This window comes from Duganella sp. GW821-FHT01E12 (assembly GCF_059422325.1).
Genome location: NZ_JBWKWR010000017.1, coordinates 1 through 56466 on the forward strand (window position 1 = coordinate 1; position 56466 = coordinate 56466).

Genomic DNA, 56466 nt, shown 5'->3' on the forward strand with positions numbered 1-56466 from the left:
GGAGCGGGAGAAGAGTCTCGAACTCTCGACCTCAACCTTGGCAAGGTTGCGCTCTACCAACTGAGCTACTCCCGCTTCGTCGTCATCAACAACAGGCCAGCATTATAGATGATCCATAGCATCTGTCAATGGCTCTGATGCCAATCTTATCGGTTCTGCTCCAAAGCCGGCGGCCGGCCCTGGTCCGGCTGGCTGTAGTCGCAGACACCATGCGGGAAAATCCGCTGCAGCCGGGCCGCTTGCTGCGCCGTCCAGGCCACGCCGGCGGGATAGCTGCCGTCCCGCAAAGCCTGCGCGACCGGCTTCAGCGCGCACTTGAAGACGTCGCCCCTGATGGACTCCCCCGCCACCATGCGCGGACTGGAAAACAAGGGGAAGGCCCTGGAACATGCGCCCGGCGGCTTGGCGTCCAGGATGCCGTCCCAGGCGGATGGCCCGGCGGCGATGACGGCGCCGCCTGTATCGATGCAACGGTCGGTGAATTCGGCCGGCGCCTGGCCGCCGCTCAGGAGCCGGTCCATGACCGACAAGGCTTCCAGCACCCTGCCCTGCATGTCGGCCTGCGAACGGGTGAACCAGATCACCTGCCGCCCGGCCTCGGCGCGGTTGGCGTGCAGCAGGCGGGCCCGCACCGAGAAGGCCTGGCGCGCGTTGTGCATATTCAGCTCCGGCTCCAGATACGGCCGCAGGTCGATCATCGGGATGCCGAGGCGCTGGCCGGTGAACACTTGGCCCGAACTGTAGGCTTTGCGCATCGCCTCCACGCTGCCGCTGCGGCGCGGCGCCGGCGCGCCCTCCGGATCGCGGCAGGTGGCGCTGCGCATCATGTTGCGGCTGTCGTAGGGGTCGTCCTTGCCCAGCCAATCCACGAAGTCGGCCTGCTCCTTCCAGCCGCCTATGCAGGCGTTGAGGCGCAGGAATTCGTCGATGCCGATGCTGCCCTGCGCCAGCGCTTTCAGGCCGTACTGCACGCCCTCGTTATCGATGGAGACGGGGGCATAGCCTGAGCTGTCGGTGCCGTAGATGCCCGCCAGGTCGTTCCAGTGCGTCCATTTGACATGGTCGAAGACTCCGGCCGGATAGCGGTAGAAGGCTGCGGCAAGGTCATACCCCTCATGCCTGTGGCGCGGGTTCAGCACCGTCACGACCGCCATCTTCCAGCCGTTGATGCACTCGGTCGATCCGGCGCGGCCGGTCCAGGCGTGGCGCGCGGTGTCGCTGGCGTTCATGCCTTCGATCGCGATTTGATTGGTCCACCTGGCCCACGGCGACGCCGGATCGAGCGCCACCTCGTCCTTGAAGTACTGGCTCAGCAGCGGACAGTCCGAGACCGGTATGGTCTGGGTGATCATGTCCGGATAAGACTGCAGCGGGATGCCGCCATCCAGCAGGCCGGGATGGTTTTGTGCGAACAGGTACTGCTGCACCGCCCCGCCCGACCCACCCAGGCCGATGGTGAACAGCGGCGCGCCATAGGCTTCGACAAAGCGGGCCTTGGTCAGCATGGCGGTTTGCCCGGCCAGGCGCATGTTGTAATGGACGCCGGTCTCATTGCCGGACGAGCTGACGATGGCGTAGCCCTGCTCCAGCAAGGGAATCATCAATTGGCGCTCGTTGCCGTTCAAGGTTCCGGGCTTGAACCACAGCGGCAAGCCCTGATGATGGCCGACGCCGACGCCGCCACCGAACCAGTACACCAGCTTGCGGTTCCAGGCCGCCGGCTCGGGCTTGGCCCCCGGCGCCAGCATGGCGATGGTGTAGACGAAGCGGTTGATGGTGCCGACCTCCACCCGCACCACGAAGGGCACGGCCGCGCCGTTGCGCTGGATGGTCTTCAGGTCTGCTGGGGGCGCCGTGTAGCCGGTGGCGGGATCGAAGGGTTTGAAGTTGCCGCCGGCAAGGTAGAAGTACTGGACCCGCGTCGCGATGGCGCAATTGCGGCTGTAGCCGACGATGGCGCCGCTGCCTTCATCGACCACCGGGTGGCCGATGCCGTCCTGGTTGTCGACGCTGGGCTGGCCCAGGCCGGATTCCTGCGTGCGGCAGACGAAAGGTTGTTGCTGCGCCTGCGCGACCAGGCAGATTGCGGTTGCCGCGCAAGCGGCCAGGAATCTCCAAAGCGCCATGGCGTGTGCTCCTGATCTGATGAGGTGAGCTTCACCAGATCATAGCACTTTGCCATTAGCTAAGCGTGCCGGACTTTTCCTTGATCAGCGGCCAGGCCAGACGCAGGTAGTAGAACATCGACCACACGGTCAGCACGGCCGCCACTTCCAGCAGGCGCGAGCCCCAGAACTGGGTGTCGATGGCGCCCCACAGCACGTCATGGAACAGCAGCAGCGGGATGGCCATCATCTGGGCCGTGGTCTTGATCTTGCCCAGCGAGCTGACCGCCACCGACTTGGAGGCGCCGATCTGCGCCATCCATTCGCGCAGCGCCGAGATGGCGATCTCGCGGCCGATGATGATGAACGACAGCACGGCGTTGGCGCGGTCCAGCTGCACCAGCACCAGCAGGGCCCCCGCCACCATCAGCTTGTCCGCGACCGGGTCGAGGAAGGCGCCGAAGGCCGAGGTCTGGTTCCAGCGCCGGGCCAGGAAACCGTCGAACCAGTCGGTGACGGCGGCGATGATGAACACCAGCGTGGCCGCCAGGTTTTGGTCCGCCACGGGCAGGACGTTGGTGGGCAGATAGTAGACGCCTACCACCAGCGGAATCAGCGCAACGCGCAACCAGGTCAACAGTATCGGTATATTGATGGGCATAAGCTCGGAAATTAGTGCGGCCGTGAAAATTGTTAATGCGCCGCTAGTCTACCTTGCCGCCGCACATTAAACCAGCGCACTGTTGTTGTGCAGGCTTCAATGAAGCTGGCGGTAGATTTCCTCGGCCAAGGCGCTGGAGATGCCCTCGACCTGCTTCAAGTCCTCAATGCTGGCATCAACCACGCCGCGCAGGCCGCCGAAGCGCGCCAACAGGCGCTGGCGGCGCTTGGCGCCTATGCCCTCGATCTCCTCCAGGCGCGAAGTCTGGCGCGTCTTGGCGCGCTTGGCGCGCATGCCGGTGATGGCGAAGCGGTGCGCCTCGTCGCGGATCTGCGCCACCAGCATCAGCGCCGCCGATTCCTTGCCCAGCTCCTGCGACGGCCGGCCGTCGACGAACATCAGCGTCTCCAGGCCGACGCGCCGCCCTTCCCCCTTGGCCACGCCGACGATCAGGCTGATGTCCAGTCCCAGCTCGGCGAATACCTGGCGCGCCATTTCGATCTGGCCCTTGCCGCCGTCGATCAGCACCACGTCCGGCATCACGCCGTCGCCGTTGGCGACCTTTTCGTAGCGGCGCATCAGCACCTGGCGCATCGCCGCGTAGTCGTCGCCGGGCGTGATGTCGTTGATGTTGTAGCGGCGGTATTCGCCGTTCTGCATCTGGTGGTGGTGGAACACCACGCACGAGGCCTGCGTGGCCTCGCCCTGCGTGTGCGAGATGTCGAAGCACTCCACCCGCAGCGCGTCGATGTCCTCCGGCTCCAGCTGCAGCGCCTCGACCAGCGCGCGCGTGCGCGACTGCTGCGAGCCCTGCTCCGACAGCAGCCGCGCCAGCGAGATCTCGGCGCCCTTCTGCGCCAGCTCCAGCCATTTGCGGCGCTGGTCCTGCGGCTGGAAGATCAGGTTGATGCGATGGCCGCACTGCTCCTGCAAGGCCTGCATCAGCGCCGGGTGGTCGAATTCGATATTCAGGATCAGCGTGCCGGGGATGAACTTCTCGGTGTAGTGCTGGACCAGGAAGGCGGCCAGCACCTCGACCTCGATCGGCTCTTCCGCGATGGCGGCGGCGTCGCCGATGTGGTTGGGGAAGTAGGCGCGGTCGCCCAGGTGGCGGCCGCCGCGGACCATGGCCAGGTTGACGCAGGCGCGTCCGCCCTGCACCAGCACGGCGATGATGTCGACGTCGGCGTCGCCGGTGGTCTCCATGCTTTGCTGGTGCAGCACGCGCGACAGCGACTGGATCTGGTTGCGCACCGCCGCCGCCTGCTCGAATTTGAGCTCGCCGGCGTAGGCGTGCATCTTCTTTTCCAGGTCGGCCATCACCTCGCTCTGACGGCCGCGCAGGAAGCGCGCGGCGTTCTCCACATCGAGCTTGTAGTCTTCCTTGCTGATCAGGTCCACGCAGGGCGCGCTGCAGCGGCCGATCTGGTGCAGCAGGCATGGGCGGGTGCGGTTGGAATACACGCTGTCCTCGCAGGTGCGGATCAGGAACACCTTCTGCAGGATCTGCATCGATTCCTTGACCGCCCACGAGCTGGGGAACGGGCCGAAATACTGGTTCTTCTTGTCGACCGCGCCGCGATAGTAAACCATGCGCGGCGCGTCGCCGCCGGTGATCTTCAGGTAGGGGTAGGATTTATCGTCGCGGAACAGGATGTTGAAGCGCGGGCTTAGGGCCTTGATCAGGTTGTTCTCAAGGATCAGCGCTTCGGCTTCGCTGTGGGTGACGGTGGTCTCCAGCCGCGCGATGCGCTCGACCATCATGGCGATGCGCGGGCTGCTGAGGTTTTTCTGGAAGTAGCTCGACACGCGCTTCTTCAGGTCGCGCGCCTTGCCGACGTAGAGCACCTTGTCATCGGCGTCGAAATAGCGGTACACGCCCGGCAGGTTGGGCAGCTTGGCCACGGTGGCCAGCACTTGTTCGCGCGGGTCGGGCGCGGCTTCCAGTTCAGTCATGCGATTGTCTTCTCACTGCGCTTGTTCGACGATGACGAAGGCGACGGCGTATTCTTCCTCGTCGCTGACGGTCACCTGTGCCGACAGCTTATGCTTTTCCATGAATTCCTTCAGCACGCCGCTGCACACGATCACCGGCTTGCCGCTGGGCGCGTTGAGCATCTGCGCGGCCGGCCAGGTCATCGGCATGCGCATGCCCAGGCCGATGGCCTTGGAGAAGGCTTCCTTGGCGGCGAAGCGCGTGGCGACGAAGCGGATGCCGCGCGCCGCGTTCTTGGCCTTGCGCGCCAAATACTTCTCCATCTCCTGCGGGCCGAGGATCTTGGCGGCGAAGCGGTCGCCGTTGCGCGCCAGCGCCGCCTCGATGCGCGGGATCTTGCAGATGTCGGTGCCTATCCCGTAAATCATTTTCGCGCGCCCAGGCGGGTCGAGACCATGATGGCCTTCATCTCGCGCACGGCGTTTTCCCAGCCCACGAACACCGAATGCGCGACGATGGCGTGGCCGATATTGAGTTCGGCGATTTCAGGAATCGCGGCGATCGCCTGCACGTTGGTGTAGTGCAGACCGTGGCCGGCGTTGACCTTCAGGCCCTTCGACACGCCATACAGCACGCCGCGGTGGATGCGTTCCAGCTCGGCGGCCTGCTCGGCGCCCTCGGTGTCGGCGTAGCGGCCGGTGTGCAGCTCGATCACCGGTGCGCCGATGTCGGCGGTGGCGTTCATCTGCTCCTCGTCGGCGTCGATGAACAGGCTGACGCGGATGCCTTCGGCCTGCAGCTGCCTGACGGCGGCCTGCACGGCGTTGAAGTGGCCTACGACATCGAGGCCGCCTTCGGTGGTGACTTCGGTGCGCTTCTCGGGCACCAGGCAGACGTCGGCCGGCTTGATGCGGCAGGCGAAGTCGATCATCTCCTGCGTGACGGCGGCTTCCAGGTTCATGCGGGTGAGCAGCTGCGGCGCCAGCGCGATCACGTCGGCGTCCTTGATGTGGCGGCGGTCTTCGCGCAGGTGCAGGGTGATGCAGTCGGCGCCGGCCTGCTCGGCCAGCAACGCGGCGCGGATCGGGTCCGGGTACGTGGTGCCGCGCGCGTTGCGCAGGGTGGCGACGTGGTCGATGTTCACGCCGAGGTCGATGATGGTGCCGGAGGGTTGCAGGAAGCTCATTGATTTATACCGTTTATCGGGTTTATAACTGCATCAGGTCGATCAGGATCTGGCGCGTGTTCAGCGGCGCGCCGCCCAGGTGGTGCGCCAGCAGGAAGCGCATCAGCTGCTTGCTCTGCGCTTGCGTGGCGGCGTCCTGGTAGTCTTCGCGCTCCATGTCGAGCAGCGTCTTGCCGGCCACGCGCGGCCACGGGTCGGCGGCGCGCTCGGGGCGCGGGCCGCGTTCCGGGTCCACCACGTACAGCACCTCGGCCTGCACGGCGCGGCGGGTCTCGGTGCAGCGGGTCAGCTCGGCGGCGACGCCTGTCTCTTTAAGTAGGGCCCGTTCGAATTTTCTCAAGACGATGGGCGCCGGTTCGTTGTGGGCGAGCTGGTTGAGCGTGGCGACGTAGTGGTCGAACAGGCGCGGGTGCGCGTCGTCGCGCGCCAGCAGCTTGACCAGCAGTTCGTTCAGGTAGAAGCCGCACAGCAGCGCGGTCTTCTCCAGCGGCAGCATGCCGCCCACCCATTCGGCCTCGGTCAGTGTGCGCAGTTCGGATTTCCCCACCCAGCTCGACGACAGCGGCTGGAAGGTCTGCAGCACCCCGCGCAGCTGCGAGTGCGGCCGCTTGGCGCCCTTGGCGATCAGCGCAACGCGGCCGAAGTCGCGCGTGAACAGGTCGATGATGAGGCTGGTTTCTTTGTAGGGATAGCTGTGCAGCACGAAGGCCGGCTGGCCGGCGACCTTGGTGCCGAAGGTGCGCTCGCGCGACGGTGCGCGCGGGCGTTTGGGAGTTGCGGAGGGAGATTGGGTTCCCGCCTGCGCGGGAACGACCGGTTGCTGCGTTGCCGATTCAGCGTCGGCGTCGAGCGTGGTGGTGGACATCGCCCTCTTCTTTATTCGTAGCCGTAGGCGCGCAGACCCGCTTCGTTGTCGGCCCAGCCGGATTTGACCTTGACCCATATCTCCAGGTAGACCGGGCCGCCGAACAGGCGTTCCATGTCCAGCCGGGCTTGCGTCGACACTTCCTTCAGGCGCGCGCCCTTGTTGCCGATGACCATGGACTTGTGCGTGTCGCGCTCGACCAGGATGGCGGCAAACACGCGGCGCAGGTCGCCCTCCTGCTCGAACTTCTCGATCAGCACGGTGCTGGTGTACGGCAGTTCGTCGCCCACCAGGCGGAACAGCTTCTCGCGGACGATTTCCGACGCCAGGAACTTCTCGCTGCGATCGGTGATGTCGTCCGGGCCGAAGATCGGCGCGTTCTCGGGCAGCAGCTTCTTGATCTCGCGCTCCAGGCCGTCGAGCTGGAAGCGCAGCTTGGCCGACACCGGCACGATGGCGGCGAAGTTGAACTTGGACGCGACCTGCTGGGCGAACGGCATCAGCGCGGCCTTGTCGCGCACGCGGTCGGCCTTGTTGATCACCAGGATCACCGGCACTTCGGCCGGCAGCAGATCCATCACCTGCTGGTCGGCCGGGCCGAAGGTGCCGGCCTCGATCACGTACAGGATCAGGTCCGACGAGATCAGGGTGTTGGTGACGGTCTTGTTGAGCGTGTTGTTGAGCGCGTTCGAGTGGCGGGTCTGGAAGCCCGGCGTGTCGACGTAGATGAACTGCGCGTCGTCATGAGTCTGGATGCCGGTGATGCGGTGGCGCGTGGTCTGCGCCTTGCGCGAGGTGATGCTGACCTTGGCGCCAATGAGCGTGTTCATCAGGGTCGATTTGCCCACGTTGGGGCGGCCCACGATGGCGATGTAGCCACAACGGAAGTTGGCGGAGGTCGTTTCGGTATTCATTTCAGTTCTCTTTACTTGTTTGCTGCTTTGGCAGGCGGTGGCGACGGTTCATGACCAGCCGCGGCCTCGGTCGTCTGCACGGTGGCGATGCCGGCCAGCTTGAGCTGGGCGGCGCGCGGCTTGGACTTGCGGCCGGCGGCCGGGGTCTTGACCAGCGCTTGCTCGGCCACTTCCAGCGCCAGCTTGGCGGCGGCCTGTTCGCCGGCGCGGCGGCTGCCGCCGCGGCCGTAGACCTGGATGCCCAGCTTGGGCACCAGGCATTCGATTTCGAACTCCTGGCTGTGCGCGGCGCCGTGGGTGGCCACCACATTGTACAGCGGAAGGGAAATCTTCTTACTTTGCAGGAATTCCTGCAGCAGGGTCTTGGCGTCCTTGCCCAGGGTTTGCGGGTCGACCGATTCCAGGATCGGAATGTAGAAGGCCCGGATCACGTCGCGCGCGGGGTTGAAGCCGCCATCCAAAAAAATGGCGCCCAGCAGCGCCTCAAGCGTGTCTGCCAGGATCGAAGGACGGCGGAAGCCGCCGGACTTCAACTCGCCCTCCCCCAGCCGCAGGAACTGCGACAGCTCCAGCTTTTGCGCGATCTCGTACAGCGACTGCTGCTTGACCAGGTTGGCGCGCAGGCGCGACAGGTCGCCCTCGTCGATCGCCACGAAGCGCTCGTACAGGATGGACGCCACCACGCAGTTCAGGATCGAATCGCCGAGGAATTCCAGTCGTTCATTATGCAAACTGCTGTGGCTACGGTGCGTCAAGGCTTGCTGCAACAGGCCAGCATCCTGGAACGTATAGCCTAGACGGGTTTGCAATAACTGAAGATTCATTGTTCTGTTCGGTTCTGGTGTTAAACGTGTTTATTGGTCGGTCTTGGCCGGCGCCGGCATGCCGCCCTTGGCCGTGGTGCCCTGGTATTCCAGCAGCAGGCTGGCCGGCCCTACCAGCGGGATTTTCTTTTCGTAGGCGAAGCTGATTTCCACTTCGCCGTTTTCCTTGCCGATGAGCAGATCCCGGCTGGTGATCGAGCTGATGTAGCCGGTGGTCGCATTGGCGTCGAACGATTTCTGCATCTCCAGCACGGAACCGCCGGTGGCCTTGGCCGTGACGATGGCGTTCTGGATCGCGCGGTACTCGGTATAGGTCGGCACGATCTTGAGCGCCAGCACGCCGATAAAGCCCAGCGCCGCCAGCACGATGATCAGTCCGACCAGGGAAATGCCGTTCTGCCGTTTCAAGCTTGCTTGCATCTTAGTCCCTTTCGCCGTGGTCCGCTGTTAGTGGATGCTGCCGATACGGCGCAGGTTGCCCAGGTTCATCCACACGAAGAATGCTTTTCCAACAATGTTCTTGTCCGGCACAAAGCCCCAGTAGCGGCTGTCCGCGCTGTTGTCGCGGTTGTCGCCCATCATGAAGTAGTTGCCTTTCGGCACTACGCAAGTAAAGCCTTCGAAGCGATACGTGCAGGCTTCGCTGTACGGGAAAGGCTTGACGCCGTCGCGGCTGTAAGTCGGCGCGGTCTCGTTGTTCAGGATGCGGTGACTGACGCCGGTCAGGTTTTCCTGGAATTGCTTGTTGTACACCAGGTGCTCATCGTCGAGATAATCGTCCAGCGGAGTGTACTTCACTTCCACGCCGTTCACCGTCAAGCGCTTGTTCTCATACGTAATCTTATCACCCGGCACGCCAATGACGCGTTTGATGTAATCCTGGGTCATGTCCAGCGGATATTTGAACACCATCACGTCGCCGCGCTGCGGGTCGTTGATCTGGACCACCTTCTGGTTCAGCACCGGCAGGCGGATGCCGTAGGTGAACTTGTTCACCAGGATCAGGTCGCCCACCAGCAGGGTCGGCACCATCGACGAGGACGGGATCTTGAACGGCTCGTACAGGAAGGAGCGCAGGAAAAACACCAGCGCGATCACGGGGAAGAAACTGCCCGAGTATTCGATCCAGGTCGGCTGGCGCAGGATGCTCGCTTCCATCTCGGCGCGCTTGCCCTGGTTGTCGAGCTTGATGCCGTCGGCGGTGGCCCTGGCGTTGCGGGCGTCGTACTCGGCCAGCGCGCGGTCGGCGGCGGCACGGCGCTGCTTGGCCAGGTAGAACACGTCCAGGAACCAGATCACACCGGTGATCACCATCAGCACGAACAGGATTAAAGCAAAATTACCTAAGATCACTTGCAGGTTCATTTGTCGTCCACTTGTAAGATTGCCAGGAACGCTTCTTGTGGAATCTCGACCGAGCCCACTTGCTTCATGCGTTTTTTACCTGCTTTCTGCTTTTCCAGCAGTTTCTTTTTACGGCTGATGTCGCCGCCGTAGCACTTGGCCAGCACGTTCTTGCGCAAAGCCTTGACGTTCTCGCGCGAGATCACGTTGACGCCGATGGCGGCCTGGATCGCCACGTCGAACATCTGGCGCGGGATCAGCTCGCGCATCTTGGCCGCCACCTGGCGGCCGCGGTAGGCGCTGTTGGAACGGTGCACGATGATGGCCAGCGCGTCGACCTTCTCGCCGTTGATCAGCATGTCGACCTTGACCACGTCCGAGGCGCGGTATTCCTTGAACTCGTAGTCCATCGAGGCGTAGCCGCGCGAGGTGGACTTGAGCTTGTCGAAGAAGTCCAGCACGATCTCGCCCATCGGCATCTCGTAGACCAGCTTGACCTGGCGGCCATGGTAGGCCATGTCCATCTGCACGCCGCGCTTGCCGATGCACAGCGTGATCACCGAGCCGACGTACTCCTGCGGCATGTACAGGTTGACCGTGACGATCGGTTCGCGGATCTCGTTGATCTTGGTCGGGTCCGGCATCTTGGAGGGATTGTCCACCTTGATGATGCTGTTGTCGCGCATGACCACCTCGTACACCACGGTCGGGGCCGTGGTGATCAGGTCCATGTCGAATTCGCGCTCCAGGCGTTCCTGGACGATCTCCATGTGCAGCAGGCCGAGGAAGCCGCAGCGGAAGCCGAAGCCCAGCGCCTGCGACACTTCCGGCTCGTACATCAGCGCGGCGTCGTTCAGCTTGAGCTTTTCCAGCGAGTCGCGCAGCGCGTCGTACTGGTTGGCCTCGACCGGGAACAGGCCGGCGAACACCTGCGGCTGCACCTCCTTGAAGCCGGGCAGCGGCGCCGGCGCCGGACGGTTGGCCAGGGTGACGGTGTCGCCCACCTTGGCGGCCTTCAGCTCCTTGATGCCGGCGATGATGAAGCCCACCTGGCCGGCCGACAGCTGCGGCAGCGAGACCGAGCGCGGCGCGAAGATGCCGACGTCCTCCACCAGCTGCAGCGAGTCGGTGGCCATCAGCTTGATCTTGTCCTTGGGCTTGAGGGTGCCGTTCATCACGCGCACCAGCATCACCACGCCGACGTAGGGGTCGTACCAGGAGTCGACGATCAGCGCCTGCAGCGGCGCGTCCGGATCGCCCTTCGGCGGCGGCACCTTGGCGATGATCGATTCCAGCACGTCCTCCACGCCCAGGCCGGTCTTGGCCGAGCAGTGGACGGCGTCGCCGGCCTCGATGCCGATCACGTCCTCGATCTCGGCGATCGCGGTCGGCGGATCGGCGTTCGGCAGGTCGATCTTGTTCAGCACAGGCACCACTTCCACGCCCAGGTCGAGCGCGGTGTAGCAGTTGGCCACGGTCTGGGCTTCCACGCCCTGCGAGGCGTCGACCACCAGCAGCGCGCCTTCGCAGGCCGACAGCGAGCGCGACACTTCGTAGGAAAAGTCGACGTGGCCGGGGGTGTCGATCAGGTTCAGGTTGTAGATCTGGCCGTCGCGGGCTTTGTATTGCAGGGCAGCGGTCTGCGCCTTGATCGTAATGCCGCGTTCGCGCTCCAGATCCATCGAATCGAGCACTTGCGACTCCATCTCGCGTTCGGACAAGCCACCGCACAATTGAATGATACGGTCCGCCAGGGTCGATTTACCGTGGTCGATGTGGGCGATGATGGAAAAATTGCGTATGTTGTTCATTAACAAATATTCAAAAACGGGTTTGAAACGACGGGGCGCGGAAACAGCGCGCAATACGAAAAAAGCGCTCCGAGCGGGGCGGTAATGCCCTGGCGAGCGCCTTGATGACAGCCACTAAAAGCAAAACGTAAGCTTTTCTACCCCCGCATTTTACCGGATTTCAGAGGGGAAAGGCCGACTTATGCAGTGCGAAATGCATATTGCTTAAGGCCTTGAGGCAAAAAATGCAGCGGAAATGCTTATTTATTAAGCACTTCGCGCACTTTTGCCTCGTCCAGGAAGTAGTGGCACAACTCGGGGCCGGACAAGTCGGCGTACAGCACCGGCACCAGCTCGTCGAAACGCGCCACCAGGGCGTCGTCGGCGTCGACGTCGATCACGTCCACGGTGATGGGCCGCTCGGGCGTTTGCAGGCGCATCAGGGCGTCCAGCATGTCCTGGCAGAGGTGGCAGTAGCTGCGCGAGTAGAGGGTGAAGTGCATGACCGGCGCCCCGCCGCGCCGCGCCGCGCGGCGGGCGGGGCGAACTCCTTACTTGGCGCTGGGACGCACGGAAATGTACTGCGTCACGTCGCCGCGGCGCACCAGCAGCACCGAGGCCTTCTTCGCATCGAGCTTGGCCACGGCCGCGTTGAACTGCTTGGCGTCCTTGACTTCGATGTTATTCAACTGCAGCAGCACGTCGCCCTCCAGCACGCCGGCGCGTCCGGCCACGCCCTCGGCCGCATCGACCAGCACACCGCCATCGACGCCCAGCTCCTTCTTCTGCTCGGCGCTCAGGTCGCTGACCTTCAAGCCCAGCGCGTTGGCCTTGACCGCCGCTTCCGGCTCGGCCTTGCCGCCCTTGCCCTTGCCGGCCTTGACGGCCTTGTCCGCCTCCAGCTCGGCCACCGTCACCGGCAGGTCCAGTTGCTGGCCCTTGCGCCACACCGTCACCACGGCCTTGCTGGCCAGCGCGGTGCCGCCCACCAGGCGCGGCAGGTCCGACGAACGGTTCACCTGCACGCCGTTGAACTTGAGGATGATGTCGCCCGCCTTGATGCCGGCCTTGTCGGCGGGACCGCCCGGCTCCACCAGCGAGACCTCGGCGCCCTGCGCGCTCTTCAGGCCCAGCGACTCCGCCACTTCCTTGCTCACTTCGCCGATCTGCACGCCGATGCGGCCGCGCGTGACCTTGCCGTTTTTCTTGAGCTGCTCCGACACGCGGATCGCCTCGTCGATCGGCACGGCGAAGGAAATGCCGTTGTAACCGCCCGACAGCGTGGCGATCTGCGAGTTGATGCCGATCACCTCGCCGCGCATATTGATCAGCGGGCCGCCCGAGTTGCCGGGATTGACCGCGACATCGCTCTGGATCAGCGCCAGGTAGTCGCCGGTGTCGCGCTGCTTGGCCGAGATGATGCCGGCGGTGACGGTGTTCTCCAGGTTGAACGGCGAACCGATCGCGATCACCCATTCGCCGACGCGGATCTTGTCCGAATCGCCCATGATCAGGAAGGGCAGCTTGTCGCCCTCGATCTTCAGGACGGCCACGTCGGTGCGGGCGTCCGCGCCCAGCACCTTGGCCTTGAACTCGCGCTTGTCGGTCAGCGTGACGAACACTTCGTCGGCGCCGTCGACCACGTGGGCGTTGGTCATCACATAGCCGTCGGCCGACAGGATGAAGCCGGAGCCGACGCCGCGCTGCACCGGCTCGTCGGACGGCGCCTGGCGGCGGCCGCGCGGCGCGCTCTTGCCGCCGGGGCCGGGCTGCGGCAGCGCGCCGCCAAAGAAGCGGCGCAGGAATTCCTGCATTTCCTCTTCGCCCGGCTGGCCGTCGGCACTGCCGCGGCCGCCGAGCTTGAGGCGTTCCGTGGTGCGGATGTTGACCACGGCCGGGCCGACGCGATCGACCAGGTCGGCGAAGTCCGGCAGGCCGATGACGGCGCCGGTGACCGGCGCGGCGGCCGTTGCGGGCGCCAGGCCGAGCGCGGCCGGCGAGATCCATATGCTTGCGCCGACCAGCAGCGCGGAAAGAGTTTTACCACCAACAGAGAAATTATTTTTCATGGAAAGTATCGGTCTTTATAAAGTTCTGGAACGCAAGTGCCCCTCGGGCGAGTTGCGCGAGGCTAAGGCTAGCGTATGGTAAGCGAAAATGCGCCGGATGGTGCACTCGGCAATGCAATATGTGCAAGCGTTTCAGGGCAGGATGACGTCCGCGGGAGACTCCGCCTGGTCCGGCGCCGCCGGATCGGCCGCGCGCCCGGCCGGCGCGGCGGCCGGCAGGTAGGCGGGCTCGGCAGCAAGACGGGCCGCCAGCGTTGCGCCGAAGCCCTCGCTCAGTTCGCCGCTGGCCTGGTCGCGCAGCACGTCGCCGGCCAGGTGGTAGGCGCGCCAGGCCGCCTGCCCTTCCGCCGTGTCGAGCGCCGCCAGCGCCAGTTCGCGCTCGCTGTCCGCCAACTCACCGTCGGCCAGCGCCGAGATGTTTTCGTGCAGTCTTTTCTGGGTATCCATCGCGTATCCCGCCATGTCAAAACATGTCCGCCGCGCCATCGACAGGCGCATTGCCAGACGCCAATAACAATTGCCATCATTCGCCCCTTACCAGCGCTTGTCAACTGGCATGTCCAACATGGGACGCAATTTTTCAGCGATGACTTCGCGGGCGCGGAAGATGCGGCTGCGCACCGTGCCGATCGGGCAGGCCATGATGTCGGAAATTTCCTCATAGCTCAGCCCCTCGATCTCGCGCAAGGCGATCGCGGTGCGCAAATCCACAGGCAAGGCATCCATGGCCGCGTTGACGGTCTGGGCGATCTGCTTGCTCGCCAGCATGGATTCCGGCGTATTGATGTCGCGCAAATGCTCGCCATCGTTAAAGGCTTCGGCTTGTTCGGCGTCGGCTTCGGTCGACGTGGGCGTGCGGCGGCCCTGCGTCGCCAGGAAGTTCTTGGCGGTGTTGATGCCGATGCGGTACAGCCAGGTATAGAAGGCCGAGTCGCCGCGGAAATGGCGCAGCGCGCGGTAGGCCTTGATAAATGTCTCCTGCACCACATCTTCGGCTTCGGCAGGATCGTGGACGATACGCGACAGCAGGCGCATCAGCCGGCGTTGGTACTTTGCCACCAGCAAATCAAACGCCTGCTTGTCACCATCCCGCACCCGGTCCACCAGCACCTGGTCGCACTCACGTTCTGTCGTCACTCCTGCATTCCTCGGTGGCATGCAGCGCGGCCGAATTCTTTAGCCATATGCTATAGAGTTAGCTCGCTGCAAGAAGTTCACAGTGTTCGCGTTTTTATTTCAGCCCGTGCGGCGATGGCCCGGCAAGCCAGCGACAGGGCGCGCCAATCGGCGCGCGCGACGCTGTCGGGCAGCACCGCCACCACCTGCACGTTGCCGTCGCCGCCACCCAGCCGCAACAGCAGCAAGCCCGGCCAAATGGTCGAGCCTTCCAGCAGGCGCAGCGCCACCCCTGTTTCTTGGTATACCGCCAGGCGCAACTGGCCGACACCGGAAATATCAAGCCGGCGCGCATTACGGTATGGACGTCCGCGCCACAGCCCGAGCAGCCCGGCCAGCGCGCAGCCCAGCGGCGCGCACCAGCCCGGACAAGCGGCGGCCGACGCCAACACGCCGCAACACAGGCCGGCGTGCAGCAGCCGCAGGCCGGACGAGGGGCGAACGATGGCAGAGACCGCAATCGACATGACAGCCGGGTACGTTCAACAACAAACAGGGGATTACATTCGGAAGCGCCGGCCGCGAGGGCCGGGCAATTCTGGCGCCGGCGAATGCCGGCGCCGAATCCACGCTCACCCTGTTTGGACAGGGATCGCGTGGATTAGTTCAACGCGGAGTCGAACTTTTGCGGACTTTAGATCTTGCCGAACACCAGGCTGCCATTGGTGCCGCCGAAGCCGAACGAGTTCTTGACTGCATACTCGATCTTCATCGGACGGGCCACATTGGCGCAGAAGTCCAGGTCGCAAGCAGGGTCCTGGTTGAAGATGTTGATGGTCGGAGGCGACACCTGATGGTGGACCGCCAGTACCGTAAACACCGCTTCCAGGCCGCCGGCGCCGCCCAACAGGTGACCGGTCATCGACTTGGTCGAATTGATCACCATGTTCTTGGCGTGCGCGCCGAAGGTGCGCTTGATGCCCTGCACTTCCGCCACGTCGCCCTGCGGGGTCGACGTGCCGTGGGCGTTCAGGTAGTTCACCTGGTCGGGATTGATGCCGGCGTTGGCCAGCGCTGCAATCACGGACTTGCTGCCGCCGCTGCCATCTTCCAATGGCGAGGTCATGTGATAAGCGTCGGCGCTCATCCCGAACCCCAGCAGTTCAGCGTAGATCTTGGCGCCGCGCGCCTTGGCGTGTTCGTACTCTTCGAGCACCATCACGCCAGCGCCCTCGCCCAGCACGAAACCGTCGCGGTCCATGTCCCAGGGGCGGGACGCGGTCGCTGGATCGTCGTTGCGGGTCGACAGCGCGCGGGCCGAGGCGAAGCCGCCCAGGCCCAGCGGCGACACGGTCGATTCCGCACCGCCGGCCACCATGACGTCGGCGTCGCCGTACTCGATCATGCGGGCAGCCACGCCGATGCAGTGCAGGCCGGTGGTGCAGGCCGTGACGATCGACAGGTTAGGACCACGCATGCCGTACTTGATCGACAGGTTGCCCGAGATCATATTGATGATCGATGCAGGCACGAAGAAAGGCGAGATACGGCGCGGGCCGCGCTTGTCGTACTCTTCCTTGGTGGCTTCGATCAGCGGCAGGCCGCCGATACCGGAACCGATGATGACGCCGATGCGGTCGGCATTCTCTTCGGTGACGACGATGCCGGAGTCTTGCACCGACTGGATGCCGGCCGCCATGCCGTAATGGATGAAGGTATCCATGTGGCGCGCTTCCTTAGCGGGGATGTAATCCTCGATATTGAAGCCTTTGACTTCACCGGCGAACTTGGTGGTGAAAGCTTGCGCATCAAACTTGGTGATGTTGGCAATCCCGGATTTCCCCTCGGTGATCGCGGCCCACGATTCGGCAACAGTATTGCCGACCGGAGTCACGGCGCCCAGGCCGGTGATGACAACACGACGGTTTTTAGAACCTCTCAAGCGATTCTCCTAAAGTCGATCGGGCAGAAATTACGCCTTGACGTGGGCGGTAGCGTAGTCGATCGCTTGCTGCACGGTGGTGATCTTTTCTGCTTGTTCGTCAGGGATTTCCATTTCGAATTCGTCTTCCAGGGCCATCACCAGTTCCACGGTGTCCAGGGAGTCAGCGCCGAGGTCGTCGACGAACGAGGATTCGATCTTGATGTCTGCTTCGGCGACGCCCAGTTGCTCAGCGACGATTTTCTTAACGCGTTGTTCGATATCCGACATGTTATGGCTCCATTTTGTTTGTTACGGAAAGCGCGCATTTTATCAGGTTTGCGCACTGAAAAACTAATTTCGGTAGCTGCTGCTAAATAATCCGAAATCACTGCTAAAAGACGAGAACCGGTGGCTTTTCCGCCACCGGAACCCATCAATTCATGTACATCCCGCCGTTCACGTGCAGGGTGGTACCGGTAATATACGCCGCCTGCGGCGACGCCAGGAAGGCGACCGCGGCCGCGATATCCTCGGGCTTGCCCAGGCGCGCCAGCGGAATCTGCGTCAGCAGGGCCGCGTGCTGCTCTTCGCCCAGCGCCTTGGTCATGTCGGTGTCGATGAAGCCCGGCGCCACGCTGTTGACGGTGATGTTGCGGCTGCCGATTTCACGCGCCAGCGCGCGGCCCATGCCCTCCACGCCGGCCTTGGCGGCGGCGTAGTTCATCTGGCCCGGGTTGCCCGAGGACGCCACCACCGAAGTGATGTTGATGATGCGGCCGGTCTTGGCCTTCATCATGCCGCGCAGCACGGCGCGCGACAGGCGGCCGACCGAGCTCAGATTGGTGGCGATGACGCTGTCCCACTCTTCATCCTTCATGCGCATGGCCAGCTGGTCCTGCGTGATGCCGGCGTTGTTGACCAGGATGCCGACGGCGCCCCAGGTCTTGGCGATTTCGTCGATGACGGCGGCGCAGCGCTCGGCGTCGGTGACGTTGAGGACCATGCCCTTGCCGGCTTCCGCGCCGATCTCCGCCAGATAGGCCGAGATCGCTTCCGCGCCAGCTTCGGTGGTGGCGGTGCCGATCACGCGGGCGCCTTGGCGGGCCAGCTCCTGGGCAATGGCCTTGCCGATGCCGCGCGATGCGCCCGTAACCAGGGCAACTTGATTCGTTAAATTCATGGGTATCCTTAGACGTTTAGGGAGTGTGCCTGAAGACCTGGCAGCTTATTTGAGCGCGGTCAACACGCGTTCCAGCGAGGCCTGGTCGGTGATGGCGTCGCCCACCAGCGTGGCGTCGATGCGCTTGGTCAAGCCCATCAACACCTTGCCCGGGCCGCACTCGACCACTTGCGTGATGCCTTCGGCGGCGACCTTCTGCATGGTTTCCACCCAGCGCACCGGCGAAGCGGCCTGGCGCACCAGCGCATCCTTGATGCTGGCCGGATCGGTCAGCACGGCGACGTCGACGTTGTTGATCAGCGCGATCTGCGGCGCCGAGAACGTCAGGCCGTCCATGTACTCGCGCAGGCGATCCGAGGCCGGCTTGAGCAGCGACGAGTGGAACGGCGCCGACACCGGCAGCTTCATGGCCCGCTTGGCGCCCTTGGCCTTGGCGATTTCGCAGGCGCGCTCGACCGCGATGGTGTCGCCGGCGATCACCACTTGCGCGGGCGCGTTGAAGTTGACGGCCTCGACCACCGAGCCGACCACTGCGGCGGCGGCCTCCGCACAGGCGGCGCGGACGTCGTCGTCCGACAGGCCCAGCACGACGGCCATGGTGCCCATGCCGACCGGCACGGCTTCCTGCATCGCCTGCGCGCGGAAGCGCACCAGCGGCACGGCATCCTTGAACGAAATCACACCGGCCGCGACCAGCGCCGAGTACTCGCCCAGGCTGTGGCCGGCAACGATGGACGGCACGGGACCGCCGGCGGCGATCCAGGCGCGGTACACGGCGACCGCGGCGGTGAGCATCACCGGCTGGGTGTTGGTGGTCAGGTCCAGTTCTTCCTTCGGGCCTTCGGCCATCAGCTTGCCCAGGTCGAACTGCAGGGCGTCGGACGCCTCGGCGATGGTTTGCGCCACCACCGGATTGCCGGCGAAGCCGTCCATCATCGCGATCGCTTGCGAACCCTGGCCCGGAAATACAAAAGCAAATTTAGTCATACTTCATCCATCTCATTTTTATTGAACGCTACGCTAGCATGCCATCGTGACAGGCTTGCTACCGCCGAGCCCGTTAGAACTCTAATTCTAATTCAGGCCGTTAAAACTTGGCCAAAACCGCGCCCCAAGTGAAACCGCCGCCCACGCCTTCCATCATGATGTTCTGCCCCTTCCGGATGCGGCCATCGCGCACCGCGACGTCCAGCGCCAGCGGGATCGAGGCGGCCGAGGTGTTGCCGTGCTGGTCGACCGTGACCACCATCTTCTCGGCAGGCAGGCCCAGCTTCTTGGCGGTGCTGTTCATGATGCGGATATTGGCCTGGTGTGGAATCAGCCAGTCGATCTGGTCGGCGGTCATGCCGGCCTTGTCCAGCGCCTCGTGCGCGACCTTCTCCAGCACCGATACGGCCAGCTTGAACACGGCGGGACCGTCCATGTACAGGAAGGCACTACCAGCCACGGCGCCGCCGTCGACCGAACCCGGCACGCTGAGGATGTCCGAATGACGACCGTCCGCGTGCAGCCTGGTGGCCAGGATGCCCGGCTCTTCCGACGCGCTCAGCACGATGGCGCCGGCGCCGTCGCCGAACAGCACGCAGGTGGTGCGGTCGTCGAAGTTGAGGATGCGCGAGAACACCTCGGCGCCGATCACCAGCACATTCTTGTGCACGCCGGCGCGGATGAAGGCGTCGGCGGTGGAGACGGCATAGACGAAGCCGCTGCACACGGCTTGCACGTCGACCGCCGCGCTGTTGTTGGTGATGCCCAGTTTTTTCTGCACGATGCAGGCGGTGCTCGGGAAGCTGCCGAAGAAGTCCGGCGTCGAGCTGGCCAGCACGATGAGGTCGATATCGTTGGGCTGCAGGCCAGCCATCTCCAGCGCCTTCCTGGCGGCGTTGACAGCCAGGTCCGACGATTTCTGCTCAGGCTCGGCGAAGTGGCGCGCCGAAATGCCGCTGCGGGTGACGATCCATTCGTCCGAGGTCTCGATGCCTTTGGCGGCGAGTTGATCAGCCAGATCCTGGTTGGTCACCCGCTTTTCCGGCAGGTAGCTGCCGGTGCCTATAATTTTGCTGTACAAAGTCATGCCGTTCTACCGTCCACTAAATAGTTGAGCTAGGAACTTCAGGGGTATCCGTGTTGCGCGGCATGAGCTCGGCAATCATCTCCGAGATATGTCCCAACACATCATTTTTTGCAGCATCATACGCGCGTCGGATCGCCCATTCAAAGGAATAGGCATCGGCGCCGCCATGGCTCTTGAACACCAGGCCGCGCAGGCCCAGCAGGCTGGCGCCGTTGTGGCGCGACGGCTGGAAGCGGTCCTTGACCGCCTTCAGCGCGCCGCGCCCGAACAAGGCGCCCAGCATGGTCAGCAGGTTGCGACTGAATTCGGTGCGCAACGTGTCGCCGAAGAAGCGCGCCACGCCCTCCACCGCCTTCAAGGTCACGTTGCCGACGAAACCGTCGCACACGACGATGTCGGTGGTGCCCTTGAAGATGTCGTTGCCTTCGACGTTGCCGTGGAAATTGAGCGCGCCGCGCTCGTGGTCGGCCTGCAGCAGCTTGCTGGTGGCCTTGACCACTTCATTGCCCTTGATGTCCTCGGTGCCGACGTTCAGCAGGCCGATGGTCGGACGGGCGATCTTCTCCATGGCCGACACCAGCACCGAGCCCATGATGGCGAACTGGTGCAGGTGATGCGGTTCGCAGTCGACGTTGGCGCCCAGGTCCAGCATATAGGTCGGGCCGTTTTTCTGGTTCGGCATGATGCCGCAGATGGCGGGACGGTCGACCCCGGTCATGGTCTTGAGCACGTAGCGGGACACCGCCATCAGCGCGCCGGTGTTGCCGGCCGAGACGCAGGCCTGGGCCTTGCCGTCCTTGACTTGTTCGATGGCGACGCGCATCGACGAATCCTTCTTGCGGCGCAGGGCCACTTCCAGCGGATCGTCCATGGTGACTTGTTCGGAGGCGTGTTGCACGGTGATGCGCGGGTGCGCGTCGGCGTGCTGCTTTTTCAGTTCCGCGCGGATGACGTCTTCCAAACCGACCAGTATCAGTTCAGCGTCAGGCTCACGTTTGAGGAAGGAAACAGCTGCGGGGATAGTGACCGACGGGCCGTGATCGCCACCCATGCAGTCGATAGAAATTTTGATTGTCATTTGTTTTGATTCAGTACCACGCTCCAGCCCGGATAGGGCAAGCTGCGGCAATCTGCGGACCAACAACATCCAGGTCTACGCGTTTCAAAATGACGGTGTGCAAAAGAGGATTGCAGCCGATGATAAAGAAAAAGCGATGCTTCGCGAGTTATCCACGTAGCACCGCCTATTTCCGGGTCCAGCAAAAGCGTCGATTACTCGTCGTTTTTGGTTTTCAGGACTTTACGACCACGGTAGAAGCCGTTAGGGCTGATGTGGTGACGCAGGTGGGTTTCACCGGTGGTTGGCTCGATGCCCAGTTGTGGAGCAACCAGGAAATCGTGCGAACGGTGCATACCGCGCTTCGAAGGGGACTTCTTGTTCTGTTGAACTGCCATGTTAATGACTCCTAATACATAAGTTCTAAAATTTTAACACATTCGACCAGCAAATACATGCGAATCGAGTATCCTGCCGGCAAAACTGAACCGGCATAGTTAAACTGAGATTTACTACACTTCACTGCTGACTTGCCATACTCGATTTACTACACGCGTTTGACACGTTCTTTACAACACTACTTATTCGGTACTGCTTATTCGGATTTGAGGCCCTTGAGGGCGTCGAACGGCGACAACTTTTCGCTTTTCGCCTTGTCCAGCAGGGCGGAATCGGGGCAGACATCATGTTTCGGCGTGTGCGGCAAGGCCAGCAGCGCTTCGTCTTCCACCAGGTCCATCAGCTCCATGCTGCGGCTGCCGACGATGACATCGATCGTCTCGTCGTTGATCATTTCTTCGATTTCGTCCGCCTGCGCATCATCCTTGCCCAGCATCAGGACCGTCGACGCGTCGATGGTGTGAGCGTAAGGCGTCAGGCAGCGCTGGCAGACCAGTTGCACGGTGCCGGCAACCGACAGCGTCATCTGCGGGAAGCCCATCTTGCTGGTGCCCCCTACTGCTTTCCAGGCGATGGTGCCGGACGTGTCCGCACAATCCTTGGTCAAGCGGGTCATTTCGGCAACAGGCGTCACGCCGTGCTGGCTGCCGTTGCTCCGACAAAAATCAAAGGCGTCGATCACAATAGCATTCATTACAGAAATTTCCCCGGAAAACCTGCGATAATAACAGGGTTTTCATCGTCAAGTCAAAGCCTTAGCGCTTTTTTCGTTCTTTTTGTGCCGCTGGCACTACCGGCGACAGAGCATATAACATTCCCCACATGACATCAAGTTTACTCGTACTCGCCTCCAGCTCCGCCTACCGCAGGGAACTCTTATCACGACTGCAACTGCCGTTCGAGGTGGCGGTGCCCGACATCGACGAAGCCCCGCTGCCCGGCGAGACGCCCAGCGCCACCGCGCTGCGCCTGGCGCGCGAGAAGGCCGCCGCCGTGGCCGCCAAGATGCCGGGCCATATCGTCATCGGCTCCGACCAGGTCGCAACGCTGGACGACGAGCAGATCGGCAAGCCCGGCAGCCACGCCAACGCGCTGGCCCAGCTGCAAAAGATGCGCGGCCGCGAAGTGGTGTTCCACACCGCGCTGTGCGTCTGGGACGGCAGGAACGGCACGGCACAACTGGAAGACATCCAGACCGTCGTGAAGTTCCGCGACCTGCCCGACGCCGAGCTCGACGCCTACCTGCGCATCGAGCAGCCCTACGACTGCGCCGGCAGCGCCAAGAACGAGGCGCTGGGCATCGCCATCCTCGAGCGCATCGACAGCGGCGACCCGACCGCCCTCACCGGCTTGCCTTTGATCGCGCTGACAGGCATGCTGCGCAAGATCGGCGTTTCCTTTTTTAATACCTGACTGTTTTTATGACCGGCACCCTCTTTTTAATACCGAACACCCTGGGCGAGACTGAAGCGCTCTCCTCCGTGCTGCCCGAGCAGGTGCAGCGCATCACCTCGCAGCTCGACTACTTTGTCGCCGAGAACGCCAAGACGGCGCGCGCCTTCCTCAAGCTGGTCAACGCCAACCATCCGCTGGCCAAGCCGCTGCAGGAGATCGCCATTTCCGAGCTCAACGTCAACACCCCGGCGGCCGCGCTGGCGGGCCTGCTGGCGCCGCTGCTGGCAGGCCGGGACGGCGGCCTGGTGTCGGAGGCCGGCGTGCCGGCGGTGGCCGATCCCGGCGCCGACCTGGTGCGGCTGGCGCACCAGCACCACATCCCGGTGCGGCCGCTGGTCGGGCCGTCGTCGCTGCTGCTGGCCGTGATGGCGAGCGGGCTGAACGGCCAGAGCTTCGCCTTCAACGGCTACCTGCCGACCGACGCGGCGCAGCGCGCCACCCGCATCAAGGAACTGGAACAGCGCTCGCGCAAGGAGAAGCAGACGCAGCTGTTCATCGAGACGCCCTACCGCAACGCCGCCATGCTGGAGGCGCTGGTGGCGGCCTGCGCGCCCGGCACGCTGCTGTGCGTGGCGACCGACCTGAGCCTGCCGTCGGAAACCATCCGCACCATGAGCGCGGCGCAATGGAAGAGCGCGAAGGCGCCGGACTTTCACAAGAAGCCGACCGTGTTCCTGCTGCTGGGCCAATAAGTCAGACGCCGCGCGTGTACTCGGTCACCCACTCGATGGCCGCCAGCTGGATGGCGTACAGCTCGGCCGGCGTCAGCGCCAGCTGGTGCAGCAACTGCGCCAGCTGCTTGCCGTCGCGGTCGCGCTCGATGTGCTCGATCAGGTTGAGCATGCTGCCATAGTCGCCGCTGCGATGCAGCAGCGCGGCGCGCACCTCGTCGAGCACGTTCACGCTCTCCAGCACGTCGCGCATGTGGATGGAGAACAGCGTGTCCATCAGCGACATCACCCCCACCGTGAAGCCGATGTCGGCGCTGACGCGCTGCCCCGGCCGCAGATGCTCGACCATCAGCTCCATGGTCTTGCCGCGCGTGGTGGCCAGTTGCAGCAGCGGCGAGGTGAACTCCTGCGCGCTGCCGCTCTTCACGTACAGCAGGATCTGCAGCCAGCGCTTGAGCTGGCGCCGTCCCAGCACCATCAGCGCGTGGCCGACCGAGTTGATGCGGTAGCGCGCGCCGACCGCCGGCGTGTTCACCAGGCGCAGCAGGTTGAGCGTGATCAGCGCGTCGTGCTTGACGCTGCGCTCGATCTCGTGGCTGCTGGCGTCGGTGTTGAGCAGGTCCAGCAGGTGCAGCACGCTGCGCTGCGACGGCGAGATCTTCTTGCCGCTCAGGATGACGGGGCGCGCGAAATAATAGCCCTGGAAGTATTCGAAGCCCAGCTCCATGCACTCCTGGAACTCCTCCATCGTCTCGACCTTTTCGGCCAGCAGCTTCTGCCTGGGGTTCTTCAGCACCCGCGCCAGCGCCGGCAAGGTCCCCGGCTCCATGTCCTTGATGTCGACCTTGATGACGTCGCACAGCGGCTGGAATTTCTGCACGTCCTCGGAATGGCCGATCACGTCGTCCAGCGCGAACTTGAAGCCGGCTTGCTTGAGCTCGCGTATGCGGTCGAGGATTTCCGGCGTGGCCTTGACGGTTTCCAGGATTTCAAGGATGACCTTGTCGTTCGGCAGGAATCGGATGAAGTCGCTCATCAGGCCGATGGCGTCGACGTTGACGAAGGCCATCTGGTCGCCCACCACGTGCTCCATGCCCAGCTCGGAGGCGTGGGCGATCACGGTGGCGGTGGCCTCGGCGTCGTCGGTGACGTCGGCCACGTTGCGGACGCGGGCGTCGCGGAACAGCAGCTCGTAGGCCACCAGCCGCTGTCCCCGGTTGAGGATGGGCTGGCGGGCCAGGAAGAAGTTATCGGCTAGCTTGGATGGCATGGTCGACGGCGCGATCATCATGGGAAGCCCCCATTTCGCAATCTGCTAAGTTCGGGCTGCCGTCTCAAGCGACAACCCGCTAACTAGCAGACTATACCTCTCAGTACCGTCCTGACAACGTTTTTCTATCGTGTAACAGGCCGGCGCACCGCATTGTTGCGCGTAGCCGTCGGCTTTCCGCTTTCCAGCGTGTAGCGGGCGCCGGAATCCTTGCCCAGCACCTTGACCAGGTAGGGCATGACTTCCTTGAGCATGGGCTCCAGCGTGTACGGCGGATTGAGGATGAACATGCCGCTGCTGTGCAGGCCGAAGCCGTCCGGCATCGGCGTGTTGGTGGTCAGCACCACGTTGAGCCAGTCGCTGCATTGCAGCTGCTTGAGCTTGTCGGCGAACTGGCGCGACTCCATGCGCTGCAGCAGCGGATACCAGACCGCGTAGGTGCCGGTCGGGAAGCGCACCAGCGCGTCGGCCAGCGTGTCCTTGACCTTCTTGTAGTCCTGCTTGTCCTCGTACGGCGGGTCGATCAGCACCAGCGCGCGCCGCGACGGCGGCGGCAGCAGCGCCTTGAGCGCCTGGAAGCCGTCGCCGCGGGTGATCAGCACGCGCTTGCCGCGCGTGGTCGGGCGTATGCCCTGCTGCGCGGCGTGCTCTTCGAGCTTGCGGAAGTTATCGGCCAGCAGCTTGGAATCGGCCGGATGCAGCTCGAACAGGCGCAGGCGGTCCTGCTCGCGCGCCACCTGGTCGGCGATGTAGGGCGAACCGGGGTAGTAGCGCATCTTGCCGCTCGGGTTCATGGCGCGGATCAGGTCGACGTATTCCTTGATCGGCGCGGGCAGGTCGGTGCGCTCCCACAGCGGGCCGATGCCGGTGTCGTACTCGGCGTTCTTGGAGGCGAAAGTGCCGTCGAGCGCATACACGCCGGCGCCGGAGTGGGTGTCGATGTAGCTGTAGGCGGTATCTTTTTGATTCAGATACTGCATCAACTGGATGGTCACGAAATGCTTCAATACATCGGCGTGATTACCCGCGTGAAAGGCGTGGCGGTAACTCAACATAAGCTTGGTACTCTCAATAAGTGGTGCGGAACAATCCCGCATTATCCACTAGAAAGCCGCGCCCACCAAAAAAGCGCCCATATCGTTTGCGTCAAGGCGAGCCCCGCCGCGCTGATTAAGATGGTACAGCCGGGCCGCATCCGCTGGCGCGGCGTACTTTCATGGAGGACATCATGGCATTCAACAACGTAGGTCCGCTGACCTACCTGGCGCCGGGGCAGACGGCGTTCTGGAGCTACACGTACGGCACCGACCACGGCACGCAGTTCGCCACGGCCGACGTCAAGGCGCCCAACCTGGGCGCGATCCACATGGCGGACCAGCAAAGCAAGCGCAAGGAAAACAACGGCAACGCCACCTATTTCGTCCAGATCCACAACCAGGGCATAGGCGGCGCCTTCCACAACCTGCAAGGCGGAGGCATGTCATGAAGATGACCATCATTACGGACGACCAGAACAACATCCTGGGCGCGGTGCAGGGACATTCCCTGTCGGACAAACAGGGCGGCGTGGAAGCGAGCGTCTCGTTCGGCCCCGGCCACGTGACCCACATGGTGGAGGTCGACGACGACCTGGCCACCATCCACGACCTGGACGACTTCCAGAACCGTCTGAACCAGCACCTGCAGCAGCACCTGGCCAATCCCTGAGGCCGGCCGCCGTGGCGGGGACTTGCCTCCCCCGCCGCGGCCTCGGGCGGCTCAGGCCACCTTCTTGTCGAAGAATTGCTCGTCCTCGGTCGAACCGTGCAGCGCCGTGGTCGACGACTGGCCGTTCTGGATGCACTGGGTCACCGCGTCGAAATAGCCGGTGCCGACCTCGCGCTGGTGCTTGACCGCTGTGAAGCCCTTCTCGGCCGCGGCGAATTCCGCCTCCTGCAATTCCACGAACGCCGACATCTGCCGGCGCGCATAGCCGTGCGCCAGGTTGAACATGCCGTAGTTCAGCGCGTGGAAGCCGGCCAGGGTGATGAACTGGAACTTGTAGCCCATCGCGCCCAACTCCTTCTGGAACCTGGCGATGGTGGCGTCGTCCAGGTTCTTCTTCCAGTTGAACGACGGCGAGCAGTTATAAGCCAGCATCTTGCCGGGGAACTGGGCGTAGACGGCCTCGGCGAAGCGCTTGGCGAAGGCCAGGTCGGGCTTGCCAGTCTCGCACCAGACCAGGTCGGCGTACGGCGCGTAGGCCAGCGCGCGCGAAACCGCCTGCTCCATGCCGGGCGTGACCTTGTAGAAGCCTTCCACCGTGCGCTCGCCGGTGCAGAAGGGCTTGTCGTTGTCGTCCACGTCCGAGGTCAGCAGATCGGCCGCCTCGGCGTCGGTGCGGGCGATCACCAGGGTCGAGGTGCCCATGACGTCGGCCGCCAGGCGGGCCGCGGTCAGCTTTTCCACCGCCTCGCGCGTGGGCACCAGCACCTTGCCGCCCATGTGGCCGCATTTCTTGACCGACGCCAGCTGGTCCTCGAAGTGCACGCCGGCGGCGCCGGCGTCTATCATGGACTTCATCAGCTCGTAGGCGTTCAGCACGCCGCCGAAACCGGCCTCGGCGTCGGCCACGATGGGCGCGAAGAAGTCGATGTCGTCCTTGCCCTCGGACCATTGGATCTGGTCGGCGCGCTGGAAGGTGTTGTTGATGCGCTTGACCACCATGGGCACCGAGTTGGCCGGATACAGCGACTGGTCGGGATACATCTCGCCGGCCAGGTTGGCGTCGCCGGCCACCTGCCAGCCGGACAGGTAGATCGCCTTCAGCCCGGCCCTGACCTGCTGCATGGCCTGGTTGCCGGTCAGCGCGCCCAGGGCGTTGACGTAGGGTTCGTTGTTGACCAGGTCCCACAACTTTTCGGCGCCGCGCCTGGCCAGCGTGTGCTCGATCTGCAGCGAGCCGCGCAGGCGCACCACGTCTTCGGCGGTGTAGCTGCGGGTCACGCCCTTCCAGCGGGGGTTGGTGTCCCAGTCCTTTTGCAAGGCTGCGATTTGCTGTTCACGAGTTGCCATGGTGTTCTCCTATTTAAAAAACGAAATCCGTTAAACAAATGGTAGTACCTTTTGTGCCATGCACCAATAGTCTTATATAAGACATATAACCAAATATAAATTTATACAAATCAAATAGATAGACCTAGAATTCCATGATGCGGAATAGGATTTCTTGAAATGAAAGAGAAAAAGGCCAGTCCTGGCCACGCCTTTCCGCGATGTGAAACGAACGCCTCGCCAGATGAAAAATCGCGGTTCTGAAATAAAAACACCCCGCAAGCCGCGTGGCTTACGGGGTGTCAGGAGAAGGCCGGATCGGGATCAGGAATTCACCCTGGACCACAGCCTCAGGCAAGCATCTGCTGCGCCACCAGGATGCCGTCGGCATCGGCATAGATCCAGTCGCCCGGCTGCACCGGCACGCCCTGGATGTGCACGCGCACATTGCGCTCGCCGGCGCCCTTCTTGCTGCTTTTTTGCGGATGGGCGCCCAGGGCGCGCACGCCGATTTCGCAGGAATTGATCTCGTCGGTGTCGCGGATGCAGCCGTCGACGATGATGCCGGCCCAGCCGTTGTCCTGGGCCAGCAGACCGAGCTGTCCACCGACCAGCGCGCGGCGCAGGCTGCCGCCGCCGTCGATCACCAGCACGTTGCCGCCGCCCTGGGTTTCCAGCATCGAACGCACCAGCGCGTTGTCTTCATGCACCTTGAGCGTGGTCACGCGGCCGGAAAAGCGCATCTGCTTGCCGAAGTGGAGGAAGACCGGCGGCAGCACGGCCAGCCGGCCGTCCTCCAGCAGATTGGCGTTGTCGTCGCATAAGTCGGTGGTTGCAAAGCTCATCGTGGTTCCATGCAGTTGGTTAAGGTAGCAAAGATTCTATGCTGTTTTGGGCACGGCCACCACGCGCGTCTTGCTGCCCACCCCTACCGTGGTCAGGATCACCAGCGCCTGGAACACGGCGATGCCGATGAACACGCCGGACGGATGGTTGGCATCCATCAGCGCGCCGAACAGCAGCGGGCCCAGCGCCAGGCCGCTGTCCAGGCCGGAATACACGACGCCAAACACGCGGCCGGTGGCGTTGGCCGGCGCCGCGCCGCGTATCAGCAGGTCGCGCGACGGCCCCGAGATGCCGGTCACCAGGCCGATCGCGCCCATCAGGACGACCGCCAGCCAGCCCGGCACCACCGCCGCCGCCAGCACCAGCGCCAGCAGCGACGCCGACCCGAACGCCAGCATGATGATGCGGTCGTGGTGGCGGCTGCCCGCGCCCAGGAAGCCGCCGTACAACATGCCCACCGCCGAGGCGATCATATAGGCGGTGTAGGCCGAGGTGGCCCAGGCCAGCGACATGCCGTACAAGCTCACCAGGCTGGTGGCCGCGAAACTCTGGATGCCGGCCAGCGCCACCGCCGAGATCAGGAAGAAGGCAAAGCACATCCACACCACCTGCAGCCGCAGAAAGCCGAGCGCGCCGCCCTTGCCCGCGCCGGCCGCCACAGCCACCGGCGCCGGCGCCCGCTCGGGACGCAAGGCATGGCGGTTCCACACCAGCAGCGCCAGCACCGTCAGCGGCAACAGGGCCGCGCTCAGCAGCGCCGTGCGCCAGTCGGTGCGGCTGGCCACGAAGGTCAGGAACAAGGGCGACAGCGCCCAGCCGATATTGCCGCTGATGCCATGCACCGAAAAGCCGTGCGCCAGCCGCGCCTTGGACACCCGCTGGTTGAGCAGCGTGTAGTCGGCCGGGTGGAACACGCTGTTGCCGCAGCCCGCCAGGAAGGCGCCCAGCATCAGTTGCGCGTAGCTGTGCGCGCTGGACAGCATCACCGCCGACAAGCCCAGCAGCGCGATGCCGCCCAACAGCACCGTGCGCGCGCTGTAGCGGTCGACGACGAAGCCGGCCATCGCCTGCCCCACGCCGGACACGGTGAAAAACACCGTCATCAGCAAGCCCAGCTCGGCGTAACTGAGCTGGAATTCCGGCTTCAGCCACGGTATCAGCGCCGCCAGGATCACGTGGTAAAAATGCGAAGTGCCGTGTGCCAGCCCGACCAGGGCGATGACCCTGGCGTCCTGCCGCAGCAAGGATGTATCGTTCATACTGCCTCCTTGTTTCAAAAAAAGAAAGCATAGTGTAAGCACTTGCCGCCAGTCTGATTTAAGATAGTACGTCAACATTTGTCGCCTATCCGCCATGGCTATCCGCGTCCTCACGCACACGCAATTCAACTGGAACTGCAACTTCCCCACCGCCGACCGGCCGCTGACCATGTCCGGCCGCGACCTGCCAACCGACGCCGTGCTGCTGCCCCACCACCACCCGTGGGGCCAGTTCACCTACGCGATGCAGGGCGTGATGCGCGTGACGGCCAACCACAGCAGCTGGATCGTGCCGCCGCAGCGCGCCATCTGGATCGCGCCTGAGGTCGAGCACGCGGTCACGGTGCTGGAGCCGATCCGGCTGCGTCCGCTTTGCGTGCACGCCAGCCGCTCGCCCTTTCCCGAAGCGTGCAAGGTGGTGGAAGTGTCCAGCCTGCTGCGAGAGCTGCTGGCCACGCTGGAGCAGCACGACCAGGACGAGCAGTCCAACCGCGAGCATCTGCTGTCCGAGATGATCCTGGACGAGCTGCCGCGCTGCGCCACCCGTCCGCTGCGCGTGCCGCTGCCGCACGACAAGCGCCTGAAAACCCTGTGCGATGCGCTGATCGCCGATCCCGGCGCCGAGCTGACGCTGGAAGCCTGGGCCGGCCGCGTGGGCGCCTCCGAACGCACCTTGACGCGCCTGTTCGAACGCGAACTGGGCATGAGCTTCAGCCAATGGCGCCAGCATGTGCGCTTGGCACACGCGGCGCCGCTGATCTCGCGCGGCGTGCCGCTGTCGCAGGTGGCGGCCCAGCTGGGTTATGCCAGCCAGTCGGCCTTCTCGGCCATGTTCAAGAAGACCTTCGGCAGCACGCCCACATCTTTTTTCGCTGAAAAATAGATAATCGGTCAAGTTTTCCATTGGCGCACCGTTAACGTTGTCTTGGACGAAAGTACGGTACATTAGTGGAAACTCAACAACTGGAACAACGGTATCGGATGACAGACCTGTCTCTCTTCACGACCGAGCAGATCGCAGCGCTGCTCAGCGCGCTGCCGGACCCGGCGTTTATCTTCACACGCAGCGGCAAATACGCCGCGCTGTTCGGCGGCACCGACGCCCGCTACTACCACGACGGCAGCGCGCTGGTGGGCAAGCGCATCGCCGACGTGCTCAACAGCGAAAAGACCGCGTGGTTTTTGGCGCAGATCGCCGTCGCGCTGGCCAAGCGCGGCCTGCACGTGGTCGAATACCGGCTGGACCGCAAGGATGTGAAAGGCCTGGAAGGCGACGGCCCGGACGACACGATCTGGTTCGAAGGCCGCGCCCAGGCGCTGGAATATCAGGTGGACGGCGAGGACGCCGTGCTGTGGGTGGCCAGCAACATCACCACCAGCAAAAAGCTGGAGGCCCTGCTGCGCATGCAGAGCGAGACCGACGCGCTGACCGGTCTGGCCAACCGCCGCAAGCTGATGCAGGCCCTCAACGACAACTACGGCCTGCACGCCCGCTACCGGACGCCGGCCTCGGTGCTGATCTTCGACATCGACAAATTCAAGGACATCAACGACCGCTACGGCCACCTGAGCGGCGACAAGGCGATCCAGGCCACGGCCGACGTCTGCCGGCGCGAATTGCGCACCACCGATTTTCCGGCGCGGCTGGGCGGCGACGAGTTCGTGATCCTGATGCCGCACACCACCTGGGAACAGGCGGTGCCGATCGCCGAGCGGCTGCGCCAGCGCATCGCCGAGCAGTTGCGGGAACTGGGCACGCTGGGCCAGGGCGCCACCATCAGCGGCGGCTTGAGCCAGATGCAGCCGGACGACGCCTCAAGCGAGGATGTGCTGAAACGGGCGGACGATGCGCTGTACCGCGCCAAGCACGGCGGGCGCAACCGCATCGTCCATCACGACGCTTAACTTCGCTTAGCTGAAGGCCAGCTCCCCGTTCACAGCGTCGACGTGGATGGTGTCCTTGGGACCGAAGCGGCCCGCGAGGATCATCTTGGACAGCGGATTCTCGATCTGCTGCTGGATCGCCCGCTTCAGCGGCCGCGCGCCATACACCGGATCGTAGCCGGCCTCGGCGATCTTCTGCAGCGCCGCGTCGGTGACCGACAACGTCATCTCCATCTTGGCCAGGCGCTGTTCCAGGATCGCCAGCTGGATCTTGGCGATGGCGCCGATGTTCTTCTCATCGAGGCCGTGGAACACGACGATTTCATCGATGCGGTTGATGAACTCCGGACGGAAGTGCGAACGCACCTCGGCCATCACCGCCAGCTTGACCACGCCCGGATCGGCATCCTCCATCGCCTGGATCTTGTGCGAGCCCAGGTTGGAGGTCATGATGATCACCGTGTTCTTGAAGTCCACCGTGCGGCCCTGGCCGTCCGTCATGCGGCCGTCGTCCAGCGCCTGCAGCAGCACGTTGAACACGTCCGGATGCGCCTTCTCCACCTCGTCGAGCAGGATCACGCTGTAGGGCTTGCGGCGCACGGCCTCGGTCAGGTAGCCGCCCTCGTCGTAGCCCACGTAGCCGGGCGGCGCGCCGATCAGGCGGGCCACCGAATGCTTCTCCATGAATTCGCTCATGTCGATGCGTATCATCGATTCCTCGGTGTCGAACAGGAAGCCTGCCAGCGCCTTGGACAGCTCGGTCTTGCCGACGCCCGTGGGTCCCAGGAACATGAACGAACCATACGGACGGTTCGGATCGGACAGGCCGGCGCGCGAACGACGGATGGCGTCGGACACGGCGTCGATCGCCTCGTCCTGGCCGACCACGCGCTCGTGCAGCTTCTCCTCGATGTGCAGCAGCTTGTCGCGCTCGCCCTGCATCATGCGCGAGACCGGGATGCCGGTCGCGCGCGAGACCACCTCGGCGATCTCCTCGGCGCCGACTTCGGTGCGCAGCAGCTTGGGCTGCGCGGGCGCGCCCTCCTTGGCGTTGATGCTCTCGGCCTGCTTGAGCTGCGCTTCCAGCTCGGGCAGGCGGCCGTACTGCAGTTCCGACACGCGCTGCCAGTTGCTCTCGCGCGTGGCCTGCTCCATCTGCAGCTTGATGCGGTCGATCTCTTCCTTGATGTGGGTGCTGCCCTGCACCACCGCCTTCTCGGCCTTGAGGATTTCCTCGTAGTCGTTCAACTCGCGCTGCAGGCGCGCGATCTCTTCCTCGATCAGGTCCAGCCGGCGGCGCGAGCCCTCGTCCTTCTCCTTCTTGACGGCTTCCTTCTCGATCTTCAGTTGGATCAGGCGGCGTTCCAGCTTGTCCATGACCTCCGGCTTGGAGTCGATCTCGATCTTGATCTTGGACGCGGCTTCGTCGATCAGGTCGATCGCCTTGTCGGGCAGGAAGCGGTCGGTGATGTAGCGGTGCGACAGCTCGGCCGCCGCGATGATGGCGGCGTCCGAGATGGCGACCTTGTGGTGCAGCTCATACTTGTCCTGCAGGCCGCGCAGGATGGCGATGGTGGCCTCCACCGACGGCTCGTCGACCAGGATCTTCTGGAAGCGGCGCTCCAGCGCGGCGTCCTTCTCGATGTACTTGCGGTATTCGTCCAGCGTGGTGGCGCCAACGCAATGCAGTTCGCCGCGCGCCAGCGCCGGCTTGAGCATATTGCCCGCGTCCATCGAGCCCTCGGCCTTGCCGGCGCCCACCATCGTGTGCATCTCGTCGATGAAGACGATGGTCTGGCCCTCGTCCATGGCCAGCTCCTTGAGCACGGCCTTCAGGCGTTCCTCGAACTCGCCGCGGAACTTGGCGCCGGCCACCAGCGCCGCCATGTCCAGCGCCAGCACGCGCTTGCCCTTGAGCGAATCGGGCACCTCGTTGTTGACGATGCGCTGCGCCAGGCCTTCGACGATGGCGGTCTTGCCGACGCCGGGTTCGCCGATCAGCACGGGATTGTTCTTGGAGCGGCGCTGCAGCACCTGGATGGCGCGGCGGATCTCGTCGTCGCGGCCGATCACGGGATCGAGCTTGCCGGCGCGGGCGCGCTCGGTCAGGTCCAGCGTGTATTTTTTCAGTGCCTCGCGCTGGCCTTCGGCGTCGGGGTTATCGACCTTGGCGCCGCCGCGCACGGTGTCGATGGCCGCTTCCAGCGACTTGCGGGTCAGGCCGTTCTCGCGCGCCAGCTTGCCGGCGTCGGACTTGTCCTCGGTCAGCGCCAGCAGCACCATCTCGCTGGAGATGAACTGGTCGACGCGCTTCTGCGCCTCCTTGTCCGCCAGGTTCAGCACCGAGACCAGCTCGCGGCCGGCCTGCACGTCGCCGCCGGTGCCGGACACCTTGGGCAGGCGCTCGAGCGACGCGCCCAGCGCCTTGGTCAGGCCGCCGACGTTGACGCCGGCGCGCTGCAGCAGCGAGCGCGCGCTGCCGTCACTCTGGTTCAGCAGCGCGGTCAGCAGGTGGACCGGCTCGATGTATTGGTTGTCGTTGCCTACGGCCAGACTCTGCGAGTCCGACAGGGCTTCCTGGAGTTTGGTGGTGAGTTTGTCTTGCCGCATGGAATTGCTCCAATAAATTTAACTTATCGCATACATAGGGATATGCGATCCAGTTTCAAGGAGACGCCTTTTTATTTAACAAATCCATGACCTACATCAACTACGCCACAGTGCTCCATTTCTTCAGTGCAACATCGTCGCTGACGCGGGCGTCGACCCAGCGGGCGCCGTCCGGGGTCTGTTCCTTTTTCCAGAACGGCGCCTCGGTCTTCAGGTAGTCGATGATGTATTCGCAGGCGGCGAAGGCCTCGCCGCGATGGGCGGAGGTGACCGCCACCAGCACGATCTGGTCCAGCGGCTTGAGCGGCCCGACGCGGTGGATCACCAGCGCGCCGTACACCGGCCAGCGTTGTTTGGCCTGTTCGATGATGGCGAGGATGGATTGCTCGGTCATGCCGGCGTAGTGTTCCAGCTCCATCTCCGCCACGCTGGCGCCCTCGTTCAGGTCGCGCACCGTGCCGACAAACGACACCACCGCGCCCACCTTGGGATTGCCGGCCCGCAGCCGCGCCAGCTCGGCGCTCAGGTCGAAGTCGCCGGTCTGGATGCGGACGCTGTCGGCGCTCATGCGCGCTCCGCTGCGCCGATGCGGCGGAACAGCTGCTCGATGCGGCTGGCGGTGCGGTCGTCGGCCAGGGCCGGCATCGCGCACAGCTGCAGGTAGGCGCTGCCGGCGCTTTGCGGCTTCTGGCCGGACTTCAGCGACGATTGCAACACCTCGACCTGCATCTTCAAACGCTCGCGCGCGAACTCGGCGCCGCTGTCGACGCCGGCCACGATCTCCAGCCGCAGCACTTCGTCGAGCAGCTTGGCGCGGTTGCGCTCCAGCTGCTCGGCGTAGGCGCTGCGCTTGCCGTCCAACGCACCCAGCGCCGCGTTGAAGCGGCCGTGCAAGGCGCGCTCGTAGTCGGCGGCCAGCGGCGGCAAGGCCGACCAGCGGCTCTGCCAGTCGGCGCCGTCGATGGCGGGGCCGTCGGCCGCCGTGCCGATCGCGCTTTCCAGCGCCTGGCACAGGCGCAGCTTGTCGCGCAATGCATTGGCCTGGGCCGCGCCGGCGCGGCGCTTGATCGCGTCGGCCTGGCCCTGCACCGCCGCCACCGCGGCCTGATAGCGCTGCTGGATGCGCGCCTCCGACGCGCGCGGCACGCCGCCGGCGGCATGCCAGGCCGCCGCCGCGTCGCGCAGGGTCTTGGCGATGGCCGCCAGCTGCGCCTTGTCCTCGCCGCTGAAGGTGGCCGTTTCCAGTTCCTTGCACAACGCCTCGCGCGCGTGCAGGTGGGCCTTGCGTTCGTGGTCGGCGGCGTGCGCGCTTTCCTTGCGCTTGGCGAAGATCGCGTCGCAGGCGGCGCGGAAACGCTGCCACAGCGCCTGCTCGGCCTTGCGTTCCAGCGGCAGCGCCTTGGCCTGCTCCTGCCAGCGCTCCTGCAGGCGGCGCAAGTTATCCAGCGTGTGGCGGTCGCTGGCCTGCATCTGCTCCGCCTCGGCGATCAGCAATTCGCGCTTGGCGGTTTCGATCTTGCGCTGCTCGGCCAACGGCGCCAGCATCTGCGCCAGCGCCTTGTCGAAGGCTTGATCGAGCTTGCGTTTTTCCTTGCGGTCGATGGTGCCCAGGCGGCCCCACATCTGGCGCAGGCGCTGGCCGGCGGCGGCCACATTCTTCAGGTCCGCGCCCTCGGCCACGGCGGCGGCGGCCATGTTGCGGGTCTCGTCGATCAGCGCCTGGGCCTTGGCGGCGTTGGCGTGGCGTTCGTCGGCCAGTTGCTTGAAGTGGGCGGCAGCCGGCGCGTAGGCGGCGGTGCAGGCGCTGTCGAAGCGCTCCCACAGGCTCTTGGGCGCGTGGCCGGAGACCGCGTCCAGCGACTTCCAGCGCTCGCGCATGCTGCCGACCTTCTTGGCCAGTTCGCTCATCGCCAGGCCCAGCGCGGGCAGTTCCTCCACCGCCTTGACCAGCTCCTCGCGCGAGACGTTGCCGCCCCAGCGCGCCCAGTCGCCCAGCCGCTTCAATTCGGCGCGGACGTGGTTCAGGCGGTCGGTCTGGGCCGGCGTCAAGCGGGTCTTGTGTTCCTTGAGCCACTTGTCGTGGTCGGCGGCGGCGTGCAGCAAGCCTTGCTCCAGCGCGGCCTCCATCGCGTCCAGCGTTTCGAGGAATTTTTTATCGGTTTCCTTGGGCGCGGCCGGCTTCTTGGTCTCGCGTGCGACGGGCGCCGGCGCGGCGGGTGCCACGGCGGCCGCTTCGGCGGCGGGCGCTGCTTCCGGCGCGGCGGCGGTGTCGGCGACGGCGCGCTGGCTCGACGCGGCCGACAGCGCGGCGCGGCTCTGCTCCAGCGCCTGCGCATAGTCGCTCAGCAGATGCTTGGGCAAGGCGTTGTGTTCGGGCGCCTGCTGGTACTCGGCCTGCGCGGCGGCGTGGCGCTCCAGCGCCTGCTGCGCCTCCTCCGGCGCCAGGCCGGCCGACGGCAGCTGGCGCAGCGCGGCCATCGCGTCGATGATGGTGCGCTGCAGATTGACCTGCGCCTCCAGCCGGGCCGCCAGCGCGGCGCGCGCGGCGGCGTAGGGCTCGGCCAGCGCCGGCACGGCCGCGGTGATCTGCCATTGTCGGTCCAGGTCGGCCACCTGGTTGGGCGTCAGCTTCTCATCCTGCAGCAGGCGCTGGGCCAGCTCCAGGCAGGCCTGCGCCTTTTGATGCTCGGCCTGCTGATAGCGGATCGCGTCCAGCCGTCCCTGCATGAGCTTGGCGACGCGGCGGTCGGTGTTGCGCATCGCTTGCAGCACCCGCTCGAGCTGCGCCTGCGACTGCACATGCTCGGCGGCGGCCAGGCGCACGCCGGCGAATTCGCTCTGCAGTATCAGCTCGACGGCGGCGGCCTCGTCGCCCGCCAGCGTGGCGGCGCGCTGGGCCTGCTCCTCGCGGCGGCTGGCCGATGCGGCAGCGGCGGCGCCCTGCTCGGGAGTCGCCTCGGCGGCCTGTTGATCGGCCGCCTGGTCGGTAGTTCGCTTGAAGATGAAATCGAACATGGTGCGCTATGAGATGGGTAAAACCACCATCATAGCAAAGCAAGGGGAATTTGCCTGAAGCGTATGCTAATTGGGCGGTTATTTCATCGCCGGCAACTGCCGGGTGGTACGGACCTGGGGCGCCGGCGCCGCTTGCGCCTCGCTTTCCTCGAGACTAATCACCGGCAACACCTGCAGGCCGGGAATGCTGATCTGGCCGTCGTCCACCACGCGCAGCGCGCCGGCCAGGTTGCGCGCGGCCACGGCCTTGGGCTTGGCCGCGTCGACCGCCGCCACCGCCGTCAGGCCGGCGCGCTTCATTTCTTCCAGATGCTTGTCGTGCATCATCAATTGATTCGCGATGGAAAACCAGGTTTCGCCGGCGATCGCGTGACGGGCGATGGCGAACAGTTCCTGTTCCTCCTTTTCCAGCCGCTTGAGCAGCGAGGAGCAAAAGGTTTCGATGCTGTCGCAGATCAGGTTGACCTGGTCGTCGCGCACGTCGGCCAGCGAACCGAGCCTGTCTTGCAGCATGCGGATCGACAGCAGCGCCGACTGGTTCAGGCGGTTGAGCTCGTCCAGCAGCTGGTCGGCGCGCTCGGTGGCCTCGCGCAGCGCGGGGATCAGGTACATCTCGGTTTTGCGCCAGTGGCAGGCCTGGTACAGGCTGTTGAGGTTTTCGCAGGCGTATTCCAGCTGCGACAGGGTGATGCTGTTTTGATGCATCAGCGTGGAGCGCACATACTTTTGGAACGATAACAAACTGAGGCGGACACTGGCGTGTTCCACCGACAGGGCTACCAGAGTATATGTGGCAGTTAACATTCTGACTCCCAAAGCTGAAGTTGCGAAACGCCCGGATGAGCGGCAAGAGCGGAAGTAAAAGTGTAAATAAAGCCGACAAACACGCTTTGACCTAGAACAAATCTGCGACCGAGCGTTATACACATCAATATATAACAACCCGGCCGCGAATGCTATCGCAAAGACAACTGAAGCCGCACCATACCCGCTTCAGGATGCGGTAAAACCACGCCGCCGAAATGGCGCACCAGATTTTGCACGCCGAGGTTCTCCGCCAGCGCGTCGCCGACGATCTCGCCGGTGCCCTGGCTGCGGAAATAGTCGACCAGTTTCTGGAACAGGATGTAGCCCAGGCCCTTCCCCTTCAGGTCGGAACGCACGATGATGGCAAATTCAGCGGACTGATTGTCGGCATCGGCCACGGCGCGCACCACGCCCAGCGTCTCCGGTTCGCCGTTGGCGCCGTTGCGGGTGGCGATGAAGGCCATGGCGCGGTCGTAGTCGATCTGCGTCAGCCGCGCCAACTGGGACGGCGGCAGCTCGCGCATCGCGGTGAAAAAGCGCAGCCGCACGTCGTCCGGGTCCAGCGCGGCGAAGAACACCTGGTGCTGCGGCGCGTCCTCCGGGCGGATCGGCCGCAGCAGGATGCGGCCGCCCTGCCAGTCCAGCTCCTGCTCCAGCTCCAGCGGATAGGGACGGATGGCCAGCACGCCACCGCTGCGGGCCGGCGCCAGCCGCACGCGCGCGGCCAGCGCCACCACCGCGCCGCCGATGGCCAGCAGCGGATTGAGATCGAGTTCGGCCAGCTGCGGCAGGTCGGCCACCATGTCGGCCACCTGCACCAGCGTGCGGCACAGCGCGTCGGCGTCGGCCTCGGTCTGGCCCTGCGCCAGCAGGCGCGCCACGCGGGTGCGCCCGACCATGTCGCGCGCCAGCACCATGTTCAGCGGCGGCAGGCCGGCGGCGCGGTCGGCCGCCACCTCCGCCGCGATGCCGCCCTGGCCGAAGAACACCACCGGCCCGAACACCGGATCGGCGCCGGTCTGGATGCGGGCGGCGGCCAAGGTGGGGCCGGTCAGCGCGGCCTGCTGCGGCGTGGCCAGCGCGATGCCGTAGGCCGACAGCAGCGCGCGTGCATCCTGGTCGGACAAGTCGCCGCGGCCGGACGCCAGCGACGCCGCCACCAGCGCCTGCGCCGCCGCGCGCTCCGGCGCCGAGGTGGCCGGCAGGCGCGCCGGCACCTCCATCAGCAGCTCCTGGTTGCGGCGGTACTGGGCGATCTGCAGGAAGCCGTGCACCGCCTTTTCCGGCGTGTCGTAGGTGGGCAGGCCGGCGTCGGCGAACAGCTGGCGCGCGGCCGCCACCGAGCGCCCGCCCAGCCAGCAGGACAGCACGTTCTTGGACGCGGAACGCATCAGCGGCGCCACCGCCGCCGCGATCCGGCCGCTGTCCACCATGGCCGTCGGCGCGTGCAGGAACAGCAGCGCGTCGGCCTGCGATTCGCGCAGCAGCGCCTCCACCGCGCTGGTGTAGCGCTCGACCGGCACGTCGGCCAGCAGGTTGACGGGATTGTCCAGCGGCGCGTCGGCGCGCTTGAGCAGGCGCAGCGTCTCGCCCGACAGGGGCGCCAGCTGCGCGCCGCTGCATTCGAGCGCGTCGGCGGCGATCAGGCCCAGGCCGACGCCGTTGGTCAGCACCGCCAGCCGCTCGCCGCGCTGCGGACGCTGGCGCGCCAGCGTTTCGACGGCGTCGAACAGGTCCTCGGTGGAATGCACGCGCAGCATGCCGGCGCGGCGGATCGCGGCGTCGAACACCAGGTCGGCGCCGGGCGCGGCGTCGCGCCCCACCTTCAGCACGATCACCGGCTTGCCGCGCGCCGCCAGCCGGCCCGCCGACATGAACTTGCGCGCGTTGCTGACGTCCTCGATGCACAGCAGGATGGCCTCGGTCTCGACGTCGCCGGCCAGGTAGTCCAGCAGGTCGCCGAAATCGACGTCGGCGCCCTCGCCCATCGTGACGAAGCGCGAGAAACCGATGCCGCGCAGGCTGGCCCAGTCCAGCACCGCCGTGCCCAGCGCGCCCGATTGCGACACGAAGGCCAGCTTGCCGGCGTCGGCGGCGATGTGCGTGAAGCTGGCGTTGAGCCCCGCCGCCGGCGACTGCAGGCCGACGCTGCCCGGCCCGAGGATGCGCATCAGGTAAGGCTTGGCCGCGTCGAGCATGGCCTGCTGCACGCTGCGGCTGCCGGCCCGCAGGCCGTCCAGGCCCGCCGTCATGACGATGGCGGCGCGGGTGCCGCGCGCGCCCAGTTCGGCGATCACGCCGGGGATGGTGGACGGCGGCGAGCACACGATGGCCAGGTCCGGCGCCGACGGCAGGGCCGACACCCGCGCGTAGCACGGCATGTCGTGCAGCGTCTGGTACTTGGGATTGAGCGGCCAGAGCGCGCCGCCCCCGTGCACGAAGCCGGCCTGCGCCAGGTTGGCCAGCACGCGGGTGCCGATGCGCTGCGGGTTGTCCGAGGCGCCGATCACGGCCACCGAACGCGGTTGGAACAATCGGTCGAGATTCCTGATGCTCATGGCTGCGATGCTCCTTTTATCTGCGCCTACCAGCGCGAAGCATGGTCCTCGGTCACGCCCATCATCTGCGTGACCATGCGTTTCGGCTGGTCCGGCGCGCTGCGCACCCAGCCGGTGAAGGTGCCGATCGGCTGCAGGTAGCGGCTGGCCGCCACCACCAGATTCTGGTCGTCGCGGCGCGCGCCTTCCGGCGTGAAGTACAGCTCCAGCAAGTCGTCCTCGGTGAAGATGTGCCACTGCGACAGCGGATCGCTGCTGTCGTAGATGAAGTGCGCCGGCGCCAGCGCGTGCACCTGGCCGTCCAGCCACAGCGCGTTCTCGTTGCCGCCGAAGTAGCCCGACTGCAGATTGAAGCCCAGCTCCAGGTTGTGCGCCGAGGCCCAGCGCCACGCGGTGTTGCGCGCCAGCAGACCGTTGGAGTAATCGAAGCTGGCGACGCCCCCGGCCAGGTCGTAGTCCTCGCGGAAGGTGCGCACCTCGCCGCTCAGCGGCAGGCCGGACGACTTCTGCGTCGCGTGCACCGAGCCATGCGCCACCGGACCTGCGGCCAGCAGCAGCGGCGAGGCGCCGGGGCCGAATTCGGCGTCGATCTCAAGGTAGTCGCAGCGCAGCGTCAGGCCGAAGCTGCCGTCGCCGCGGCTGTCGATGGCGATGCTGCTCTTGCGCGTCTTGAAGCGGCTGGACGCGCCGGCATGGTCGGCCAGCCGCGCCGACAGGCCGGGCAAGCCGTTCTGCCCGAAGTTGGCCAGCATGTCGCCGTCGTTGCGGTCGAAGGCGTAGGCGAAGGCGGTGCTGGTCCAGCCCAGGTCGACGATGGCGACCGCGCAGAATATCTGTTCGGTGCACAGCGCCACGTAGTGCCAGCGCTTGTGGTGGAAGCGGCGCCACAGGCGGCTGCGCGCGAACGGCGCGGCCAGTCCGCTCCAGTCGATGTGGCCGACCTGGCCGGCGTAGCGGCCGAACAGCGGCTGGCCGTCGGGGCCCAGCAGGCTGGCGGGGGCGGCGGGCAGGCTCATTGAACTCCCATCATGCGGCTTCCATTTCTTGTTTGATGTTGTGATCGAGCGCTTCGCGCAGCAGCGGCGCGAAGCGCTCCGGCGCGGCGTGGACGATGCGTAGTTCGGGGCATTCGTGCCAGTTAGCCAGGCGTTGCAAGGCGGCGGCGACGTCGCGCACGAAACGGTCGCTGATGCGCACGCCCGGCTCCAGCACCAGCGACTTCAGTTCAAACACGCCGCCGCGCCGGTGCGCCTTGGCGTCCACCCGGCCGACCAGCGCGCCGCGCCGCAGTATCGGCAGCGTGAAGTAGCCGTATTTGCGCTTCTCCGCCGGAGTGTAGCATTCGAGCCGGTAGTCGAAGCCGAACAGCTCCAGCGCGCGGCGGCGGTCCCACACCACCGGGTCGAACGGCGACAGGATGGTGGTCAGCGTCGGCGCCAGCGTGCCGGCGGCGGCGGCCTGCAGCAGCGGCGCGTGGTCGGGATGGACGTAGACCGGATCGTCCCAGTCGTCCACCCAGGCGCGCAGCAGCGCGCCCTGCTCCACCAGCTCCTCCGGGTCGAGGCGCGGCGGCTTGGTGCGGAAGTAGTCGCTGATCCAGCCGGCGCGCGCGCAGCCCATCGCCTTGACCGCCTTGAGCACCAGCGCGCGGCGGGTGTCGTCGATGTGCGGCATGTGGCGGTCGTCCCAGCCTGGCAGCACGCGCTCGGCCAGGTCGTAGATGCGCTGGAAGTTCTCGCGCGCGGCGATCATCAGCGCGCCGGATGTGAACAGCACCTCCAGCGAACGCTTCTCCGGCTTCCAGCTCCACCAGCCGCCGCTCTGGCCGTCGGTGCGCTCGAAGTCCGAGGAGCGCGTCGGGCCGTTGGCGCGGATGTGGTCCAGCACCGCGTCCACCTCGGCGCGGCGCTCGCGCATCCAGGTCTCGGAATACTTCCAGCCCATCGCCGCCGGATCGAGCATGCGGTGGCGATACAGGCCATAGTCCTCGATCGGCACGAAGCAGGCCTCGTGCGCCCAGTACTCGAACAGCTGGCCGGCCGCCAGCGCCTGTTCCAGCCACGCTTGCGGATAGTCGCCCAGGCGGCTCCACAGCACCAGGTAGGGACTGCGCGCCACCACGTGGATGGTGTCGATCTGCAGCACGCCCATCTGCCGGATCGCGTCCACCACGTCGGCCTGGCGCGCCTTGCGGCGGCGCGGCTGCAGCAATCCCTGCGCCGCCAGGTGCAGCGCCCGCGCCGCGGCCAGGCTGATTATCAATTCGGTCATGACCGCTATTCTAATAAAGAAATCAACATTGCCTGTGATCGGAAAGCGGTTTTTTTTGACGCGCAGGCCACAAACGTGACATTTCCGTGCAGAATATCCACACATGAGGTGCAGCTTCGATTTCGCCGTGACCCAAGACTTTCAATGAACCATTCCGCCACGCGCCCGATCGTGATTTTTTTCCGCCGTCTGTATCGCGCGGTACTGCTGCCCGTGTTTGCGCTGGCGCTGCTGGCGACCATGTGGGCGGCGGTGGCCTACCAGCTGGGCCAGGAGCGCCAGAGCGCGCGCTACGAAGCGGTGCTGCGCAATCAGTCGCAGGCGCGCACGCTGGCCGAACACACCAACCACCTGCTGCGCCAGGTCGACCACGCCACCCAGCTGTTCAAGCTCAAATTCGAGGAGACCGGCGGCACGCTGCGGCTGGCCGAATTCACCCGCAGGAACGGCCTGCTCGATTCGCTGCTGCCGTCCAAGCTGGACCTGCCGCTGGCGCTGGTCGGCGCCGACGGCCGACTGCTCGACAGCCGCAACGGCTACTTCCCGCCCGACGTGCACGAGCAGCCGCTGTTCCTGCACCACGCCGGCAACCCGGCCGACACGCCGCAGGTGTCGACCCCGGTGGTCGAGCCGCGCACCAAGAAATGGCAGATCCTGATCACCCGCCGGCTGAACGACGCCAAGGGCGAATTCGCCGGCGTCATCATGGTGATGATCGACCCGGCCGCCTTCGTCGAAGACTACGACCGCATGAACGTCGATCCCGGCGGCGCGGTGCTGCTGGTGAGCCGCGAGAACGGCATGTCCACCGCGCGCGTCGACGATCAGCTGATCATCAGCGATTCGATCGACTTCACCGCCGCGCAGGCCGGCGCGCAGCAGGACGAGCTGCTGCTGGCGCGCCCGTTCGACGCCGTCGAGCGCATCTACGGCTACGCCGAGATGCCGCGCTACCTGCTGCTGGCGGTGGTCGGCAACCCGGTGCAGTCGGCGATGGCGGGCTACGCGCACCGGCGCGACATGTACTACGGCGCCGCCGCCAGCGCCTCGATCGTGGTGCTGCTGTTCGTCGGCCTGCTGATGCAGCAGGCGCACCGGCTGCGGCGCAGCGCGCGCATGATCACCGAGGCGCAGACCATGCTGCGCGCGGCGGCCGACGCCAGCATGGACGCGGTCTACCTGTTCAAGGCCTGCCGCATGCGCGGGCCGGCCAAGGAGATCGTCGACTTCACCATCGCCGACCTGAACGAACGCGGCGCCGCGCTGCTGGGCTCCACCGCCGACGAACTGAAAGGCAAGCGCCTGATGGAGGTGGTGCCGGCGCTGCATTCCAAGGGCTACATCGACAAGTACAAGACGGTGCTGATCACCGGCCGGCCGATGGAGGAGGAGTTCGAAGCCGACCATCTGCCGGGCGGCGCCCATCTGTGGCTGCACCACCAGATCGTCGCCATCGACGAGGGCGTGGCCGTGACCACGCGCGACATCACGCCGCGCAAGGAAAGCGAACTGGCGATGCGCAAGAACCAGGCGGAGCTGGCCGCCGTCAACGACGCCTCGCCACTGGGGCTGATACGCGCCGACGCCGCCGGCCACTGCACCTACGTCAACCGCACCTTCGAATTCATCACCGGCCTGACGCGCGAGGAGGCGCTGGGCGATTCGTGGATGCGCGCCATCCATCCCAACGACCGCCCGGTGCTCAAGGCGGCGCTCAAGCACATGGCCGAAACCCGCGTCCCCTATCAGGACACGATGCGCTGCGTGCACCCGGACGGCATGATGATCTGGATCTCGTTCAAGATCGCCGCGATGGTGGTGGACGGCCATATCTACGGCTACGTCGGCACGGTGGACGACATCACCCACGTGCGCAAATCCGTGATGGCGCTGCGCGAAAGCGAGGCGCGCCTGCGCACCATCGCCGACACGCTGCCGGCCATGGTGGCCTACATCGATTCGGAGGAAGTCTACCGCTTCCACAACCTCGCCTACGAGCGCGAATTCAACCGCAGCGGCGTGTCGGTGCTGGGCCGCAGCATCGAGGACACCATCGGCGAGGAGCGCTACCGCTTCCTGTCGCCCTACATCAAGCGCGCGCTGGCCGGCGAAACGCTGACCTTCGAGGAGGACGATCCCGACGCCGCCATCGACCGCACCTTCGAGGTGGTCTACATACCGCAGATGGACGAAGACGGCGTGACGGTCAACGGCTTCCACGTCATGCGGCAGGACATCACGGCGCAGAAGCGCGAGAAACAGCGCCTGCTCAAACTCTCGCAGGTCGACGCGCTGACCGGCCTGACCAACCGCGCCGGCTTCGTGCAGCGGCTGCAGGACAGCATGCTCGCCAGCCGCGAACAGCACGGCCTGATGGCGGTGATGTACATGGACATCGACCGCTTCAAGCCGGTCAACGACACCTACGGCCACAGTGTCGGCGACGCGCTGTTGAAGGCGTTTTCGGCGCGGCTGACGCACGCCATGCGCGCCAGCGACACCATCGCCCGGCTGGGCGGCGACGAGTTCACCATCATCATGGAGCGCATCGCCCGCGTCGACGACGCCGCGGCGCTGGCGGCCAAGATCGTGGTGGCGATGCAGGCGCCGTTCGACCTCGATGGCAAGGTGGTGTCGATTTCGGCCAGCATCGGCCTGGCCTACTACCGCGACGAGGACATCACCCCGGCCGAACTGCTGCATCGCGCCGACGTGCTGCTGTACGAGGCCAAACAGGCCGGCCGCAACACCTATCGCGCCGGCCCGGCGCTGCCGCCGGCGGCCAGCAACGCCGCCTAGCCGGGCGCGTATCCACTTTTATCAACTCGTCCGGTCCCATCTTGCGCTATATTGTGCGCTTCCCGGCTGTTTTGATTACACATCTTCATGCGTCTGCTGCACACCTCCGACTGGCATCTCGGCCAATCCCTGCATAATTTCGAGCGCACCTACGAGCACCAGTGCTTCCTGGACTGGCTGCTCGACACCATCGCCGCCGAACAGGCCGACGCGCTGCTGATCGCCGGCGACATCTTCGACAACGCCAATCCCTCGTCGGCTTCGCAGAAGCAGTTGTACCGCTTCCTGCAGCAGGCGAAGGAACGCGCGCCGCATCTGAACCTGGTCATCATCGCCGGCAACCACGATTCGCCGGGACGGTTGGAGGCGCCCGGGCCGCTGCTGGAAGCGCACGGCACGCGGGTGGTCGGCACGGTGCAGCGCACAGCCGGCGGCGAGATCGACCTGGAACCGCTGGTGCTGCCGCTCACCGGCCGTGGCGGCGCGGTGGAGGCCTGGTGCCTGGCCGTGCCCTTCCTGCGGCCGGGCGACGTGCCGCGCGTGGAGGCGGAGGATGGCGCTGATCCCGCGCCCGATCCTTACCTGGCGGGCATCGCGCTGCTCTACCGGCAGGCGCTGGAACTGGCGCTGTCCAGGCGCCAGGACGGCCAGGCGATACTGGCGATGGGCCACTGCCACATGGTCGACGGCCAGATGTCCAACGATTCGGAGCGCCGCATCGTCATCGGCGGCACCGAGATGCTGCCGGCCGGGATCTTCGGGCCGGAGATCGCCTACGCGGCGCTGGGTCATCTGCACCTGGCGCAGAGCGTGGGCAAGCAGCAGCACATCCGCTACTGCGGCAGCCCGATCCCGCTGTCGTTCGCGGAAGTGGGCTACAGCCACCAGATCCTGCGCATCGACATCGACGGCGCCGCCGTGCGCGAGATCGCGCCGCTGATGGTGCCGCGCGCGGTCGAGCTGCTGCGCGTTCCGGCCAGACCGGCGCCGCTGGCGCAGGTGCTGGAGGAACTGGCGGCGCTGGAGCTGCCGCAGGCGGAACCGGAACGCCAACCCTTCCTCGAGGTGCGCGTGCTGCTGGACGCGCCGGAGCCGGGCCTGCGCGCCCGCGTCGAGGCGGCGCTGGACGGCAAGCCGGTGCGGCTGGCCAAGATCGAGACGTCGAGCGCGGCGCGCCACACCTCCATCGACGACGAGGTGATGACGCTGGACCGGCTGGAGCAGCTCAAGCCGGACGACATCTTCCGCCAGCTGTACCGGCAACGGTTCGACAACGACGCGCCGCCCGACCAACTGAGCGCCTTCGCGGAACTCATGCTGACATCGAGGCTGCCATGAGAATCCTGAAAATCGGCGGCAAGAACCTGGCCTCGCTGGCCGGCGAATTCGGCGTGGACTTCGAACAGGAGCCGCTGTCGTCGACCGGCCTGTTCGCCATCAGCGGCCCGACCGGCGCCGGCAAGAGCACCCTGCTCGACGCGCTCTGCCTGGCGCTGTACGACGCCACGCCGCGCCTGTTGAAGGTCGCGGGACGCAACTACCTGACCGACGTCGGCGCGGAAACCGTGTCCACGCAAGACCCGCGCACGCTGCTGCGGCGCGGCACGGCCGAAGGCCATGCGGAGGTGGATTTCGTCGGCAGCGACGGCGCCTCCTACCGCGCCCGCTGGAGCGTTCGACGTTCGCGCACCAAGGCCGAAGGCGCGCTGCAGCCAACCCAGATGACGCTGCACCTGCTGCCGGCGCTGCAGCCGATAGGCGGCACCAAGACCGAGGTCAAAGCGGAAATCGAGAAGCGCATCGGCCTGTCGTTCGAGCAGTTCACGCGCGCCGTGCTGCTGGCGCAGAACGAATTCTCCGCCTTCCTCAAATCCGAAGACAACGAACGCGGCGAGCTGCTGGAGACGCTGACCGGCAGCACCGTCTATTCCGAGATTTCGATGCGCGCCTTCGAGCGCGCCAAGCAGGAACAGGCTTCCCTGCAAAGCCTGATCGCCCGCCTGGCCGACCAGAAGCCGCTGAGCGCCGAACAACGCGGCGAACTGGAAGCGCAGCGCGCAAGCGCCGCTGCGGCTCTGCAAGCGCTGGAGCAGCAGAAGCTGGAGCTGGAACAGGAACTGCGCTGGCACAAGCAGGCCGCCAAGCTGGCCGAAGACGAGCTGCTGGCGCAGCAAGCCTGCCAGGCCGCCGCCGCCGAGGTGGAGGCGTCGGCGCCGCGGCGCACCGCACTGGCGCGGATCGCGGCGGTGCAGCCGGCGCGTCCGCTGGCCGACGAGATAACGCGCATCGGCGCCGATATCGTCGCCACGCAGGCCGCCATCGCCGCCAGCACACAGGATGCGGCGATGGCCGCGCAGGCGCTGGAACGCGCCACGGCGGCGCAGGCGCAGGCGGCAACGCAGGTGCAGGAATCGGAAGCCGCGCAGCGCAACGCCGCGCCGCAGCTGGACCAGGCCAAGGCGCTGGACGCCCGCATCGAAGCCATGCTGCCGACCTACCGGCAAACCGCCGCCGCCTGCGAAAAGGCCGACCAGGCGGACGCCGTCGCCAGGGCCGCGCTGCAGGAACGCCAGGATGAACGCAAGCGACTGGGCGCGCAGCACGAGGCGGCAGTCGCCTGGCTGGCGCAGCACAAGCAGTGGCAAACGATGGCGCAATCGTGGGAGCGCTGGGACGTGCTGTTCGTGCAGGCCGGCCAGGCCGCGTCGCAAGCCGAGAAGCTGGGCGGCGCGCTGGCCCGCGTGCAGCGCAGCGCCAAGGCGCATCGCGACGAGGAGGCCGACGCCAGCGGAAAGCTGGCCGCCGCCGGCGTCGCGATGCAAACGCTGGACGCGCAGCGGCAGGAAGCGGCGCGCACGCTGGCGACCTTCCCCGCCGAGCGGCTGCAGGCTGCGCGACACGACCTGGAACAGCGCCGCGATCAATTGGCCGCTGCGGAAAAACTGTGGATCGAGCTCGATGCGCGGCAAACCCGGCATGCGCATATCGAGGCGCAGTCGGCACAGCTGCGGCAGGCGGTGGCCGCCGCCGAGCTTCAACTGAAAGCGGCGCAGCAGGAAGGCGTCGGTATACTGGCGGCCTTCTCGCAGGCCGAGCGCTCGCTCAAGCTGGCGGAAGCCGCCTGCGCCAAGAACGTGGAATCGCTGCGCGCCGCGCTGGAGGACGACGCACCCTGCCCCGTGTGCGGATCGCACGAGCATCCGTACCGCCAGGACGACGGCGGCCTGCATGCGATGCTGGCCGAGTTCCAGTCGGAAGTGGCGCGCTGCCGGCAGCAGATGGAAGCCAACGTCAATCAGCAGGCGGCGCAACGCGCCACCGAGCAGGCCAGCCTTGAACAATTGAACGCGCTGGCCGCCGAGGGCCGCGCCGTGGCGCAGGCGCTGGAGCGCGTTGCCGCCGCGTGGCACGGTCACATGCGGGCTGCCGATCAAGGCGGCGCGGCGTCCCGGCTTGCGGCATCGCTGCCGCCGGAGCCGGAGCGCACCGGCTGGTTCGTCGCCCAGCTGGAGCAGGTCCGCGACGCGCTGCACGCCATCGAGCGGCAGGAGCGGGACATGCACGCTGCCCGCACCGCGCGCGACCAGGCGCAATCCGCCTACGATCTGGCGGCGGCCGAACACGCGCGCCTGCAAGGCATCGCTGCGCATGCGCAGACCGCGCTCGCGCAGTCGAACACCGAATACAAGGCGCTGGACGACCAGCGCATCGAAGTCGCGCTCACGCTCAGCGGCCTGCTCTCCGACCTGGACCCGGCCTTCAGCGGCGGCGACATTCCGAGCGAAGACTGGAAGGACGACTGGAAAGCCGGCCCGGCCCGATTCTACGAAGCCCGTCAGGCGGAGAGCCGGCAATGGCTTGCGCAGCGCGCGGCGCATGACGAACGCGCCGCAGCCATCGCCACCATCGAGGTGGAAGTGAAGGCGCTCGCCGAGGCGCAGGCCAAGGCCGGCCTGGACGCCGTCAACGCCCGCGTCGCCTACAGCAGCGCGGACGCGGCGCTCAAGGACATGCAGCAGCAGCGCATGGCGCTGTGGGGCGGCAAGGAGGTGCGCGATGTCGAAGCGTCGCTCAACGCCGCCATCGACGCGGCCAGGGAGCGGCTGGCGGGGCTGCAAACCACGGCGCAACAGGCGGCGCAAGCCCGCGCGCGGGCCGACGAGGCGCTGGCGCAGGCCGCGCAACGATTGGCGGCGCTACACGGCGCATCGACGGCGGCTTCGGCCAGGCTGTCCGACTGGGTCTCCGCATTCCAGCAGCGCCAGCCCGACGCCGGTCTGCGCGACCTGGAGCACCTGCACGAACTGCTGGCCCATTCCGGCGACGAAGTGGACGCGGAACGCGCGGCGCTGCAAGCCATCGACCGCGCCGCCGACAACGCCGCCGCCGTGCTGAAAGAACGCCAGCGCCAGCGCGCCGAGCACCAGCTGTCCGCGCCGCCGGAACACACGCCGCCGGCCGAAGAACATGGCGACAACAACGCGATCGCCACTGCGCCGTCGCCGATCGCCCGACTGGCTGCGGCGCTGAACGCGCTCGCCACAGAACGCGGCAGCGCGCAGGACCACGCCACAGCTCTGCAACTGGCGCTGGCGCAGGACGACGCCAAGCGCCAGCAATCGCAAGCCATGCTGGCGCAGATCGAACAGCAGGAGACCATCGAGCAGCGCTGGGCGCGCATGAACGACCTGATAGGCTCCGCCGACGGCAAGAAGTTCCGCAACTACGCCCAGCAGTTCACGCTGGACGTCCTGCTGGGCTATGCCAACGCCCACCTGAACCACCTGGCGCGCCGCTATCAGCTGGAACGCATCGGCAATCCGGCCAGTCCGTCGCTGGCGTTGCTGGTGCGGGACCTGGACATGGGCGGCGAGATGCGTTCGGTGCATTCGCTGTCCGGCGGCGAATCGTTCCTGGTGTCGCTGGCGCTGGCGCTGGGACTGGCCTCGCTGTCGTCCAACCGCGTGCGGGTCGAATCGCTGTTCATCGACGAAGGCTTCGGCAGCCTCGATGCCGAAACGCTGCGTGTGGCGATGGACGCGCTGGACGGCCTGCAGGCGATGGGCCGCAAGGTCGGCGTCATCTCGCACGTGCAGGAGATGACGGAGCGGATCGCCGTGAAAATACTGGTGCAACCTTCGGCCGGTGGTAAGAGCGCGGTCACAGTGCAGTAGAATGGTGTTTTATTGCTAATACAGGTTAGTCCATGAAAGTGCTGCTTCGCCTGTGCCTTTGCCTGTCGTTCGCGCTGCCGGCCGCGCATGCCGCGCCGTGCGCCGCGCCGGCCGCGCAAGCCGACGGCTGGGAACTGGCCGCGCCGGAGGCCTCCGGCTTCAACGCCAACGCCCTGTGCGTCACGCTGACCGCCTTGGCCGAGGGCGGGGACAATATCCACGGCATCGTCGTCGAACGCCACGGCAAGCTGGTGGCGGAGATGTACCGCACCGGCAAGGACCGTTCGATCCGGCGCGGCCTGGGCATCTGGCCGCCGTTCGCGCCGACGGTGGAATTCGGCCCGGACACGCTGCACGACGTGCGCTCGATCGGCAAGAGCGTCATCAGCCTGCTGGTCGGCATCGAGAAGCAGCGCGGCAGGATAGGCGCGCTCACCACGCCGGTGCTGGACTACTTCCCCGAGTTCCAGGACCTGCGCTCGCCGCAGCTCAACGCCATCAATCTCGAACACCTGCTGACCATGAGCGGCGGCTGGAAGTGGGACGAAGGCATGCAGCCCAATAACGAGCTGCGGCTGTACTGGAAGTCCGACCAGCTGCGCTATGTGCTGGAGCGGCCCATCGTGGCGCCGCCGGGCACCGTGTGGAACTACAACGGCGGCGGCACCACGATTTTGGCCGACATCGTCACCCGCGTCAGCGGCCGGCCGTGGGTCGAGGTGGCGCGCAAGGATTTGTTCGAACCGCTGGGCATCGTGCAGTGGGAATGGGTGACCGACTTGCGCGACCGCCCGGCGCCCTTCTCGGGCCTGCGCCTGCGTCCGCGCGACATGGCCAAGCTGGGACGGCTGATGCTGAACCACGGCCGCTGGAACGGCCAGCAGATCGTGGCAGAGGAATGGGTGGATGAATCGCTCAAGCCGCGCCTGAGCGTGGGTTTCAGGAGTCCCGGCAACCAGCCGGACGAACTGCACTACGGCTACCAATGGTGGGACGGCACGGCGGCCTGGCACGGCCACCGCACGCCATGGAGCGCGGCCTTCGGCAACGGCGGCCAGCGCATCTTCATCGTGCCGGAGATGGACATGACGGTGGTGATCACCGCCGGCGACTACGGCTCCGAGGCGATGGCCGCCAAGGCCAACCAACTGCTGCATACGCTGATCGCCACGGTCAGCGATTAAGAACAAGCTAGCGTTCGCCGCGCTCCTTGCGTTCCAGCTTGAGCATCTCCCAACCCAGCTCGCGGCGGATCTGCTGGGCATCCGGCGGTGGGCGCCGCTCGGCGATCTGCGTCTGCAGCCACTGTCGCACGGATTCTTTGCTCGGTTGCTTCTTTTGTTCCATGGCCTTGCCTCTTTGGTGGAAGAACGATCCCCGGTAGGCATACAACGCGGGCCGGCCCGCCCAGTTGACGCGCCGGCCGCCGCGAATTTGCAACCATTTGCTACAGATTTGCTATCATTCAGACCAGCAGGAGGCAGCGCGAGTCACCATGAGCATAGGCGCCATATCACCGAGTTCCGCCAGCCAGCCACCGGCGCGCGCGACGCCGCCGGTGCAGGTGGCGTCGTCGGCGAGGCCCGCGGGGCCGGCCTCCGCCTCCCCCGCCGCGTCCCCGAACGCCAATTTTTCCGGCACCGACTCGACCACCAACCTGACGCCGGAGGCGCTGGCCCTGGTGGCCCAGCTCAAGGCGCGCGACACCGAAGTGCATCAACACGAGCAGGCGCACCTGGCCACCGCCGGCGGGCTGGCCACGTCCGGCGCGTCCTATACCTACCAGCGCGGGCCGAACGGCGTCGATTACGCCATCGGTGGCGAGGTCCACATCGATACCTCGCCCGGCCGCACGCCGCAGGAGACCATCGAACGCGCCCACACGATACAGGCGGCGGCGCTGGCGCCGGCCGATCCCTCCGGCGCCGACCGCGCGGTGGCGGCCCAGGCGCAGCAGCTGGAACTGCAGGCCCGCGCCGAGCTGGCGACCCAGCAGCTGGAACAGGCGGCGGCCCGGCTCCATGGATCGGGACCGGCGTCCGGCGACGCCGCCAAGGTCCGGCGCACCTACGAGACGCCGCCGCTGGTGCCGCCCACGCTGGACGTTTTCGCCTGAGCGGCTGCGCGGCCGGATGATAAAATCCCGCCTTTGCAAGCCACTCAAAGAGCAACCATGTTAAAAGCACCACGTACCCTGACCTTCAAATGCGCCAAGTGCGCCAAAGCCGTGCAAGTCCGCCTGCAAAAGGTGTCGGCCTGCTCGCACATCCAACCCTACCTCGGCATTTGCGCCTGTGGCGAAGTCAAACACCACGCGATCGGCCAGAAAGACGCCGTCGCCTCCTACCTGGCCGCGCCGGAAGGCTGGACCCACCATCATTAATCTTTGCGCAGGCCTCAAGAAATCCAAAGGCGCACCGTTATAGAAGTATTATCAAACCGAATCCGCTGGAACCCGCCATGTCTATCCTACCTGCTCTCGGCACCCGCGCTTTGCCGTCGTCCCTCTACGGCGCCAATCCACACAACGACGGCAAGACGTCGGCGGCCAACGCCGCCAAGCCGGTGAAAGCGCTGGATTCCTCGCCGACCTCCCTGTCCACGGACAGCCTGGAAAAGCACGTGGCTTCGGTCGGCAACGCCACCGTCGATTTCGCGCAGGACTTCCTGAGCAGCTTTGCCAAGTCGCTGTTCGGCGACTCGGGCAAGGATGCGACCATCAGTTTCGACTCGGCCAGCCTGGATACCAGTTCCACTTTCGCCGTGGGCGCGCAGCACACCTCGGGCCCGAACGGCAGCAGCGACGCCGCCGCCTTCGACCTGATCGACAGCTCGCACTTCATCGGCAAAGGCACGATCACCACCGCCGACGGCCGCAAGTTCGATTTCGAAGTGGAAGTGCAGTACAACGCGGAACTGGCCGGCGCCGCCAGCCAGGACACACCCGCCGCCAGCAGCGACAACGCCACCAAGCGTCCGGTGGCCAGCAACGGCGCCAGCGCCAACAACCTGCCGTCGGTGCAGGTGCCGAACATCGACTTCCCCGGCACCCTGGCCGACCTGTTCAAACTGATCGGCCGCGACCTGCAATCGGCGCTGTCGACCGGCGACAACTCGCCCGCCAAGACCAGCGACGGCATCGACCGCAACACGCTGCGCAACCTGTCGCTGCGCCTGCTCAACCTGGTCGACAGCAAGGACACCAACACCTACAGCGCGCCGACCGCCGCCGACAAGGTCAAATCGGCCACCGACGCCTACGGCGCGCAGGCCCCGCAGGAGCCGATCAAGGCCGGTCCCGCAGGCGTGAGCGCAGTGCCATCGCCGGCCGACGATCCGATCTCGCTCGCCCCCGCCAACGACGCCGCAGCGGGCGCCAAAGCCGCCACCAGCTAAGCGCCAAGTATAATAAGCGCCTCGACACCGAAACGCCGGCAGGGATGGACACCATCCCCGGCGTTTTTTGTGCTTCCGCCTATTACACCTACCGATTGCCCCGAACATGTCCGCACACACCACCGCCTCCCCTACGCCGCAACAGATCCACTGGGAGGAGAACGGCGTGCAGTGCGCCGCGCGCTGGCGCTCCGAAGCCGGCATGCCGCCGCCGAAACGCGTGGTCATCGCCGACGACCGCACCAACGCGGACGTGGCCTACCGCCTGGCCTGCGAAGGCACGGCGCTGCTGTGGCGCGGCGACTTCCAGAACGCCCGCCAGCTGCTGCAGGCGCTGGCGCGCCGCGCCGACCATAAAAGCAAGCCCGCGAAGAAGGCCAAGCCGGCCAAGACTCCGGCCACGCCGACCGAGGCGTTCCACCTGCATCGCCAGGCGCAATCGCAGCGGGCGCGCACGCTGGCCATGCTGCTGATTCCTTTCGACGACGGCTACACCATTCCGCTGCGCCGCGCGCCGGACGTGCAGCTGGCCTGCAACGAGGCCTACGGACGCTTCGAAGAACCGTTCGTGGCCTCGCTGCGCGAGCTGCTTGGCGTAATCGGCGCGCACGAATGGCGCCGCACCGGCGTCGAGATTCCGGCGCTGGACGCGCGCATCCATCCGCACTACGGCGTGTTCTCGCCGGTGCGCGGCGAGTATGTGGACCTGGTGGCGAATACGCCGCTGCCGGCCGGCGTCAAGCTGGCCTACGACATCGGCGCCGGCACCGGCGTGCTGTCGGCGGTGCTGGCCAAGCGCGGCGTGGCGCGCGTCATCGCCACCGACCAGGACCAGCGCGCATTGAGCTGCGCGCGCGAGAACCTGGCGCGGCTGGATCTGGACGGCCAGGTCGAACTGCTGGAGGCGGACCTGTTCCCCGAAGGCCGGGCGCCGCTGGTGGTGTGTAATCCGCCGTGGGTGCCGGCGCGTCCGAGTTCGCCGATCGAATTCGCGGTCTACGATCCGGACAGCCGCATGCTGCGCGGCTTCCTGGCCGGCCTGTCGGCGCACCTGACGCCAGGCGGCGAAGGCTGGTTGATCCTGTCGGACCTGGCCGAGCACCTGGGCCTGCGCCCGCGCGAGCAGCTGATGGAATGGATCGCCGCCGCCGGCCTGAAGGTCGTCGACCGCCACGACGTGCGCCCCACCCACCCGCGCGCCGCCGACGCCGCCGACCCGCTGCATGCCGCCCGCGCCGCCGAGGTCACGTCGCTGTGGCGCCTGGCCGCAGCGTAACAAGGCCGGCTATCGAAAAAGGCAATCTTTGTAGTTCTGCTATGCTCGCTTGAGTCAACTTTCATGGAGGAACTCCCATGTTCAAGCGATTATTCGGGCTGTTGTCGCCACAAGCGGCGGCCCCCCTTCCGCCTCCCGCCGACCTGCCGAGCGACTTGTTGAGCGACGAGGACTATGCGCGCTACAAGGCCGGCGCCTGCGCGTTCATGCGCCTGATCTCGCAGCACCTGGGCGAGCAGGAAAGCGAACGGCTGGTGCGGCACGTGGCGGCCAAATACGATGGCAACGGCGCGACCAGCATCGACGAGATCCGCTGGCTGTTCTACGACGCCATGCTGGACGATCAGGGCCAGCAACGCGGACATTGGCTGATGCTGCAGGTGGACTGGAAAGCCAGCGAGGAAGTCGCCTGGCAGGCGCAGGAAATGCTGGCGGCGCGCGGCGTCGAGCCGCAGTGGCAATGGGACCACGAGGGCAAGACCGTCATGCAGGGGCTGGGCGATCTGTCGCGCTGGCTGGCGCCGCTGCAACTGTCGCTGCTGGTGGTGGACTACGAATCGGATTCCTACTACGCGCTCATCATCGATGACGCATTGGCCGGACAAGCCATCGCCCTGGCGCGCGACGCCGACGTCAAGGTGCTGCGCTTCAAGGACTTCGCGGCCACGCAAGGCGAGGAATGATGCGATAAACATAAG

Annotated in this window: 52 protein-coding genes and 1 tRNA gene; 15 read left to right on the plus strand and 38 right to left on the minus strand. The window is 65.7% G+C overall.

Annotated features, from left to right (window positions below; all coding sequences use genetic code 11):
• Positions 1-2: 2 nt before the first annotated feature.
• The 25 genes from AC07WS_RS28960 to AC07WS_RS29080 all read right to left on the minus strand — a co-directional run bounded on the left by AC07WS_RS28960 (position 3) and on the right by AC07WS_RS29080 (position 22138).
• Positions 3-75 (minus strand) — tRNA-Gly (locus AC07WS_RS28960).
• A gap of 71 nt (positions 76-146) precedes the next feature.
• Positions 147-2126, minus strand: coding sequence for a DUF6351 family protein (locus AC07WS_RS28965; RefSeq protein ID WP_494732396.1), 1980 nt, complete (start codon positions 2124-2126; stop codon positions 147-149).
• A 55-nt stretch (positions 2127-2181) separates the two neighbouring features.
• Complete coding sequence (gene pgsA, locus AC07WS_RS28970; RefSeq protein ID WP_494732397.1) at positions 2182-2766, minus strand: CDP-diacylglycerol--glycerol-3-phosphate 3-phosphatidyltransferase; 585 nt, start codon at positions 2764-2766, stop codon at positions 2182-2184.
• A gap of 96 nt (positions 2767-2862) precedes the next feature.
• On the minus strand, positions 2863-4722 hold the full coding sequence (uvrC, locus tag AC07WS_RS28975) for an excinuclease ABC subunit UvrC (protein ID WP_494732398.1): 1860 nt from the start codon (positions 4720-4722) through the stop codon (positions 2863-2865).
• A 12-nt stretch (positions 4723-4734) separates the two neighbouring features.
• Positions 4735-5130, minus strand: coding sequence for a holo-ACP synthase (acpS, locus tag AC07WS_RS28980; RefSeq protein ID WP_117013715.1), 396 nt, complete (start codon positions 5128-5130; stop codon positions 4735-4737).
• Positions 5127-5888, minus strand: coding sequence for a pyridoxine 5'-phosphate synthase (gene pdxJ, locus AC07WS_RS28985; protein ID WP_494732399.1), 762 nt, complete (start codon positions 5886-5888; stop codon positions 5127-5129). Before pdxJ ends, acpS begins: the two co-directional genes overlap by 4 nt.
• Positions 5889-5910: 22 nt before the next feature.
• Positions 5911-6753, minus strand: a complete 843-nt coding sequence (recO, locus tag AC07WS_RS28990) for a DNA repair protein RecO (protein WP_494732400.1) — start codon at positions 6751-6753, stop codon at positions 5911-5913.
• Between the two features lie 11 nt (positions 6754-6764).
• Positions 6765-7667 carry a GTPase Era gene (gene era, locus AC07WS_RS28995; RefSeq protein ID WP_494732401.1) on the minus strand — a complete coding sequence of 301 codons (903 nt, stop codon included), beginning with the start codon at positions 7665-7667 and terminating at the stop codon, positions 6765-6767.
• 11 nt (positions 7668-7678) lie between these two features.
• Entirely contained in the window at positions 7679-8491 is an 813-nt protein-coding gene (rnc, locus tag AC07WS_RS29000; protein ID WP_494732402.1) for a ribonuclease III, read from the minus strand.
• 30 nt (positions 8492-8521) lie between these two features.
• Entirely contained in the window at positions 8522-8911 is a 390-nt protein-coding gene (locus AC07WS_RS29005; RefSeq protein WP_494732403.1) for a DUF4845 domain-containing protein, read from the minus strand.
• A gap of 27 nt (positions 8912-8938) precedes the next feature.
• Positions 8939-9856, minus strand: a complete 918-nt coding sequence (lepB, locus tag AC07WS_RS29010; RefSeq protein ID WP_494732404.1) for a signal peptidase I — start codon at positions 9854-9856, stop codon at positions 8939-8941.
• The gene (lepA, locus tag AC07WS_RS29015; protein ID WP_494732405.1) at positions 9853-11646 is read right to left on the minus strand and encodes a translation elongation factor 4; all 1794 of its coding nucleotides are present in this window, start codon (positions 11644-11646) and stop codon (positions 9853-9855) included. The genes lepB and lepA overlap by 4 nt, the downstream gene beginning before the upstream one ends.
• 239 nt (positions 11647-11885) lie before the next feature.
• A complete protein-coding gene (locus AC07WS_RS29020) occupies positions 11886-12128 on the minus strand; it encodes a glutaredoxin family protein (protein ID WP_494732406.1) in 243 nt (80 codons plus the stop codon).
• 48 nt (positions 12129-12176) lie between these two features.
• A complete protein-coding gene (locus tag AC07WS_RS29025; RefSeq protein WP_494732407.1) occupies positions 12177-13694 on the minus strand; it encodes a Do family serine endopeptidase in 1518 nt (505 codons plus the stop codon).
• Positions 13695-13826: 132 nt separating this feature from the next.
• Positions 13827-14141: a sigma-E factor negative regulatory protein gene (locus AC07WS_RS29030; protein ID WP_494732408.1), complete on the minus strand. Its 315-nt coding sequence runs from the start codon at positions 14139-14141 to the stop codon at positions 13827-13829.
• Positions 14142-14228: 87 nt separating this feature from the next.
• The gene (gene rpoE, locus AC07WS_RS29035; RefSeq protein WP_494732409.1) at positions 14229-14831 is read right to left on the minus strand and encodes an RNA polymerase sigma factor RpoE; all 603 of its coding nucleotides are present in this window, start codon (positions 14829-14831) and stop codon (positions 14229-14231) included.
• A gap of 77 nt (positions 14832-14908) precedes the next feature.
• A complete protein-coding gene (locus tag AC07WS_RS29040; protein ID WP_494732410.1) occupies positions 14909-15337 on the minus strand; it encodes a protein YgfX in 429 nt (142 codons plus the stop codon).
• A gap of 167 nt (positions 15338-15504) precedes the next feature.
• On the minus strand, positions 15505-16752 hold the full coding sequence (fabF, locus tag AC07WS_RS29045) for a beta-ketoacyl-ACP synthase II (RefSeq protein WP_494732411.1): 1248 nt from the start codon (positions 16750-16752) through the stop codon (positions 15505-15507).
• Between the two features lie 30 nt (positions 16753-16782).
• A complete protein-coding gene (acpP, locus tag AC07WS_RS29050) occupies positions 16783-17022 on the minus strand; it encodes an acyl carrier protein (RefSeq protein ID WP_008449912.1) in 240 nt (79 codons plus the stop codon).
• A gap of 145 nt (positions 17023-17167) precedes the next feature.
• On the minus strand, positions 17168-17914 hold the full coding sequence (gene fabG / locus AC07WS_RS29055; protein WP_494732412.1) for a 3-oxoacyl-ACP reductase FabG: 747 nt from the start codon (positions 17912-17914) through the stop codon (positions 17168-17170).
• A gap of 45 nt (positions 17915-17959) precedes the next feature.
• On the minus strand, positions 17960-18901 hold the full coding sequence (gene fabD, locus AC07WS_RS29060) for an ACP S-malonyltransferase (protein WP_494732413.1): 942 nt from the start codon (positions 18899-18901) through the stop codon (positions 17960-17962).
• Between the two features lie 100 nt (positions 18902-19001).
• Positions 19002-19988 carry a beta-ketoacyl-ACP synthase III gene (locus AC07WS_RS29065; RefSeq protein ID WP_494732414.1) on the minus strand — a complete coding sequence of 329 codons (987 nt, stop codon included), beginning with the start codon at positions 19986-19988 and terminating at the stop codon, positions 19002-19004.
• A gap of 16 nt (positions 19989-20004) precedes the next feature.
• The gene (gene plsX / locus AC07WS_RS29070) at positions 20005-21066 is read right to left on the minus strand and encodes a phosphate acyltransferase PlsX (protein WP_494732415.1); all 1062 of its coding nucleotides are present in this window, start codon (positions 21064-21066) and stop codon (positions 20005-20007) included.
• A 194-nt stretch (positions 21067-21260) separates the two neighbouring features.
• A complete protein-coding gene (rpmF, locus tag AC07WS_RS29075; protein WP_008449924.1) occupies positions 21261-21443 on the minus strand; it encodes a 50S ribosomal protein L32 in 183 nt (60 codons plus the stop codon).
• A 197-nt stretch (positions 21444-21640) separates the two neighbouring features.
• The gene (locus AC07WS_RS29080) at positions 21641-22138 is read right to left on the minus strand and encodes a YceD family protein (RefSeq protein ID WP_494732416.1); all 498 of its coding nucleotides are present in this window, start codon (positions 22136-22138) and stop codon (positions 21641-21643) included.
• A 128-nt stretch (positions 22139-22266) separates the two neighbouring features.
• Here AC07WS_RS29080 and AC07WS_RS29085 point away from each other — a divergent pair, with 128 nt between their 5' ends.
• Positions 22267-22857 carry a Maf-like protein gene (locus tag AC07WS_RS29085; protein WP_494732417.1) on the plus strand — a complete coding sequence of 197 codons (591 nt, stop codon included), beginning with the start codon at positions 22267-22269 and terminating at the stop codon, positions 22855-22857.
• A gap of 8 nt (positions 22858-22865) precedes the next feature.
• Positions 22866-23591 (plus strand): SAM-dependent methyltransferase, encoded by a 726-nt coding sequence (locus AC07WS_RS29090; protein ID WP_494732418.1) that lies wholly within the window; start codon positions 22866-22868, stop codon positions 23589-23591.
• 1 nt (position 23592) lies between these two features.
• Here AC07WS_RS29090 and AC07WS_RS29095 read toward each other — a convergent pair whose 3' ends face one another.
• Both AC07WS_RS29095 and AC07WS_RS29100 read right to left on the minus strand, forming a co-directional pair.
• Positions 23593-24861 (minus strand): EAL and HDOD domain-containing protein, encoded by a 1269-nt coding sequence (locus AC07WS_RS29095; RefSeq protein ID WP_494732419.1) that lies wholly within the window; start codon positions 24859-24861, stop codon positions 23593-23595.
• Between the two features lie 104 nt (positions 24862-24965).
• Complete coding sequence (locus AC07WS_RS29100) at positions 24966-25895, minus strand: 23S rRNA (adenine(2030)-N(6))-methyltransferase RlmJ (protein ID WP_494732420.1); 930 nt, start codon at positions 25893-25895, stop codon at positions 24966-24968.
• Between the two features lie 173 nt (positions 25896-26068).
• On the opposite strand from AC07WS_RS29100, the gene AC07WS_RS29105 reads away from it, so the two are divergent.
• Both AC07WS_RS29105 and AC07WS_RS29110 read left to right on the plus strand, forming a co-directional pair.
• Entirely contained in the window at positions 26069-26326 is a 258-nt protein-coding gene (locus AC07WS_RS29105; RefSeq protein WP_494732421.1) for a hypothetical protein, read from the plus strand.
• Positions 26323-26547 carry a hypothetical protein gene (locus tag AC07WS_RS29110; protein WP_494732422.1) on the plus strand — a complete coding sequence of 75 codons (225 nt, stop codon included), beginning with the start codon at positions 26323-26325 and terminating at the stop codon, positions 26545-26547. Before AC07WS_RS29105 ends, AC07WS_RS29110 begins: the two co-directional genes overlap by 4 nt.
• A 51-nt stretch (positions 26548-26598) precedes the next feature.
• Here AC07WS_RS29110 and aceA read toward each other — a convergent pair whose 3' ends face one another.
• The 3 genes from aceA to AC07WS_RS29125 all read right to left on the minus strand — a co-directional run bounded on the left by aceA (position 26599) and on the right by AC07WS_RS29125 (position 29978).
• The gene (aceA, locus tag AC07WS_RS29115) at positions 26599-27894 is read right to left on the minus strand and encodes an isocitrate lyase (RefSeq protein ID WP_494732423.1); all 1296 of its coding nucleotides are present in this window, start codon (positions 27892-27894) and stop codon (positions 26599-26601) included.
• Between the two features lie 329 nt (positions 27895-28223).
• Positions 28224-28718, minus strand: a complete 495-nt coding sequence (rraA, locus tag AC07WS_RS29120) for a ribonuclease E activity regulator RraA (RefSeq protein WP_494732424.1) — start codon at positions 28716-28718, stop codon at positions 28224-28226.
• A 36-nt stretch (positions 28719-28754) separates the two neighbouring features.
• A complete protein-coding gene (locus AC07WS_RS29125) occupies positions 28755-29978 on the minus strand; it encodes an MFS transporter (protein WP_494732425.1) in 1224 nt (407 codons plus the stop codon).
• A gap of 94 nt (positions 29979-30072) precedes the next feature.
• Here AC07WS_RS29125 and AC07WS_RS29130 point away from each other — a divergent pair, with 94 nt between their 5' ends.
• On the plus strand, positions 30073-30861 hold the full coding sequence (locus tag AC07WS_RS29130; RefSeq protein ID WP_494732426.1) for an AraC family transcriptional regulator: 789 nt from the start codon (positions 30073-30075) through the stop codon (positions 30859-30861).
• Between the two features lie 98 nt (positions 30862-30959).
• Positions 30960-31883, plus strand: a complete 924-nt coding sequence (locus tag AC07WS_RS29135) for a GGDEF domain-containing protein (protein WP_494732427.1) — start codon at positions 30960-30962, stop codon at positions 31881-31883.
• A 6-nt stretch (positions 31884-31889) separates the two neighbouring features.
• On the opposite strand, the gene clpB is transcribed toward AC07WS_RS29135, so the two are convergent.
• The 7 genes from clpB to AC07WS_RS29170 form a co-directional block, all read right to left on the minus strand.
• Entirely contained in the window at positions 31890-34472 is a 2583-nt protein-coding gene (gene clpB, locus AC07WS_RS29140) for an ATP-dependent chaperone ClpB (protein ID WP_494732428.1), read from the minus strand.
• A gap of 100 nt (positions 34473-34572) precedes the next feature.
• Positions 34573-35040, minus strand: coding sequence for a molybdenum cofactor biosynthesis protein MoaE (locus AC07WS_RS29145; RefSeq protein ID WP_494732429.1), 468 nt, complete (start codon positions 35038-35040; stop codon positions 34573-34575).
• Positions 35037-37487, minus strand: coding sequence for a DUF349 domain-containing protein (locus tag AC07WS_RS29150; protein ID WP_494732430.1), 2451 nt, complete (start codon positions 37485-37487; stop codon positions 35037-35039). The genes AC07WS_RS29145 and AC07WS_RS29150 overlap by 4 nt, the downstream gene beginning before the upstream one ends.
• Before the next feature lie 78 nt (positions 37488-37565).
• Positions 37566-38291 carry a hypothetical protein gene (locus AC07WS_RS29155; RefSeq protein ID WP_494732431.1) on the minus strand — a complete coding sequence of 242 codons (726 nt, stop codon included), beginning with the start codon at positions 38289-38291 and terminating at the stop codon, positions 37566-37568.
• 152 nt (positions 38292-38443) lie between these two features.
• Complete coding sequence (locus AC07WS_RS29160; RefSeq protein WP_494732432.1) at positions 38444-40852, minus strand: bifunctional acetate--CoA ligase family protein/GNAT family N-acetyltransferase; 2409 nt, start codon at positions 40850-40852, stop codon at positions 38444-38446.
• A 26-nt stretch (positions 40853-40878) separates the two neighbouring features.
• Complete coding sequence (locus AC07WS_RS29165; protein WP_494732433.1) at positions 40879-41868, minus strand: DUF2804 domain-containing protein; 990 nt, start codon at positions 41866-41868, stop codon at positions 40879-40881.
• A gap of 10 nt (positions 41869-41878) precedes the next feature.
• Positions 41879-43123 (minus strand): winged helix-turn-helix domain-containing protein, encoded by a 1245-nt coding sequence (locus tag AC07WS_RS29170; protein WP_494732434.1) that lies wholly within the window; start codon positions 43121-43123, stop codon positions 41879-41881.
• Between the two features lie 144 nt (positions 43124-43267).
• Here AC07WS_RS29170 and AC07WS_RS29175 point away from each other — a divergent pair, with 144 nt between their 5' ends.
• The 4 genes from AC07WS_RS29175 to AC07WS_RS29190 all read left to right on the plus strand — a co-directional run bounded on the left by AC07WS_RS29175 (position 43268) and on the right by AC07WS_RS29190 (position 52280).
• Positions 43268-45922 carry a sensor domain-containing diguanylate cyclase gene (locus tag AC07WS_RS29175; protein WP_494732435.1) on the plus strand — a complete coding sequence of 885 codons (2655 nt, stop codon included), beginning with the start codon at positions 43268-43270 and terminating at the stop codon, positions 45920-45922.
• 87 nt (positions 45923-46009) lie between these two features.
• The gene (locus tag AC07WS_RS29180) at positions 46010-47260 is read left to right on the plus strand and encodes an exonuclease SbcCD subunit D C-terminal domain-containing protein (RefSeq protein ID WP_494732436.1); all 1251 of its coding nucleotides are present in this window, start codon (positions 46010-46012) and stop codon (positions 47258-47260) included.
• Complete coding sequence (locus AC07WS_RS29185) at positions 47257-51096, plus strand: AAA family ATPase (RefSeq protein ID WP_494732437.1); 3840 nt, start codon at positions 47257-47259, stop codon at positions 51094-51096. Before AC07WS_RS29180 ends, AC07WS_RS29185 begins: the two co-directional genes overlap by 4 nt.
• A 32-nt stretch (positions 51097-51128) precedes the next feature.
• On the plus strand, positions 51129-52280 hold the full coding sequence (locus AC07WS_RS29190; protein WP_494732438.1) for a serine hydrolase domain-containing protein: 1152 nt from the start codon (positions 51129-51131) through the stop codon (positions 52278-52280).
• 7 nt (positions 52281-52287) lie between these two features.
• On the opposite strand, the gene AC07WS_RS29195 is transcribed toward AC07WS_RS29190, so the two are convergent.
• Positions 52288-52443 carry a hypothetical protein gene (locus AC07WS_RS29195; protein ID WP_494732439.1) on the minus strand — a complete coding sequence of 52 codons (156 nt, stop codon included), beginning with the start codon at positions 52441-52443 and terminating at the stop codon, positions 52288-52290.
• Between the two features lie 148 nt (positions 52444-52591).
• Here AC07WS_RS29195 and AC07WS_RS29200 point away from each other — a divergent pair, with 148 nt between their 5' ends.
• The 5 genes from AC07WS_RS29200 to AC07WS_RS29220 all read left to right on the plus strand — a co-directional run bounded on the left by AC07WS_RS29200 (position 52592) and on the right by AC07WS_RS29220 (position 56451).
• Positions 52592-53212, plus strand: coding sequence for a putative metalloprotease CJM1_0395 family protein (locus AC07WS_RS29200; RefSeq protein WP_494732440.1), 621 nt, complete (start codon positions 52592-52594; stop codon positions 53210-53212).
• A gap of 57 nt (positions 53213-53269) precedes the next feature.
• Positions 53270-53479: a hypothetical protein gene (locus AC07WS_RS29205; protein ID WP_008449977.1), complete on the plus strand. Its 210-nt coding sequence runs from the start codon at positions 53270-53272 to the stop codon at positions 53477-53479.
• 77 nt (positions 53480-53556) lie between these two features.
• On the plus strand, positions 53557-54492 hold the full coding sequence (locus AC07WS_RS29210) for a hypothetical protein (RefSeq protein WP_494732441.1): 936 nt from the start codon (positions 53557-53559) through the stop codon (positions 54490-54492).
• Between the two features lie 106 nt (positions 54493-54598).
• Positions 54599-55768, plus strand: a complete 1170-nt coding sequence (locus AC07WS_RS29215; protein ID WP_494732442.1) for a methyltransferase — start codon at positions 54599-54601, stop codon at positions 55766-55768.
• A gap of 77 nt (positions 55769-55845) precedes the next feature.
• On the plus strand, positions 55846-56451 hold the full coding sequence (locus tag AC07WS_RS29220) for a DUF6630 family protein (RefSeq protein ID WP_494732443.1): 606 nt from the start codon (positions 55846-55848) through the stop codon (positions 56449-56451).
• The last annotated feature ends 15 nt before the right edge of the window (positions 56452-56466 follow it).

Excerpts from the sequence above, each read along its gene's own strand:
- AC07WS_RS28965 (WP_494732396.1), bottom strand. The coding sequence starts at position 2,126 with ATGGCGCTTTGGAGATTCCTGGCCGCTTGCGCGGCAACCGCAATCTGC.
- pgsA (WP_494732397.1), bottom strand. The coding sequence starts at position 2,766 with ATGCCCATCAATATACCGATACTGTTGACCTGGTTGCGCGTTGCGCTG.
- uvrC (WP_494732398.1), bottom strand. The coding sequence starts at position 4,722 with ATGACTGAACTGGAAGCCGCGCCCGACCCGCGCGAACAAGTGCTGGCC.
- acpS (WP_117013715.1), bottom strand. The coding sequence starts at position 5,130 with ATGATTTACGGGATAGGCACCGACATCTGCAAGATCCCGCGCATCGAG.
- pdxJ (WP_494732399.1), bottom strand. The coding sequence starts at position 5,888 with ATGAGCTTCCTGCAACCCTCCGGCACCATCATCGACCTCGGCGTGAAC.
- recO (WP_494732400.1), bottom strand. The coding sequence starts at position 6,753 with ATGTCCACCACCACGCTCGACGCCGACGCTGAATCGGCAACGCAGCAA.
- era (WP_494732401.1), bottom strand. The coding sequence starts at position 7,667 with ATGAATACCGAAACGACCTCCGCCAACTTCCGTTGTGGCTACATCGCC.
- rnc (WP_494732402.1), bottom strand. The coding sequence starts at position 8,491 with ATGAATCTTCAGTTATTGCAAACCCGTCTAGGCTATACGTTCCAGGAT.
- AC07WS_RS29005 (WP_494732403.1), bottom strand. The coding sequence starts at position 8,911 with ATGCAAGCAAGCTTGAAACGGCAGAACGGCATTTCCCTGGTCGGACTG.
- lepB (WP_494732404.1), bottom strand. The coding sequence starts at position 9,856 with ATGAACCTGCAAGTGATCTTAGGTAATTTTGCTTTAATCCTGTTCGTG.
- lepA (WP_494732405.1), bottom strand. The coding sequence starts at position 11,646 with ATGAACAACATACGCAATTTTTCCATCATCGCCCACATCGACCACGGT.
- AC07WS_RS29020 (WP_494732406.1), bottom strand. The coding sequence starts at position 12,128 with ATGCACTTCACCCTCTACTCGCGCAGCTACTGCCACCTCTGCCAGGAC.
- AC07WS_RS29025 (WP_494732407.1), bottom strand. The coding sequence starts at position 13,694 with ATGAAAAATAATTTCTCTGTTGGTGGTAAAACTCTTTCCGCGCTGCTG.
- AC07WS_RS29030 (WP_494732408.1), bottom strand. The coding sequence starts at position 14,141 with ATGGATACCCAGAAAAGACTGCACGAAAACATCTCGGCGCTGGCCGAC.
- AC07WS_RS29040 (WP_494732410.1), bottom strand. The coding sequence starts at position 15,337 with ATGTCGATTGCGGTCTCTGCCATCGTTCGCCCCTCGTCCGGCCTGCGG.
- acpP (WP_008449912.1), bottom strand. The coding sequence starts at position 17,022 with ATGTCGGATATCGAACAACGCGTTAAGAAAATCGTCGCTGAGCAACTG.
- fabG (WP_494732412.1), bottom strand. The coding sequence starts at position 17,914 with ATGAATTTAACGAATCAAGTTGCCCTGGTTACGGGCGCATCGCGCGGC.
- fabD (WP_494732413.1), bottom strand. The coding sequence starts at position 18,901 with ATGACTAAATTTGCTTTTGTATTTCCGGGCCAGGGTTCGCAAGCGATC.
- AC07WS_RS29065 (WP_494732414.1), bottom strand. The coding sequence starts at position 19,988 with ATGACTTTGTACAGCAAAATTATAGGCACCGGCAGCTACCTGCCGGAA.
- plsX (WP_494732415.1), bottom strand. The coding sequence starts at position 21,066 with ATGACAATCAAAATTTCTATCGACTGCATGGGTGGCGATCACGGCCCG.
- rpmF (WP_008449924.1), bottom strand. The coding sequence starts at position 21,443 with ATGGCAGTTCAACAGAACAAGAAGTCCCCTTCGAAGCGCGGTATGCAC.
- AC07WS_RS29080 (WP_494732416.1), bottom strand. The coding sequence starts at position 22,138 with ATGAATGCTATTGTGATCGACGCCTTTGATTTTTGTCGGAGCAACGGC.
- AC07WS_RS29085 (WP_494732417.1), top strand. The coding sequence starts at position 22,267 with ATGACATCAAGTTTACTCGTACTCGCCTCCAGCTCCGCCTACCGCAGG.
- AC07WS_RS29090 (WP_494732418.1), top strand. The coding sequence starts at position 22,866 with ATGACCGGCACCCTCTTTTTAATACCGAACACCCTGGGCGAGACTGAA.
- AC07WS_RS29095 (WP_494732419.1), bottom strand. The coding sequence starts at position 24,861 with ATGATGATCGCGCCGTCGACCATGCCATCCAAGCTAGCCGATAACTTC.
- AC07WS_RS29100 (WP_494732420.1), bottom strand. The coding sequence starts at position 25,895 with ATGTTGAGTTACCGCCACGCCTTTCACGCGGGTAATCACGCCGATGTA.
- AC07WS_RS29105 (WP_494732421.1), top strand. The coding sequence starts at position 26,069 with ATGGCATTCAACAACGTAGGTCCGCTGACCTACCTGGCGCCGGGGCAG.
- AC07WS_RS29110 (WP_494732422.1), top strand. The coding sequence starts at position 26,323 with ATGAAGATGACCATCATTACGGACGACCAGAACAACATCCTGGGCGCG.
- aceA (WP_494732423.1), bottom strand. The coding sequence starts at position 27,894 with ATGGCAACTCGTGAACAGCAAATCGCAGCCTTGCAAAAGGACTGGGAC.
- rraA (WP_494732424.1), bottom strand. The coding sequence starts at position 28,718 with ATGAGCTTTGCAACCACCGACTTATGCGACGACAACGCCAATCTGCTG.
- AC07WS_RS29125 (WP_494732425.1), bottom strand. The coding sequence starts at position 29,978 with ATGAACGATACATCCTTGCTGCGGCAGGACGCCAGGGTCATCGCCCTG.
- AC07WS_RS29130 (WP_494732426.1), top strand. The coding sequence starts at position 30,073 with ATGGCTATCCGCGTCCTCACGCACACGCAATTCAACTGGAACTGCAAC.
- AC07WS_RS29135 (WP_494732427.1), top strand. The coding sequence starts at position 30,960 with ATGACAGACCTGTCTCTCTTCACGACCGAGCAGATCGCAGCGCTGCTC.
- clpB (WP_494732428.1), bottom strand. The coding sequence starts at position 34,472 with ATGCGGCAAGACAAACTCACCACCAAACTCCAGGAAGCCCTGTCGGAC.
- AC07WS_RS29145 (WP_494732429.1), bottom strand. The coding sequence starts at position 35,040 with ATGAGCGCCGACAGCGTCCGCATCCAGACCGGCGACTTCGACCTGAGC.
- AC07WS_RS29150 (WP_494732430.1), bottom strand. The coding sequence starts at position 37,487 with ATGTTCGATTTCATCTTCAAGCGAACTACCGACCAGGCGGCCGATCAA.
- AC07WS_RS29155 (WP_494732431.1), bottom strand. The coding sequence starts at position 38,291 with ATGTTAACTGCCACATATACTCTGGTAGCCCTGTCGGTGGAACACGCC.
- AC07WS_RS29160 (WP_494732432.1), bottom strand. The coding sequence starts at position 40,852 with ATGAGCATCAGGAATCTCGACCGATTGTTCCAACCGCGTTCGGTGGCC.
- AC07WS_RS29165 (WP_494732433.1), bottom strand. The coding sequence starts at position 41,868 with ATGAGCCTGCCCGCCGCCCCCGCCAGCCTGCTGGGCCCCGACGGCCAG.
- AC07WS_RS29170 (WP_494732434.1), bottom strand. The coding sequence starts at position 43,123 with ATGACCGAATTGATAATCAGCCTGGCCGCGGCGCGGGCGCTGCACCTG.
- AC07WS_RS29175 (WP_494732435.1), top strand. The coding sequence starts at position 43,268 with ATGAACCATTCCGCCACGCGCCCGATCGTGATTTTTTTCCGCCGTCTG.
- AC07WS_RS29180 (WP_494732436.1), top strand. The coding sequence starts at position 46,010 with ATGCGTCTGCTGCACACCTCCGACTGGCATCTCGGCCAATCCCTGCAT.
- AC07WS_RS29185 (WP_494732437.1), top strand. The coding sequence starts at position 47,257 with ATGAGAATCCTGAAAATCGGCGGCAAGAACCTGGCCTCGCTGGCCGGC.
- AC07WS_RS29190 (WP_494732438.1), top strand. The coding sequence starts at position 51,129 with ATGAAAGTGCTGCTTCGCCTGTGCCTTTGCCTGTCGTTCGCGCTGCCG.
- AC07WS_RS29195 (WP_494732439.1), bottom strand. The coding sequence starts at position 52,443 with ATGGAACAAAAGAAGCAACCGAGCAAAGAATCCGTGCGACAGTGGCTG.
- AC07WS_RS29200 (WP_494732440.1), top strand. The coding sequence starts at position 52,592 with ATGAGCATAGGCGCCATATCACCGAGTTCCGCCAGCCAGCCACCGGCG.
- AC07WS_RS29205 (WP_008449977.1), top strand. The coding sequence starts at position 53,270 with ATGTTAAAAGCACCACGTACCCTGACCTTCAAATGCGCCAAGTGCGCC.
- AC07WS_RS29210 (WP_494732441.1), top strand. The coding sequence starts at position 53,557 with ATGTCTATCCTACCTGCTCTCGGCACCCGCGCTTTGCCGTCGTCCCTC.
- AC07WS_RS29215 (WP_494732442.1), top strand. The coding sequence starts at position 54,599 with ATGTCCGCACACACCACCGCCTCCCCTACGCCGCAACAGATCCACTGG.
- AC07WS_RS29220 (WP_494732443.1), top strand. The coding sequence starts at position 55,846 with ATGTTCAAGCGATTATTCGGGCTGTTGTCGCCACAAGCGGCGGCCCCC.